Here is a 57,671-nt window from a genome sequence, read left to right as displayed (position 1 = left end):
CTGTTGCAGTCGTGAGTAAGGAACAGTCTCATTGTCACCAAAACACATATCGGCAAAGAGAACACCGTAGTCCGGCTGATCCACACCCAGCTGCTGCTGAACGGCAGGATTGGTCAGGCCGATTTTTTTACCCACCAGACGGCGGCCCTTGTCGAGATAAAAGTCCGTATTGATCCTCTGGATCTGATATGCACTTTCAATATCCAGCGGATTTAATTGATGTCGGATCGGAGCAATCGGGCCCGAGCCAGACTCAGCATTACGTATCATCTCTGCAAGCTGATACAGGGATTCATCATTAGCCATATTTTTATATCTTTATTATTAGGTGAATAGTGATGCCAGCGCTTTATTGCAGCGTTTACTGGTTTTTCACAGCGTTATATGAGTATAAAATTGGTCAAATAATCACCTCAACGCTTAACGCCCCGCAAGTGCACCAAGTGCACGGAGTTAGAGTTATGCCTCAAGATCAAAAATCAGAAACCGAGTACAAAACCGTTCGCGGACTTGTTCGAGGGCTGTCACTGCTCAATCTGATGAACCGTTCGGATGGTGGAGCCCGCATCCGGGAGCTGGCAGAACAGAGCGGTATCCACCGAACCACCGTGAAGCGCCTGCTTGAGACCCTGATCGAAGCGGGTTATGTGCGCCAGAGTTTTTCGGATGACAGTTACCAGCTGACACTCAAGGTTCGTGAACTAAGTGAAGGTTTCCGTGATGAGCAATGGATTTCACAGCTGGCCGCACCTCTGCTCGGGGAGCTGATGCAAGCGGTGGTCTGGCCAACGGACATCTGTACCTTTGATGTGGATGCGATGGTCGTCCGGGAAACTACCCACAAGTTCAGCCGCCTCTCGTTCCATCGCAATATGGTAGGACGCCGACTGCCGATGCTGCGTTCTGCTACGGGCCGGGCCTATCTGGCCTTTTGTCCTGAGAATGAACGCCAGAGCATTCTGACACTGCTGCAAAGCCGGGATGATGAGCAAGGAGAGCTGGCCAGAGACAGAAACTACGTGCACTCTGTGCTCAGCAGAACTCGACATAGAGGATATGGCTACAACTACGGCGACTGGGGTGAAGAAGGTAAAATTGCAGCAATCGCCTTACCAATTAAAAGCAAGGGCCGTGTCTTAGGTTGCCTTAATCTGATTTATATTAAGCAGGCGATGACAATTGAAGAGGCCGAAAAGAAATATCTGCAAAAAATGATCGAAACTGTTACTGCGATTGAATCAAAGGTTTAACTAAAAAAGTATTAAACCCTGAATACAACTCGCCCTGTATATAACTAATCTTGTATGCATTCTGATAAAGCATACAACGAATGAAGCAGCGTAACCGCTGCTTCATTCGTTTTTACATGCATCCGCTCCGGCAGCCATACTGCCGCACTCAGATCAGTGCGCCAGAAAATCCAATGTCATGCGATTGAAGGTATCCGCATGCTCCCACTGCACCCAGTGACCGCATTGATTAAAGATATGCAGCTGAGCGTTAGGAATACCGCGAATAAGTCGCAGGCCGATATCCATTGGCACAAAGCGGTCATCCCGTCCCCAGACCACCAGCGTTTCAGCCTGAATCTCATGCAGCCGATGGCCAAAATCCGGGAACTGTTTCGGGTTCAGCTCTGCACTTTTGACAAAATTTTCCAGATGCTCACGGTTACGCAGCATATTATCCAGACGGGCCTGAAACAGCTCTTCGGTCAGGTGGCTGGTGTCAAAAACAAAGATCTGCATCATCGCCTTCAGGTTCTCAATCGTTGGCTCACGATAGAGCTTCTGGATCAGCTTAATCCCTTCCGTCGGCATAGGCACAAACTGACTTGGGCCACCGGTGCCGCCCCCCATCAGTACCAGCTTGCCTACCCGCTCCGGATAGCGCAGAGCAAAGGCGACCACCGAATGGCCGCCCATGGAGTTCCCCACCAGATGTGCTTTGGCAATATCCAGCTTATCCATAAAGGCCAGCAAAGCACTGGCATTCAGATCAGAACGGGAACCCGAGCACACAACCGGTGAGCTCTTACTCCAGCCGGGACTGTCCAGCAGCAATACCCGATAACCCGCATCAACAAAGGGAGTGATGTTACGATTGAAGTTGGCCCAACCACTGGCCCCCGGTCCTGAACCGTGCATCATGATCAGGGTCTGACTGCCCTCACCTATAGCGTTGTAGTGCAGATCCATGCCGGTGCCATCAACATCCACATGGATCATGTGTGACGTATTCTCCGCCGTATATTGGGTAGACATAAAACGACTCCAAAGGATTCGGGGCACGCCGATAACCTGAACCGCGCCCCGAAAAACTGAAAACAAACATCTGAAAATCGGGCTGCACCTGAGCAATGCACAGCCACCGAAAAAGGCACTGTCAGTGAAAAAAACATAGCCATCGGAAAAACAAAGCCCCGCCACAACGGCAGGGCCTCATGCTAAACCTTACTGAGGGACGCTGCGGAAGCCGCCATTCAGATAGATCAGAGCTTCGCCATCATTGCGCTCACAGGTGGACATCACTTCGCACAGGAAGGCGTGATGGGTACTCTCGTCAAATACCTTCACCACCCGGCAATCAAAATTAGCCAGAGAGCCATCCAGCGTTGGCGCACCGGTAACCAGCTCACGCCACTGGCCGTATTCAAAGCGGGCTTCACCCTGTACGTCTTTCACCATACCGGCAAAAGCTTTAGCGACCTCTTCCTGATCGCTGGCCAGTACGTTTACGCACAAGGCGCCGCTGCTCAGAATAATGTCGCTGGCCTGAACATTTTTGTTCACAAAAACCACCAGACGGGGTGGTTCAGCGGTTACAGAACAAACGGCTGTAGCCGTCAGACCTGCTTTCTGGCCTTCATGGGCGGCACTGATAATGGTGACGCCAACAGCAAAATGACGCATGCCGTATTTATGGTCGTCGGAGCTTACCGTGGGCATCGCAGCCAGTCGCTCATTCGGCTGCCAGTCCAGCAACTGATTGATGCTGCCGTTTGGCAGGTTATTTGGGTCGAGTGTTTTTGTATTCATGGGGTATTGCTCTGCAGTGAAGGGAACAGTGCGCTTCAGCGCGCTGTTCCCTTGGGCTTAACGGAGTCAGGGACTTAACGGCGAACCAACCGATCAGGACGTCTTGGCACCGAACGGGTTTGGCTGAGGCAATTCGCAACCCAACAGATGGCCACCCAGCAACTCACCGATGTTGTCCTGGTTCTGAGTAATGTGGTTTGCACCAACAAGAAGGTCACGCAGCTGACGCTGCATCGGGCTGTCCATCCAGATTCCCCGGGTCGAGGTTTTCTTGAAAATCATGTGGGCCGCTTCGAAACAGTCACCACCGGTAAACTGGTTGGTCGCGAAGTGACGCACACGAACATCCAGAGGCACCAGCTGACCTGCAGAGGCATAGCTCCAGGCTTCATCCACGTTATTCAACAAACGGGCTTCCGCTGCGATAATTTTCGCCATCGCTTCACCCAGCTTGCCTTTGATAAAAGGATCTTTTACCGCAGAACCCACTGCCTGATTGATATTCTGACGGGGAATCATGTGCTCAATGTAAAGGTCGGCCATACCCCGGGCCATACCCACCAGCACGGAGGAGACGGCTGCGTAGAAGACAAAGAAGAAGGGGACTTTGTAGAGGTTATTAACGTCTGCATGTGACTCATCCCCATAAGCACCAATTTCGTGGCTGCGGTAGGCCGGAACAAAAACATCTCTGATAACCAGTTTTTTACTGCCGGTGCCTGCCAAACCTACAACAAACCAGTCATCAACAATCTCGGCAATCTGGTCACGCTGTAACCAGAAGGAGCGGAATACCGTAGTGCCGTTCTCCTGAACACGACCGCCGACAAAAGCACCACCTTCAGCATGATCACAGCCGCTGGAGGTCAACCACTCACCGTTCAGACGATAGCCGCCATCAACCGCTTCTACCGTTCCAAAAGGAGCATAAGAGGAGGACACCAGTTTGCTGTTGTCTTCACCCCAGAGTTCATCACCCACTTCTGCAGGCAGCAGGCCCACTTCAAACGGGTGAACCCCCAGCACCATAACGTTCCAGGCACTGGAAGGACAGCCGCGTGCCAGTTCGATCAGAACACGGTTCAGAACGTTCGGGTTCATTTCATATCCGCCCCAACGCTTTGGCTGCAGAATTTTAAAGAAACCGGCTTCCTGAAACTCTTTGATGGTTTGTGTGGAAACCATACGCGCTTTTTCGCAGGCTTCTGCACGCTCACGCAGAGTCGGGATCATGTCACGGGCGCGTTGTACAATTTCTTCTTCTGACGGAATGACCTGAGCATAAGAATTCATAATCTTCTCCGGAATTATCATTGTTAAGTTGGAGCTGTCTGACAGCGGCCGCTTTCCGCTCGCTGTCTTTCTCTGAAAACGGTATGGGTCTTAAAACGGGATAGGTCTGATCACGACGCTGTTCCCTAGGGTGCAGGCAAAACCCGGAATCAGGCGCTTCTGGCGCTGACCACCCCATAACCGGCAATCCATTCATTGATTGCGCGGTAATAGTCTTTACGGGCATCGAAAGTCCCCATCTGCCCCATGGCGGCAAAGGCCGCAACCCAGGTGCGTACTTCGTGAGCCGATCGACCGGCCTGACGGGAAATATCTTCGATGGTGTAGTCATCCACCTCTGCCACGCGGCCTGAGATCAGGGTGTCAATAAATGCCAGATCCCAATGCTCATTCAGAGGTGTCTGCGTGCAGTTTTCACGGCCATACACCTTGGCTGTTTCTATGGTGCGCTGTTGACGCAACTGGCGGGCTTCCGGGGTCGGGTTACGACCTGCGATCAGAAATTCGCGCACCTCTTCCGGGGATTCATTCAGCAGCGGAACCGGCGGCTCATGGGATAAACCGCCGGTGCCAAGAATCAGCACACGTTTATTCAGTTTTGCTGCGAACTCACCCACCGCCTCCCCCAGTTTGCGGATACGGCGGTACGGGCAAAATGGCGGTGCAACGGAGTTAATAATGATAGGGACAACCGGATATCGGGTCAGAGTGCCCGTCATCTCTTCCAGTGTTTGTGTGCAGCCATGATCCACCTGTAAACGATGAGAAATGGCAATATCCACATCATTGTTCAGAATGTGTTTGGCCAGCGCATTCGCCGTATCCACATCCACGGACAGCTTGCCCGGCAGACTGGTGTAATCCGCCACGGAATCGGCATCTGTTGCGATCACAAAGGGCGGCATCAGGTCATAAAAGAGACCGTTGTAGTGATCCGGGGCAAACAGGATGATGAGTTCAGGATCAAAGGCCTCAACCTCTGCACGGGCATCCGCCAGAACCGTATTCACCTCGTCCACAATAGACTGCGAAGGATCGTTCAGTCCCCTGAGCGGAGTATGAGACAAACACTTTAATAGAGTGCTCATAAGCACATCCTCATATCATTATTGTTAGAATTGCTTATAAAAAAATCAGCAGATGCATTAATAAAAATGACCTCTTGTATTTTCAAATACAGTAATTGCTGATTCATTTTGAACGCATACTAGGCACGAGAGAGATAGTGCTCAAGACAAAGAAAACAGAGGGTGCACCTAGTGCACGAGCAAAAATCAGACAGATAAAGCTACTGATATTGAACAAATACTCAATCCAACCCATCAAGCCAACAAATAGTGCACTATGTGCACATAGAGCCGATTTTTCATTGGTTATCAGTTAGCCATGAGATAGCCTCAGACTGCCCTAATAAAGCCCATGAATTTATTCAATAAATGGGAAATAAAAACGGATAAAAACCCTGAAACTTATAAGAAGGCTATTGCTATGTGCTTAAAGAAAATAACAACAAAACTTCTGTTTGGATCCGGTTTAATCGCAGCACTGTATTCACCTGTATCACTGGCAGAAACCGTCATGAAAGTGGCTACCTGGCTGCCTCCGACTCATGTTCAGAACGCCGTTGTCTGGCCGACCTGGGCCAAATGGGTGGAAGAAGCAACTGAAGGCCGTGTGAAGGTCGAACTGGAATACGGTATGGGACATCCCAAGTCCCTGTATGACATGGTTGAAGATGGTGTTGTCGATGCCGCCTTCAGCTACCACGGTTATGTACCGGGCCGCTTCAAACTGGCACTGGGTATCGAGCAACCCCTGCTGGCATCCAGTGGCGAGGCAGCCTCTGTGGCTTACTGGCGTGTGCATGAAAAGTATTTTGCCAAAGCCAATGAGCACCGTGGCCTGCGGGTTCTGGGCGTGTTCGCCCACGGTCCTGCGCAGATGCATCTGAAAGTACCTATCTCCAGCCTGAAAGATCTGGAAGGTAAAAAAATCCGCGTACCGGGCGGTCTGCCGGGAATGATCGGTGAGCGGATGCACATCACACCGGTAAGTGCACCGGCACCCAAAGCCTATGAGCTGCTGCAGCAGGGCGTGGTAGATGGCATCTTCCTGCCAGCGATGGAGCAGAAATCCATGCGCCTGAGCGAAGTGGCTCCCTATCTGGTGCTCTTCCCGCACGGCCTGTACTCCGGCAGCCTCTCCTACTTCATCAATGAAGATTTCCTCGACAACCTTGATCCGAAAGACCGTGCGGCAATTCTGGCGGTTTCCGGTGAAAAACTCTCCCGCATGACAGGCGCAGCCTGGGACAATGCCGATCTAGAGGGTATCCGTACCGCTGAACAAGCCGGTGTGCAGGTACTTCGCCTGAAGGATAACGACCCACTGGCGATCGAATTCGCCAAGCTGGTTTCAGGTATGGATCAGGAATGGCTGAACAGTGTTGCCGACAGTGGTGTGAATGCCAAAGCAGCTCTGGATGAGATGCGCCGCATCAGCAAAGAGTTCGAGCACCAGTAATACATCTACGCAGTCATTCACCCTCTTCAGCAAGGCACTTTTACTATGTCATTCAGTCGCTCTGTAGCGGCTCACTACGACGAAAAGGGGCCAATCGTATGGTTGGCCTTTTTTCTTGAGTCAGTAGCAGCCCTCACACTTTTCGGACTTATGTTGGTTACCTGCTTTGATGTGGGCGGACGCTATTTTCTGGGCAACGCCCTCGACGGTGCCACCGAACTGACCGAGATAGGTCTGGCGATTCTGGTGTTTGCCGAGATGCCCGTGATCACCTGGCGCAGCGGTCATGTGATCGTGGATATACTGGATCGTATGCTTTCTTCAGTTGCAATACGTATTCTGGGGCTACTTTCAGCTCTGATTATCTCCGGTTCATTTTCCGTTCTTGGTATCCAGATTTACAAGCTGGCGGAACGATCTCTGCGCAGGGATGAAATAACCGAGCTTCTGCAACTACCTACAGGCTACATCATTACATTTATTGCCATTATGAGCTGGCTAACTGCAGCCACAATGATCTCTTACGGGGTCTATCAACAGCTCTCAAACTCTCGTCGTGCCTGAATTCTAACCCCTGAAAATCCCCACGGAGCAACACTTATGCTGACCGCAATGATCGGCTTTGCCATTTTGCTTTTTATAATTATCGTCATTCGAGTTCCGATTGCCTTTGCGATGGGATTAGTTGGTTTCTTTGGTTTTGCCGTGTTGCAGGGGCTGACCTTCGACAACCTGCTGGAATTCCGCTGGAACGGAGCTCTTTCCATGGCTGCTCGCCGGGTCATCGACACCGCGCAGGAGTACAGCTTGTCGGTCATTCCGCTGTTTATTCTGATGGGCAATCTGGTGACGAAGTCCGGCCTGTCGCAGGAACTCTATCAGGCGTCTTATGCTTTTCTGGGCCATCGTAAAGGCGGTTTGTCGATGGCAACCGTTGTCGCCTGCGGAGGTTTCTCTGCCATCTGCGGCTCCAGCCTTGCGACCTCTGCGACGATGGCCAAAGTGGCTATGCCGCCGATGCGTAAGTATGGCTATGCCGATTCTTTAGCCACCGCCTCCATCGCTGCAGGCGGCACTCTCGGGATCCTGATTCCCCCCAGCGTGATTCTGGTGATCTATGGCCTGCTGACAGAAACCAGTATCCGCGAACTGTTCGCTGCAGGTTTTATTCCCGGTTTTCTGGGTATTGCCCTCTATCTGGTGGCTGTGCGCTATGTGGTATGGCGTACCCCGGAAGCAGGGCCCGCGGGTGATAAAATGGACTGGCCGGAACGCCTGAAAGCTCTGCGCAGTGTTCAGGGAGTGCTTATTCTGTTTGCCGTCGTGATGGGTGGTATCTATCTGGGTATTTTCACGCCGACTGAAGCGGCCGGTATCGGTGCCGGAGGTGCTTTCCTGATCGCACTGAGCCGCAAAACCCTGAACGGCTGGGCGCTATTTGATATTCTGACCGACACCGCCCGGACCACGGCTATGCTGTTCAGCGTTGTGATTGGAGCTCTGATTTTCTCCAACTTTATTACCCGTGCCGGGCTACCGGACGAGCTGCTGATGTTTGTACAGAGTCTAGATGTCAGCCCCATGATGGTGATTCTGGTCATCCTAGGGATCTACATTTTGCTGGGTATGGTGTTTGAGAGCCTCTCCATGTTGCTGCTGACCGTGCCCATCTTTTTTCCACTGGTCGCCAGCCTCGGCTTTGATCTCGTCTGGTTCGGTATTGTTGTCGTTGTAGTGACCGAAATCAGCCTGATCACTCCACCAGTAGGTATGAACGTCTTTGTTCTTGGTGCAGTACTACGGGACGTCAAAGCCAGCACTATTTTCAAAGGTGTCACTCCTTTCTGGGTTGCAGATATTGTTCGTCTGGCCCTGATAACTTTCTTCAGCAGCATCGCTCTGTTTTTACCAGAGCTGCTCTACCGCTAGGAGCATTCCATCATGGTTCCAGAAATCAAAACCATTCTCTATATCTCAGATATTGAAAAGGGATCTCGCCCTGCATTTCGATCAGCGGTCTCATTAGCAACAGCTCATCAGGCAAGAATTGTCTTTCTGCATGTCGTTGAGCCTCTTCATACCAATGCTGTAAACATAGTTCGAAATATCATTGGTAGAGATGAACTACATGCTCTTCACCAGGAAGGTTTAGAGCACATCAAAGCCACTATGAGAGAACGTATTGACCGCTTCTGGAAAGAAGAATCCCTACCTGACGGCCAGCCTCTTTCACCAGCTAATCTGGATTACCGTGTGCATGAAGGAATCGTATGGGAAGAGGTTCAGGATACTGTTGAAGAGGTGAGTGCGGATCTTATCGTGATGGGATGTCGCAGACACCATAAACTAAATACGTTAGGTTCCATTGCCCATAGTATTCTTAATCACAGCCACATCCCTGTTCATATTGTGCCCTTGTAGTTTGACTTCTTGAATCACTAGCTCTGGTGAAATACCAGAGCCAGACTTCTTTATCTATTAATCTGTGACCCACAAGTCTCCCCCAATCGGGGTGCAGACGCAGTAATCCTGTCCATTCCTTGGCATTATGATCCCTATTACGGGTTTACCCGAACAGGCCAGAACAGAAGTATCACAACAAAAATAACAGGATCGACACCATGACGGATTCCGCATTGCAGACGCCCCACACTATCACCACTGAAGCCTTCACACTGGTAACACCTTACGGCAATCTTTTTGCCCGCCGCTGGCAGCCAGAAACCGCTGAACAAGGCTGCATCCCTTTTTTGCTGTTTCACGATTCTCTGGGTTCAGTGGGTTTATGGCGGGATTTTCCGGAAGCCCTGGCTCAGGCAACCGGACGACCTGTGATCGCCTATGACCGCCTGGGCTTTGGTCAGTCCGATCCGGTGCTGGAGCCGATTGATATCAATTTTATTGTTCAGGAAGCAGAGCGCTATATCCCGCTGATTTGCGATTACTTCAGGCTGGAGCGCTTTATCGCCTTCGGTCACAGCGTAGGCGGTGGTATGGCGGTGCATACTGCTGCACAGCACCCTGATAAATGCGCGTTGCTGATTACAGAATCGGCTCAGGCTTTTGTTGAACAGCTGACCCGCGATGGTATTCGTGAAGCTGAGGAACTCTTTACAGACCAGAAGCAACTGGATCGTCTGGCACGCTATCACGGGGAACGTACCCGCTGGGTACTCGATTCCTGGATTAATAGCTGGCTTTCGCCGGGGTTTGATCACTGGTCGCTGGATGAAGCACTGCCAGAAGTCATCTGCCCGACGCTGGTACTGCATGGTGAGATGGATGAATACGGGTCTGCCGATCAGCCAAAACGAATCGCTGAAGGTGTGGCAGGAGAGGTTAAGCTGGAGCTGCTACCGGACATCCACCATGTGCCCCATCGTGAAAATCCGGCTCTGATTCTGCAGAAAGTTTCCGATTTTCTGCAACACCATCCGGTGTAGCCTTATTTTAAAACCCATACAGTCAATGAATACCTGCCGCCTATTCCGGCAGGTATTTCTTCAGAATATCACTGTAATCCGATGATGGTTTTTTAGCCTGAATCACATCATTAAAGCGCTTCAGTAAAGCCTCGCTAACCGCCACTTTACTCAACATAAAGTGTGCAGGAGCATCGCTCAGTACCTGAGGATGCTCTGCTAAACCATCCGCACGCCCCAGAGTTTTAGCGTGATAAAAGCCCACATAGCGATCCACAACAGCCACATCCGCACGGCTCATCAGCACCATGTTGACCTGCCCCAACGTACTATTGGTCAGGGATAACTGACCTTCATCCAGATAGGGTTTGATATCTTCCCATGGCTCACCGTACCACCCCCCAAGACCTGTGGTAAAACTCATGCCGGAACGCACCAGCTCCAGAAGGCTCATGGAAGCCATAAAGGGCGCATTTTCTTTTCGGACAAACATAACGCTGGTTTCAGCCCGATAAGGCAGCGAGAAGCGGGAAAACTTCTTACGGGCCTCAGTGACCGAAGCCGCAGCCATCATATCGATCCGGCCTTCCGCCAGCATTTTCTGCCCCCGTTTTGGCGGTAATAACACCACCTCCAGCTGGCACCCCATCGTCTCGACAAAGAGTCGGGCTAACTCAACATCCAGACCAATCAATTCGCCGTTAGCACCTTGATACTGATAGGGCGCGTAATCACCGGAATGAGCCATAATTAGAGGACGGGAGCAGTGACCGCCACTAAAGTCCGCTTGTGGCAGTTGTTCGAAATTGTTTTTGCTACTCAATGCCGACTGAGCAAAAGTCGGCGGAAGGTAAAGCATACAGGCCGTAAAAATCAGGCCGCCCAATACAGAGAGATAGGTAGAGAGATACGATTTCGCGGGATGGGCAGACATGGGGCACTCCCTAAAGCAGGATTAACCCTTTCAGCTTAGTTTAAATGCAGAAAAATTACATCTTCTAACGTAAACTTACTGGATATCACAAAGCATAATTTGGTGTTGGGCTGACCTAGTCCCTTGATCCAGATAAAAAATATCAGTTTTAATCGCTGTTACTGACTCTATTTTTGATAGACTGACCCCAAAGATTCTTTGCTATTACACTTTTGAAACAGGATCTCACCATGGCATCGTCCGAACCCAACTCAGCTGCCAGCCAACGCTATAAAATCCCCGCTCGTCCTGAGGCCGTTATCGCCATTGCCGAGCTGATGAAAGCAAAAAACCCGGCAGCATCTGAGATCGCAGAGATTCTGAAACAGGATGTCTTCCTCTACACCAGCGTACTGGCGGCGGTGAACACACCTCTGTTTCGACTCAGTAAGAAGATTACCGACCTGACCCACGCCATTACCCTGCTGGGGCTGGATAAACTTTTTGCGGTTATCCGACTGGCTGCACTGCAGAACTCTATGGGCAAGCTGGGTCGGCTGGATCGCTTCTGGGATACCGCCACAGAAGTGGCTCAACTCTCGGCAGATATCGCAGCCCGGGTATCAGACCTTGATCCCCATGACAGCTATACCCTCGGCATGATGCACGATTGTGCCATTCCACTGATGCTGGAATCCCACCCTGAGTACAAAGCTTTTCTGAGGGATATCAATGGTGCCGATCTGTTCGGCCTGACGGCTCAGGAAGAAAAACTCTTTGGCATTAACCACTTTGCTCTGGGTGCAGATATCGCCCGTCACTGGTTTATGCCGGATCGTATTGCCGATGCTATCGAAGGACAGGCGCGTTACACCGAAATTCTGGACACACAGGATCAGCTTTCGGATCAAACCAAATCCCTGCTCTGCATTCTGGTGCTGGCGAAAGATGTCAGCGCCCGCTACCGACGTTTCTGGCGAATTTACGACTCCAACGAATCGCCACCTGAAATCCTCAAAGTGCTCAGTTATCTGGGAATTCCTGACATCGAGTACATGGATATCCGCGAAGATCTTCTGCACCACCTTGAAGAGAATGATCAGAAGGCTGAATAAGCCTTCTTTATCGGTAACAGCGAAATCATCCGGCTTAACGGCACTTCAACCGACCTTCCATTTGCTCTACCCTGACTGACAGCCTCTCTACTCATCATGGAGTTCTTGTATGCTGTCCGATCAGGCTCTTATTCGTTTTCGCCAAACACTACATCAGCACCCGGAACTTTCTGATCAGGAAGTCGCCACCGCAGCACGCATCAAAAATCTCTTCGCCGGTTTTGCCCCTGATGAAACCCTCGAAAATATCGGCGGCAACGGACTCGCTTTCTGTTTTGATGGCAAAGAATCAGGTCCAACAACCCTGATCCGCTGCGAGCTGGATGCCCTTCCGATTCAGGAGATTAACGACCTGCCCTATCGCTCAGTATGCGATGGTATTTCCCACAAATGCGGACATGATGGTCACATGGCAATCGTCACAGCCCTTGGCAGTTATCTGGCACAAAACCGCCCCGATAAAGGTCGTGTCATCTGTTTATTTCAGCCCGCAGAAGAGACGGGAGCCGGAGCCGTCAACGTGGTACGCGACAGCCAGTTTGAGCAGCTGAAACCGGATTACTGCTTTGCCTTGCATAATCTGCCCGGTAAACCTCTGGGCACGGTTTACTGCAAGCCCGGTGCCTTTAACTGCGCCTCACGGGGCATGATTATTCGCCTGAAAGGCAAAACCTCCCACGCGGCCCATCCGGAAGATGGCGTGAGTCCTGCTCTCGCCATGAGCAATATCATTCAGCAACTGACCCAGCTTCCCCAACAGTCCCAATTACAAGGGCAGATGACCGGCTTTAATCTGGTCACCGTGGTTTATGCCCACCTTGGGGAGATCGCCTTCGGCACAGCTCCCGGCGAAGCCACTGTCATGGCCACCCTGCGTACATCAACCAACGAAGCCATGAACCAACTGATCGAACAGGCAACCGAGCTTGTTCAGCAACAGACCGATGACCACCAACTGAGCTTTTCTCTGGAATGGGATGATGTCTTCCGCGCCAGCGTCAACAGTGACAGCGGCTATCAGAGGGTTCGAAACGCCTGCCAAGCCACAGGTACACCGCTGGTCACGCCAGAGGAAGGATTCAGATGGTCAGAGGACTTCGGCATATTCACCGAAGTTGCAGAGGGTGCAATGTTCGCCCTCGGTGCAGGTGATAACAGCCCGCAGCTGCATAACCCGGACTATGATTTCCCGGATGAACTTATCCCTGTGGGATTCAAACTGTTTCGGGCGATTGTTGAAGAGATTAATCAAATGTAGACGTAAGAAATATCCTACAATCCAGTCAGCAAAAAACCAAAGCAGACTGAAGATATATCCCAAAACTTAGCTATTGAACCTTTAATCACCTTTCAAATACCTGCAAAAAATAACAACAAAAAAATAACAACAAAAAATATCATTTATTATCAAAAGCTTATATCTAAACAGAAATATTATTCATTAATAAAAATACGGTTAATAGCTTTATTCGACATCTAAAACTTTTACTCTACATTTTATTTTGTGAGAGTAATTTCCTAAGGATATGGAGCTAACATGGGAATCAAATACTTAAAATCATTGGCAATTATGTCAGTAGCCATCTCTTTGACCGCCTGCCAAGGAGAATCAGATGAGAGCACAACAGATAATTCAACAGGATCAACGGGAACTAGTACGACATTTGGTTCAGCAGATGTATCAGGAAAGCGTTTTTATACGCTTCATCCAAACGGAGAAGTTATGACGCTTATCTTCAGTAGCAGCAGCTTGAATGGAGGTCCTGGATATATCGACCCCAGCGACAAACTCAATTCCACTGATTATCTTAATAGCAGCTGGAGTATTTCCTCGAATGAACTTGTGATGAGCAGCCTCAATACCAGTTTCAAAAAACTAGCCTCTGAGTCCGACTTTATGACCGTGTGCGAGTACACCACAGGAGGTACGGCTGACTGTACGGATGATTACAAAACCCGCTGGTATACCGATAAAGCCCAGGCAAAGACTTATGCCGCGAGTCTAACCAATGCCACAAGTGGAACCGCTGTTGACCTCTCGAAGATAACTGACGCTAACCTAAAAAAATATTTTGAAGAGTCTGAATATGACTTCGCAGAACAAGCCAAACTTCTATATGCGGGCAATTGGTCTATCGCAAGCTTGGCAGGTGTAGAGCAATTCACTGGACTAAATAAAGTCTGGTTATACGATAATCATATTTCTGATATCAGCCCTTTTGATAACTTCACGGGAATGCAGTACTTCGACCTTAGCTATCAAACCAACAGCACAAGTGGAGATGACATTAATCTGGCGGATTATGCCCCGATATACAAGATGACAAGCCTAGCAAGACTTGCACTTTCGGAATACGCCACATCATCCACTCCAACCAAGTTCGAGCTGGACACCTATCTATCAGCCCATACCGATAAATCTAAAATAAAAAGATTACGCTTTTATTCTTTGCCTCTAGACCAGAACGACGTCAACGCTATTTCTGGAATCAATAACCTTGAGCGTCTGGCAATAGAAGAAGCAACTTCGGTAACAAGTCTGAATGCTTTAGCAAGTAATAATGACCTATCTGGGCTTAATAGGCTTGAACTTGGTTGGAATGGCGGCAATACAGCTGCAACATTTGACATCAATACCTTTCTAACAAATGGCAAGCTGAACTTTAACCAACTAGAGTACTTATCTCTGGCAAATACAACGCTCTCAGACGCAGATCTGCTGACACTAGGTGAAAAAATAGGTACTAGCTCAGCACTAAAACGCCTAAATATTATGGACCCTGATACGGCTACTGATTATGACTTTGGAGGAAAGCTTAAAGTCTTTAATTTAGAACGACTGCAATTTAGAACTAAAGCAGCCAAAGCAGATTACGACATGGCTGTAGGCAGTACATTGACAGCATCTAAAATTACGAGACTCTATTTAGAAAATGGAGACATCAATAACTTCACTCTCAGTGATTTTTCTTCTCTGGAACGACTGAGAGTCTCCAACTCCAATCTTTCCGATACAACTGTTTCAGCATTTGCCACTGCTCTTAAAGGTTTAAGTAATCTGAATCAACTCAGAATTATCGGAACTAAAGTTGCTGGAGTAGCCATAACCTGTTCAGATTTAAGTACAGCGGGTTACACCGGAACTTGTACTGATACTTAGGAACACCGGTGACATATGAGCAAGGACGCTCCATACCTTTATCCACAACCCCTCTCAGAAAAAGAGTCTGTGTATAAGTAGGCAAAAAGAGGACAAACCGATGAGGGAGTGCAGACATTTCAGGGATCTGAAATGGAGATGGCCCCGCCAGCCACACCCCGGCACATGAGTCACCTGCTGTGGCTGCTTCCTTCCGGACCTGACCAGGTTCACAGGGTATCATTGCGGGGGGACCGACAGGGCCACCACAATTTTTGTCTGACAGTTAACTAGGCATTTTCGAAAACACTTTGCTGTGCCAAACAACGGGCGTAATTCTAGCACTATCAATTAGTTAGGCACAACCTTAGATTTTGCTCTTTTCCGAAAAATCCCATCTATACTTGTAAAGTTTACGCCATAGCAATTTTGGCTTCAGTCGGCTCAACTGAAACTCTCCACTGATAACAGGCCGTACAGTCTCTTGGCTGATCGAAACGGCGGGCAGGATACCTGAATGGCTTTACCGGAATGGCTCCACTGGGATGATCAGCATCACCGGCTGCTCTTTTTAGGACAACCAGCTACTCTTTTCTGGCAGCAACCTTCGCTGGCTTCCATGATGGTGCCTCTTTATGAGGAACTGGGTGAAACCTATTTCTCACTTCTGGTTGCTTATTCCGCCAGCCATCATTCCGAAACCGACTATGAAGTGATTACCCGCTACGATGACGAATCCTTCGTTAACGGCCTGCTGCACTGGGGAGAGAAGATCGCAACCGCAGGCTGGGGTGAAATTACCGGTGCAGGCTTTGATGACTCGCTGCCTTCTGCCCAGCTGGTGGTTAAAAATCCCTGGGAGCACCAGCTGTTCCCGGACATGAAAGAAGAACACGCCCTGCCCTTTCTCTGCGGAAAGCTCTCCGGAATCTTTAGCCTGCACCTGCAACGCAATATGCGGGCACGGGTTTCACATCTTGAAATCTTAGGGGACGAGTGTATTGCCCGTATTCAGGTGATCCCCAGCAATATCACGTTGCAGGCAGAACTCCAGACGCTGACCGAAAAAGAAGGTTTTACCCGAGTGGAGAAGCTGCAGTTTAAGAATCAGCAACTGACCCAAAAAAATATCGAGCTGGAGGCCAGCAATCGTCGCCTTTCTGAACTGGCGACCATGGATGCCCTGACGGGGATGGCTAACCGCCGCTATTTTATGGAGCTGGCAGAGCGAGAGTTCAATGTATGCCGTCGCTATCGCTACACATCCAGCCTGCTGATGTTGGATATCGACTTCTTCAAAGAGATTAACGACAAATACGGCCATCTGGCAGGAGATGAAGTCTTAAAAGGTATTGCAGAGGTTTGCAAAGAACTGCTGAGAAAAACCGATTTTTGCGGCCGCTTCGGAGGTGAAGAGTTTCTGATCATGCTGCCTCATACTGATCTGGACGGAGCCTGTGTGATCGGGCAACGTCTGGGTCTGCGTATCAGTCAACTGGTCGTCCCCTATGAAGAGCACAGGTTGCAGGTAACCATCAGTATGGGAGTCAGCGCCTACAAAGAAACCGACCAGGTTCTGGATAGCTGGATCAAACGGGTCGACGATGCTCTTTATGACGCTAAACATCAGGGGCGTAACCAATTGATCTGCCGGTCGTGAATTTTCACTGAAAATGACAGACTGATCGGCTTTTTTGCCAATCAAAACAGGGAATTTATCTTTTTTTAGCTTTCCCTGTTTTTTTTGTTGACGTTCGGTTTTGCCGACATAGAATGCCGCATCTTTTTTGCGCCCCTCCCTGTCATAAACATTTCGTACACTCGGTAATTGTTTTGACTTAGTCTATTTATCTCCGGCGCATTAAACCGTAGAGTCATCTAATCTGTAATTCAGGATGAACTCCCGCTGTAAGGAAAAAACATGACAGAACATCAAACAAAAAAACGTATCGTGGGTTGGCGTGAAGCGATCGCAATTCCGGCTTTGGGCGTAGAAGAAGTGATCGCCAAAGTGGATACCGGTGCCCGCACATCTGCAATCCACGCTTTTTTTGTTGAACCCTTCACTGGTGAAGATGGCCGTGACTGGGTTCGCTTCGGGCTGCACCCCCTGAGGAAAAAGCAGGAACCGGAACTGATCGTTGAAGCACCGATAAAAGATCGTCGCAATGTGAGCGATTCCGGTGGTCATACTGAAGAACGCTACGTGATTGAGACTGAACTGCATGTGGGTGATGTCAAAGTCACCGCTGAAGTGACCCTGACCGACCGTGAAACCATGGCATATCGTATGCTTCTGGGTCGCACGGCGCTGAGAGGTCACTTTATTGTGGATTCAGATCTCTCCTACGCTTGTTCAGAACCTAAGTTACACCCTAAGGACTAAGCCTGCTGCAGATAAAAACCTGCCTCAGTCATTAAACAGTCCTTAGTCACGAATAAACAACCTGCCCCAGCCGGAAAGAACAAAGGGGATTTCTCCCCATCCGGCTGTCACAAAACGTCCTTTAGCCAATTAAGACCTCGTTAATCAAAGGGCGATGACAAACGCGATACCCAATTTTAAAAAAGGAAGCCCCATGAAAATCGGCATCTTGTCCCGTAATTCAAAACTCTACTCTACCCGCCGCCTGGTAGAAGCCTGTGAACAACGTGGTCACGAAGTTCAGGTGATCGACACCCTGAAGTGCTACATGGACATCACATCTTCTTCTCCTGCGGTCTGGTACCACGGTGAGAAGCTGGAAGGCTTTGACGCCATCATTCCCCGTATTGGCGCATCCGTAACTCAATACGGTCTGTCGGTGATCCGTCAGTTTGAGATGATGGGTGCTTATACCCTGACCGAATCCATCGCACTGGGTCGTTCCCGCGACAAACTGCGCTCTCTGCAGCTGCTGTCCCGTAAGGGTGTCGGCATGCCGAAAACCGGTTTTGCCCACAGCGTGGATAACACCAAAGAGCTGATCGACCTGGTTGGGGGGGCACCTCTGGTTATCAAACTGACCGAAGGTACTCAGGGCAAGGGCGTTGTTCTGGCAGAAACCCGCAAAGCAGCAGAGAGTGTTATCGATGCCTTCCGTGAACTGGAAGCCGACATTCTGGTACAGGAGTTCATTAAAGAAGCCGGTGGTTCCGATGTACGTTGTCTGGTTATCGGCAAGAAGGTCGTAGCGGCCATGGAACGTACTGCTGCTGAAGGTGAGTTCCGCTCTAACCTGCACCGTGGCGGTACCGCTCAACTGACCAAGCTGACTCCTGCTGAGCGTGCAACAGCGATTAAAGCTGCTCAGTGCATGGGGCTGAATGTGGCGGGTGTTGACCTGCTGCGCTCTAACCGTGGCCCTCTGGTGATGGAGGTAAACTCCTCTCCGGGTCTGGAAGGTATCGAAAACGCTACCAAGAAAGATGTGGCAACACTGATCATTGAGTTTATCGAGCTGAACGCCAAGCCAAACAACACTAAAACCCGTGGCAAAGGCTAAGGGTTAGTCCGAGGCAGAAGTGTTCCGTTATCGCCCTTCAGACTTTCTTTAGGGCGATTTCTTTATCGGGTCAGGGAAAACACAACCGAATAAACAGGCAGTTGGGATAATGGTCTGTTTGCAAAAAACACCTTAGAATCAGAAAAGAGTTAGAGTACTCAGCTTAAACCCCACGGTCTGAGTGATCTGACTGATTGAAAAACTGCACCATTGCAAAATCGCAAGACCGTTTTAAATAAGAAGAATCAGGTCAAAAGCCTGCCGGAAAACGCTCATCGGAGCCCAATGCATGAAAGCGACACCTCTGGAAATCAATGGAGTGACCATTCTTCCCGGCCAACGCCGCACACTGAAAATCCCAGTTGCAGCCATGGTCACCAATGCCGATGTCAACCTGACCATTCAGGTGATTCACGGTAAAAAACCGGGCCCTGTTCTGCTGGTTTCAGCCGCTATTCACGGTGATGAAATTAACGGTGTTGAGATCATCCGCCGTTTGCTGAAACTGCGCCAACTCTCCAGTATGTCCGGCACTCTGATTGTTGTGCCGATCGTTAACATTCACGGTTTTGTCGCCCACAGCCGCTATCTGCCCGATGGCCGCGACCTGAACCGTAGCTTCCCAGGCTCACCAAAAGGCTCACTGGCTGGCCGTATGGCGTACAGCTTTATGGAGCAAGTGGTCAGCCACGCCACCCACGGTATCGACCTGCATACCGGTGCGCGCCACCGTGCGAATCTGCCTCAGATCCGCTTCGATCCGAATAATGAAGTCTGCACAGAAATGGCCAGAGCCTTCGGTCTGCCGGTGATTCTGCATTCCGAAAGCAAGGAGGGTACCTTCCGTAAGGCTGCCGCCGACAAAGGCATCCCGATTATTCTCTATGAAGCCGGTGAAGCACTGCGCTTTGATGAGGTATGTATCCGCGCCGGTATGAACGGCATCGTCAATGTCATGCGCCAGCTGGGCATGATACGTCGCGTACGCCGCAAGAAAGAGCCTCAGGAAACCACCGTTGCCCTGAACTCCATCTGGGTACGTTCACCCACCAGCGGGATTTTGCGTACCCTGTTACCACTGGGCGCCAGAACCACAAAAGGCAGTGTTATCGCGCTGGTAGCCGACCCTATGGGCGAGTTTGAAGTGGAAGTCATCGCACCCTGCGATGGTATCGTCATCGGACGGGTTAACCTGCCACTGGTTCACGAAGGTGAAGCCCTGTTCCACGTCGCGCGCTTCAGAGAAGACACCAGCGATATTGTGGATCAGGTAGAAGCCTTTACCGGAGAACTGGAACCGGATACGCCAATGGAACCACCGGAGCAACCGGATACCGCACCGATTATTACCTAATGCGTCTGAAAGCCCCTACGGTCTTTAAATAAAACCGTAGGGGTAATTTGTCAGTTACTCTGAAAACTCCTTTCTCTCAATCCCATGCTTTTTCATCAGTTCGTTGAACGTCCTGCGGGGCAGCTCAAGCTCGTCCAATAGGGGCTGTACCTGGCCTTTGTGTCGGCGAAGGGCATTTTCCAGCAAGGTTCGCTCAAAACTTCTCATCTGGCATTGCAGACTAACGCCACTTTTCGCTGCAGGTGATTTCATCAACTCAGCGATTGCCAGCTTCTGCCCCTGTCGCCCAAAAACAAAACGCTGAGCGATGTTTTTCAACTCGCGTACATTTCCCGGCCAGTTGTGCTGCATCAGTTCCTGAATATCATTCAGATCCGGCTCAAAGGGCTCTCGGCCATAATCATGGGCAAGCTGATAGATGAAGTGACTGAACAGGAGAGGGATATCTTCCCGTCGCTCTCTGAGCGGTGGAATATGAATTTCGGCAACATTCAGCCTGAAATAGAGATCTTCCCGAAACTCACCGTTTTCACTGGCGATTAAAAGGTCAGTCTTGGTTGCGGCTACCAAGCGAAAATCCAGATCAATCAACTGATTCGAGCCCAATCGCTCTACCTTCATTTCCTGCAAAACCCGCAAGAGTTTTACCTGCAGGCTAAGGGGCATGGTTTCGATCTCATCCAAAAAGACCGTTCCACCCTTGGCATATTCGAGCTTACCGATTCGTTGACGATCCGCTCCGGTAAATGCCCCTTTCTCAAAGCCAAAAACTTCACTCTCAAACAGATGCTCCGGCATGGCAGCGCAGTTCAGAGCAACATAAGGCGACGATTTACGATGACTGAGTTGATGCAGGCTGGACGCAACCTGTTCCTTTCCGCTACCTGTCTCTCCGTGAATCAGGACATTGACCGGCAGATCCGCCAGATCAAGAACGGTCTCCCTAAGCATCTGCATCTGCGGGCTTTTACCCACTAATAAGGTGTCGAGCAGATTAGGAGATTCAATGCTTTTCCTAAGTTGGCGATTATCCAGCACTAAAGCTCGCTGGCGTAGGGCGTGACCAACTATTCGGATAAAGTGATCCGGATCGAAAGGCTTCTGCTGAAAATCATAGGCACCTTTATGCATAGCGCTTACTGCCATATCAATATCACCATGGCCGGTCAGAAGAATCACGGGCAGCTCAGAATCCAGCGCCAGCGCCTGTTCCATCAACTCAAGCCCCGTCATACCCGGCATACGGATATCTGTCACCAGAATTCCGGGGTATCCCGGCTTAAGATGCTTCAGAGCTTCTCTGGCATCCGCGCAGGTGATGACCTTAAAATCTTCCAACTGCAGGCATTGCTCCGCCGACAGGCGCATATTCTCTTCATCATCAACAAAGAGAACCGTCAGTTCAGTATGAGGGTTAATTGATTGGGGGCTCATCGCATCAAACGTCACAAATTAATCTCCTCAGCTGCAGGATTGTCTAAGGGTACAGCGGGCGGTTGATAGAGCGGCAGACAAACCCGAATCTCCGCCCCCTTATTGTTGCGGGCATCGATCTCACCATTGTGCTCCATCAGAATACCGTAAACGATGGACAGCCCAAGCCCCATGCCTTCACCAACCTCTTTGGTGGTGAAGAAGGGGTCAAAAATTGATTCCAGCACCTGATCATCAAAACCCGGGCCATTGTCATGGATGATCACCTCTGCACTTTCTGCCAGAGCCTTCAGGCTGATCTCCATACGCTTATCCGGGTTATCCGAGCTGTGCAGTGCCTGAATACCATTGCTCAGCAGGTTAACGAATACCTGCTCCAATCGAACCGGATCGCCGGTAACTACCAGAGAGGCATCCTTTTCAACATCAAAAGAGATCTCAACCTGATCCCGTTGGCTCATGTGATCCACCAGCAGTAGCGCATTCTCAACACATTGCACCAGATCCACCGACTCAGTACGCTTTCGACTTTTACGGCCGAAGGTCTTCAGGTGATTAATGATTTCCCCCATTCGGCTGGTGAGGGCAAAGATACGACTGAAGTTTTCTTCCGCAGCATCATAGCGCTGTCGCTGCACCAGCTTTTCACCATTACGGGCAAAAGTCTGAATCGCGGATAAGGGTTGATTGAGTTCATGGGTAATACCTGCAGACATCTGCCCCAATGCCGCCAGCTTACTGCTTTGAATCAGATCATCCTGAGCCCGTCGCAAGGCTTCGTGCGCCCTCTGTCGTTGCTCAATCTCATAGGTCAGCTGCAGGTTACTTTCGGAAAGCTCACGGGTTCGGGACTCAACCCTTTGCTCCAGCAGGTCATGAGCCTCTCTTAACCGGTCTGCAACCTTTTTCCGCTTCATCAGCACGTAAGCCAACAGACCTACAAGACTGGAAAGCAGCATACCGAGGAAAAAGGCATTAATGGCCGCTTCTCTGGCTCCGTGGGCACTCGCCATAGCATGAAGTTTCCAGGGACTATTGGGCAGCGCCTGCGTCAGCCAGAGGTAGTGCTTGCCCTTACGCGGACCTTCAGCAATTCGAATCAGCCGATAGTCCTGAACATCACTATCCTCACGAATGGGCAAAGACCGTATCGGGTAATCCAGATATTTCCGGTCTGCTTTCAGGGATTCTCGTTGAGAGGGTGTCAGGCTGGATAAGGCATTAAACCGCCAATCAGACTCCGTGCTGCTGAAAATAATATCGTTAGCATCGGTCAGAAAAACCTTCTCCGCGCCCTGCTCGGCCCAGAGCTTTTCCAGTGGCTGCATACTGACCTTCACCACTACCACACCGGCAACCTCATCATTCAGATAAACCGGATGAGACAGAAAAAGACCTGGGATTTTAGTGGTAACGCCAATGGCAAAGAAGATGCCGGGCTGACCCGCCAGTGCATTGAGAAAGTAGGGACGGTAACGATAGTTCACCCCAAGATAACTGGTCTTATCCTGCCAGTTACTGGTGGCAATAGTGGTGCCTTCGGGGTTCATCAGATAGATATTAAGGGCATCTGTACCTTCGCTTAACGATTCCAGATGAGCATTCAATGCCTGCCCTTTCATCTTCAACTCGGAGTCATGCAGAAACTCCAGCACCTGATCATCCTTCGATAACATCAGTGGCAGATAGGCGTGACGTTTCAGCTCACTCAGCACCACCTTCTTGTAAAGGTTGAGCTTAAAATGGCTCTCCTGTTCCAGCTGAGACAGGGTGTTGTAGTAGGAGTAATGGCTCACACCTGCCGTTAACAGCAGGCAACAGAGCACCAGAAGCGTGATGGCAACGGGATAAGAGATCAGAGAGGTCCGGCCAGCGGACACTACCGCATTATTCAAAGTCAGCCCCGGGGAAATTCATAACGGCAGTTCAATAAAACTGTCAGGGAAAACAGCGACAAGAGCCTGGCATATTAAAGCGCCAGCACCTTCATAAAAAGAAAAAGCTGCCACTTTCCAAGTGGCAGCTTTCAGTGTTAAGCAGCCTCAGCACTAACAACCTGATGAGGGTTCACCGGCTCTGCACGACGGCTCATCACAAAAAGCGCCAGCAGAATCGCGAAACCTGCCAGCTGGGCAATCAGGCCAAGATCCGGCCAGAGCATCAGACCCGCTGATGGCACCAACAGGATTCGCTGCCAAACCTGAAGCGGCCCTTCAAGGTGATTCTCAAAGAACCCTGCAAGAGCATACATCCCCAGACAGGCAAAGATGAAAATCTGAATGACCTCCGGCAGCGTCCCGCCAATCAAAGGCGTATAAGCAAACAGCAAAGGCACCACATAAAGCGCCTTAGCAAAACGCCAAGCCATAAAGCCGGTACGCATTGGATTGGCACGGGCAACCGCTGCTGCTGCAAAGGCAGCCAGACACACCGGCGGTGTGACATTACTGTCCTGAGACAGCCAGAAGATAATCATGTGAGCAGAGATCAGACTGATGGTCAGGGTTTCTGCGGACAGCCCCTGCTCAATCACCATATCCAGCGAATCCGATGGCAGGGTTGCGATCACCTGCTGCGCCTGAGCCAGTGTTAACCCCTGCGGCAGTGCTTCAGCAAGACTTGGCAGACTCAGAGTAATCATGGCACTGGCCATGCCTTCAACCTGACCGCTCATCAGATAATCGATCAGGTGAGACTCGTTCATGAGGCTATACAGTGCCGGAGCCGAAAGCGTACCCAGTACGATATAAGACGCCGTCACCGGAAGCCCCATGCCAACAATCAGAGAAGCCAGAGCAACCAGCACCAGACTGATCAGCAAACTACCGCCACTCCACTGACTGATCATCAGCGAGAAGGTATTACCAACACCGGTTGTGGTCACCACATTGATTACCAAGCCTACAGCGATCAGCAGCACTGCGGTCGGGATCATATTGTAAGTACCTTGCACCATGGATTCCGCGATATCCCGCAGCCCCATCGGTTTAGGAGATAACCAGGAGGCGAATACCACACTCAGAATACTGAAGCCTGCCGCATAGGTCGGAGTAAAGCCGTAGATGAGCAGTGCCACCAGCACAACGATAGGAACCAGAGAGTGCCAGCCGCGCTTCAGAATATCCCGCGCACGGGGCGTCTCTTCCTCAACCACCTGAATATTCAGACGCTTTGCTTCGATACGGACAAAGAAAGCCACTGACAGGAAATAGATCATCGCTGGTAGAAACGCCAGAGTGATAATTTCCAGATAAGGCACCTGAGTGTAAGAAGCCATGATAAAAGCGCCCGCCCCCATAACAGGCGGCATCAGCTGACCACCGGTTGAGGCAGCCGCTTCAATACCGCCGGCATAGACTGGACGAAAGCCTGCGCGCTTCATCATAGGAATGGTGATCACACCGGTGGATACCGTATTCGCAACCGCAGAACCGGATATTGAGCCCATCAGAGAAGATCCCAGTACAGCCACCAGACCCGGCCCACCGATCATACGCCCCGCTACGCAACGCGCCAGCTCAATAATAAATTCACCGGCACCGGAGCGAACCAGAAAGGCTCCGAACAGGATAAACATATAAACGTAGGTTGAGCTGATACGGGCGATGGAACCGAACATCCCCTCGTTAGAGAAGTAACTGCGGAATAATAGCGTCTCTGCCGTCAGCCCCGGAAAGTGGAATACACCCGTCAGATACTTACCCCACCAGGCAACATAGGACAGAGCGATCAGAATCATCACAGGAATCACCCAGCCACTGGTACGGCGGGCAAATTCAACCACCAGAATGACCGCAACAATCGCAGCTAACCAGTCGGTAGTGATAAAGGTAACCCCACGGGCATAAAGTGCCGACTCACCCAGCATCAGATAAGCCACAACGACAAGGCTCAAGCCGCCCAGCAGGATATTGATCCCCCAATGGAAGGTCTTAGCAGTACCGGATTTACTCTTCCCTGTACGGTAGAGCAACGCACAAAGAAAACCGAACATGCCAAAGTGCATCGCCGACAACCACAGCTCGGACATATTGCCGAGCGTGTTGAAATAGATATGGCTAACCGCGACAAAAATGCAGAAAACAAAAGCAAACTTACCAAACCAACCCTGGGTTTCCGGGGCTGGCACTGCCGATTCCGGATCAGATGACAGATGAGCATCCAGCTCTTCAGGCGTAGGAGTGCTTTGAGGCTCCTGAAGGGCCTCATGACTCAGTGACTGTTGACTCATAACAGGGTCCTTTTAAAACGCTGACAGCGCAAAAGCGACAACTGACCTTCAGAGTGAAAATCACCCGTAAGGTCAGTAAAACAATAGGGAAAACGAAAAAGGGCAAGACCGTAATAAGCAAGACAATCCGCTGCTGATTGATGCCATGACCGGCAACCGAGTGAGCACGGTAACCGGCTCAGTTCAGACAACGGGAAAGTGACACCCTGCTGAATTCAGAAAGGTCTTGCCCTGAAAGGGTTAAAGCAACGCGTCCGGAACCTTTACACCCTGCTCACGGTAGTAACGCAGCGCACCCGGGTGCAGCGGAACCGGAAGACCGTTAATCGCAGTTTGCAGCGACATTTCAGACGTTGCCTTGTGGATATTTTTCAGGAAACCTAAGTTTTCATAAATCGCTTTTGTCAGCTGATACACGTCTTCTTCACTAACGTCATCACGAACCGCCAGGAAGTTAGACTGAGCCATCGACTGAACCGGCTGAGACTGATTCGGATAGGTGTTCGCCGGAATGGTGTAAGGCACCCACAGTGGGTACTTAGCATTCACTTTGGCCAACTGCTCATCAGTCACCGCCAACAGAGAAGTCTCTGTATTGGTATCTGCCATCGCACGGGTTACCGCAGAAACCGGCATACCACCCGAGGTATTCATACCGTTAATTTTGCGGTTGCTGAAGGCATCCGCTGAAGCGCCATAACCTAGGAATGACAGATCAAAGGTCTCATCTGGGTTGATGCCCAGCTGACCGAAGATATAACGGTTGGCGCCTTCAGTGCCTGAGTTGCGCTTACCAATGGAAAAGCCTGCGCCCTGCAGATTCTGAAGATCATCCAGAGTTCCGGTTTTTACCTTATCTTTTGATACCAGAAAGTGCTCAACCTGAGGCCACAGCATGGTCACAGAACGCAGGTGTTTTTGAGGGCCTGCATTGGTCAAAGGACCTTCACCGGTTTTCGCCCAGCTGCCGTAAAGCCCCATCAGGATCGCAAACTGCGCCTGATTTTCACGCAACAGCTTAATGTTCTCACCGGATCCCGCCGAGCTGATCGCAGACAGTGAGATTTTATGGGTTGGCTCCAGCTTCACCTTAGTCAAGGTGCTTACCGCAACGCCTACAGGGTAATAGGTGCCACCGGTTGTCGCCGTCGCAAAAATATACGACTTACTGTCCTGCGCCTGAACGCCAGAAGCAAAAACAGAAGCGGTCAGCGCAGCGGCCATCGCAGTGGTTTTAACAAACGTGCTTTTAAAAATGGAATCTTTCAAAACAGTACCTTGCATCAAGTGTTTCATTGTCATGTGTTCCTTATCTTTCTTGTTTTAGTCCTGCGTAGCCTCTGAGGAAGCATCACGCAAACATGACAATTGCAAAGCACAGGCCAAAATCCAAAAGCCGCTAAGCGCCTGATTTTAGTGGCTTTCAGCAGACAAAAAAATACCCGATCAGCAGAATATTGCTGACCGGGTAGTTTTTATGAGCGGGATTTTGCTGATACAGACAATCAGTGCAGATATTCGCCTTCACTCTCGCTGTCGTCACCCTCAGGGCCTTCCGGATAGGTAATCACGCCCATGTTCTGACAGTCACTCACCAGCTGGCGGGTGTATTCCATCACATTCAGCAGGAAGTGACGGAACTGACTGAAAGACACGCCCGCCCGAGTGTGCAGAGTATCCATCATCACAAGTTTCGGCAGGGCTTCATCAGAGACCTCCACAAACACCTTTAGGTGTGGGAAAGCCATATTGATGCGCCCCATTTCGATGGTCAGGGGCAGCAGTGCCGTGGGTCTCAGCTCCACTTCTGTGGTCAGTACCAGATGATCCGATTCCACAAAAATCCGGCTGTCCAGAACACCATCCAACTGTTGCAGATCGGTCAGATGCAAACCGTCGCAATGCTCACAGATGTAGTTGGTGGTTGAACCTTCGTTTAACCAGCGTTTGACCTGATCGCTGTCAGGTACAAAAAGGGGTTCCATAAAAGCCTCGATAAGTCGCTTGGACCGGTTCGGTGATCTCTAGATTGGGTTCTGGTCGTTAAAGCCGCAATTAAAGCGCTATTGCTGATCATTATAACGGGCTGACACAGTGCCGACTAGGAAACTGAGCGCTAAGTATTGATCAGCATTGCACTTTTTGAAGACAGATCCCATACCGAACACCTCTTTTACAGGCTTTTAATCTACCGTGGTTTTTATGAACAAAATGCCCTTTAAGAAATAAAAAGCCTTTAAGTTCATAAACTTCTGCTTTTTCACCTCGTTAACTAAGGTTCAACACATGTTCAACTTGCCATGAACAGATCTGAACAAGATCGCCGGTGGACAGCACCACCGGTAACAACCAAAAAAGAACCCCGATAACAATAATCAACGAGGTCACTATCATGAAAACCACACACTCGTTCACTCGCCGTACTCTGTTAAAAATGGCTGCAGCCGTTGCTTTCACAGGTGCGATCTCCCTTCCGTTATCCGTTAATGCAGCTCAGGCTCAGGTAGAAAGCATTCACTTTCTGGTGCCTGGTGGCGCTGGTGGTGGCTGGGACGGTACTGCACGTGGTACCGGTGAAGCGCTGAAAAAATCCGGGCTGGTGAACAAGGTTTCTTTCCAGAACCTGTCCGGCGGTGGCGGCGGTAAAGCAATTGCTTACCTGATCGAAACTGCTGAACAGCAAAAAGATACTCTGATGGTGAACTCAACACCTATCGTTATCCGTTCTCTGACGGGTGTATTCCCTCAGTCTTTCCGTGATCTGACTCCGGTTGCCGGCACCATCGCCGACTACGGTGCTCTGGTGGTACGTAACGACAGCCCATACACCCATTGGGATCAGGTTGTAGCGGATTACCGCAAAAACCCACGTCAGGTGAAATTTGCCGGTGGTTCTACCCGTGGCAGCATGGATCACCTGGTTCCTGCTGCAGCGATTAAAGAAGAAGGTTTTGACCCACGCTCTCTGCGCTACATCGCATACGATGCAGGCGGTAAAGCGATGGCTGGCCTGCTGTCCGGTGAAGCGGATCTGCTGTCTACCGGTCTGGGTGAAGCACTGGAAATGGCGAAAGCCGGTCAGGTTCGTATTCTGGCAACCACTGCACCAAAACGTACTCCTGATGCGCCAAACGTACCGACTCTGAAAGAGATGGGTAACAACACCGTATTTGCTAACTGGCGTGGTTTCTTCGGTGCTCCGGGTATGAGCGACGAGAAGCGTGATCAGATGGCGAAAGTACTGGGCGCTATGTACGACACTGAAGCCTGGGAAACCGTACGCTCCCGTAACGGTTGGGTAAATGACTACAAGCCAACCACTGAGTTTGTGACCTTCCTGGAAGCACAGGAAGAGCAGGTTGGCAGCCTGATGCGTGAACTGGGCTTCCTGAAGTAAGTCAGGATCACTCTGAGTCAACTCTGAATCTGAGAGTGCATACCGGTGGTAACCGAGCCTGAGGTTACGGTCACCACCGGTTCTCAGTCAGCAAGTTTGCTCAGACAACGCTATCAAATTCAACATAACACCTGTCCCCTTCTCCCATTTAGGGCTGCTCAGGTGAGTACTATCTGAACTGAATTCAATATCTTTTCCGGGGGCTTTCGTCTTCGGCTGGAGTTCGTCATGTCTAACCATCAGACACCTACACAACCTGCTTCAGGTACAAGCAAACCATCTTTAAGCCTGAATAAGGATCTGATCGGCGGCCTGATTTTTCTGGCGCTGTCGATCGGCTATGGATTATCTGCACAGATGATTCCTTACTTCCCCGGCGATGAATATGAACCGTTTACAGCCCGTACCCTTCCTTATGTTCTGTCTGTTCTGGGTACGGTGCTGTCTCTATCACTGGTTATCAGCGCGCTGCGAGAGCAGCAACAAAAGAAACAGGAAAAAGCACAACAGCAAGGTCTGGATCTGCCACAGCTGCAACCTGCTTTAGGCTACGACTGGTCAACTGTGATCAAGCTACTGGCGATCATGGTGATCTACGCCATGGGTCTTAAGTGGATGGGCTTTGTGATCTCCACCACCTTCTTCCTGTTTGCAGGCTTCTGGGTACTGGGTGAGCGCCGTAAGAAGGTGCTGTTTGGTGCGTCTTTGCCTTTTGTTCTTGCTTTTTGGTTTGCACTGACACAACTGCTGGATATCTATCTGGCACCAGGCCAACTGTTCGCGGCTCTGGGTTTCGGAGGATAAGCTCATGTTAGACGGTATCTTAACGGGTCTGGGCACCGCCGTAATGCCCATGAATCTGCTGATGGTTTTCATTGGCTGTTTTGTCGGAACCTTTATCGGCATGTTACCGGGTCTTGGTCCTATTTCGGCCATCGCCCTGATGATTCCTATTACTTATGGTCTGGAACCTTCCTCAGGCATCATTCTGATGGCGGGTGTTTACTACGGTGCAATTTTTGGCGGATCAACCTCTTCGATCCTGATCAACGCACCGGGTTGTTCCAGTACCGTTGTAACCGCTTTTGACGGTTACCCGCTGGCTCAGAAAGGTCAGGCGGGTAAAGCACTGGCTCTGGCGGCTTATGCATCATTCACCGGCGGTACTATTTCTGCCGTGTTCCTTTTAGTCGCAGCACCGGCTCTGGCCAGCGTGTCCCTGAGCTTTCAGTCAGCAGATTACTTTGCTCTGATGGTTCTTGGCCTGACCGCTGTTGCGGCCTTTTCTGGCAAAGGTCAGGTACTTAAAGCACTTTTGATGACGGTTCTGGGTCTGATGATCTCAACCGTAGGTACCGACCGCTCAACCGGTGTTGAACGCTTCACCTTCGGCAATATCGACCTGATGGACGGTATCAGCTTCCTGCTGCTGGCGATGGCCACCTTTGCTCTGGCAGAAGTGGTGATGGCCGTACTGAAGCGTGATCACCTGAAAGAGGAAGAAAACGAAACCGACTCCAGCCAGATTGGCAGCATGGCGGTAACCAAAGAAGAAGTGAAAGAGGTTGCACCAACGGCTCTGCGCTCTTCGGTTCTGGGCTTTATTGTGGGTGTTCTGCCGGGTGCCGGTGCGACCATCGCCGCCTTCCTGGCTTACGGTATGGAACGTAATCTGGCCAGTGCGAAAGAGAAGCTAAAGTTTGGTTTTGGTTCTCTGCGCGGTCTGGTTGCCCCTGAAGCGGCTAACAACGCGTCATCATCCGGTTCTTTTGTACCTCTGCTGACACTGGGTATTCCGGGTTCCGGTACTACTGCCATCATGCTGGGCGCTCTGATCGCTTACGGTATTCAGCCGGGCCCTCGCATGATGATCGACAATCCGGACGTGTTCTGGTCAGTGATTGTGTCCATGTACATCGGCAACATCGTACTGCTGATCCTGAACCTGCCGCTGATCCCGTACATCTCTAAGCTGCTGATGATTCCACGTACCGTGCTGGTGCCGATGATTCTCTTCTTCGCGATTACCGGTGTGTATCTGGTGTCCTTCAACACCTTTGATATCTACATGATGGTGGCGTTCTGTATCGCAGCGATTGGCCTGCGCATGCTGAACTTCCCGATGGCACCGCTGCTGCTGGGCTTTGTGCTGGGCGGTCTGATGGAGAACAACCTGCGTCGCGCTCTGATGATCTCTGACGGCAGCCTCTCCTTCCTGTGGGAGCGTCCGATTACGCTGGTGATTGTCTGCATTACCGTCCTGGTTCTGGCGGCACCGATTGTTCAGAGCCTGCTGCAGAAGAAACGCTCTAAGGCTGCACAGAAGGCAGGTCAGGCTGACAGCGAAAACAGCAACGGCGAAACCGCCTGATTGGATCAAAAACAGAGAAAAGTCAGGACGTTAACCTCATCGGGTCGTCCTGACAGAAAGAAAGTACAAAGAAAGAAGAAAACCGACACTAATTTGATGATGTTTTACAAAAGCTCAGGAACTTTTGTCACACAGAGAATCTAAAACATCGTTGCCCACCTGAACGGATCTCTCATCGGGTGGGTACACATTCGGAATGGGTCGAGCATTCGTGCTCACTTTTTAGCCGGTATCCTATAGGGGAATACCGGCTTTTTTTGTTTTAAGCACCCGTTTTTTTCGTGCCCCAAAAAAGATTATCGATTGTTATTTCAACCGATAGCGACGCTCAGGTCGGCCAACCGTACCGTAACTGATATCCGCCTGCAGCACCTCACAACTCACCAGATATTCCAGATAACGTCGTGCGGTAGTTCGGCTTACACCAACCATCTGTCCCAGCGTTTCAGCATTTACCGCTTCGCTCAGCTCAGAGTTAAAAGCTGCGGTGATCTTATCCAGCGTCAGCGCATCAATCCCTTTAGGCAGATTTTTAGGGACGGCAGGGCTTTGGCTCCGATCGGTATTTTCAACGTCTGAATCCGCTTCGGCGGTATGCCCCATCTCACTGCGCGGTAACAGCTGATCCACATCCTGTTGCGCCAGATGAGACTCCTGCTGCACCAGAGCTTCTAACTGCTGGCGATGGCGACTGTAGTTCTGCAATGCCGCCTGTAAGCGATCAAACACCAGTGGCTTGAGGATATAATCAAACACGCCGCCACGAAGCGCCGCCTGCAACGTAGAGGCTTCTTTAGCGGCAGTAACCAGTATCACATCCGTAGCCTGATTGCGTCCGCGCAATTCCTGCAGCAGTTCCAGACCCGTGCCTTCCGGAAAGTGGATGTCTAACAGAATCAGATCCGGCTGCAGAATCTCGGTCAGATCCCGCGCTTCATCTAATGTCAGCGCGATACCCTCAACCACAAAACCGGGAATCTTCTCGATAAAACGCTGCTGAATCTCTGCAATGCGACGATCATCTTCCGCAATCACAATGCGAAACGGCGTGTCGTTTACGGGTACGTCTGCCGATGGCAAAACCTGTGTCATACGTCTCGGTAACCTTTTTTTGTCTGTACTGCCTTTGACCCCGTCTGACCCATGTTGATCAGGTGCAGATCAGGTAAGGCGCACTCTTTTTATTGGCTTGGTTATTGGTCTGTTTATTGATCTGGTTATTGATTTCGTTATTCGTTTCGTTGGTTGCTTGATTGATTGGCAATGAGTGCCTGTATGCGTTCCGATTATACCCTGTACCGCCCTAAGCTTCTGTTTTAACCGCTTCTTTAGGAATATAAACCACTGCCCGGGTACCCTTAGGTTCAACAGGTTCCAGAGCGATCTCGCCATGGAGACGATTCAGAGCCTGAGCCACCAGATACAAGCCGTAGCCATGATTCTGCCCCGATTTGCTGCTGACCCCTTTTGCAAACAACGCTTCGGTCTGCGCCGGATCAACACCCTGCCCTTCATCTTCTACTTCGAAGATCAGGTCATTCCCCAGATCTGTCATCGACAAGCGAATATGCTTGGCATTACCTGCAGCTAATGAGGCATCCATAGCGTTATCTAACAGGTTAGCCAGAATAGTTACCAGTAACTCCCTTGGCAGATCATCCGGCAGATCCTGCATCTGACTTTCGGGGTCAATCTCAAGGGTCAGCCCCAGTTCACGGGCGCGGTTGTATTTACCCAGAATACAACCGGAGAGCACAGGATCAGGCACCGCACTTAGCAAGAAGTGCAGCAGGGTCTGGTGATCACGGGTTTCCTGCCCGATCACTTCAATCGCCTGATCGGTTGCTCCAATCTGAATCAGACCAGCAATCGTGTGCAGTTTATTGGAGTATTCGTGAGCCTGACTTCTCAGGGTATCGGCGTAGATCTGCATACGGTTCAGCTGATCGGTCATACGATCCAGCTCATCTTTCAGACGGAAACTGGATACCGCTCCAATCACTTTTTTCGACTCATGCCCCACACCACTCTGGAACAGAGGAATACGGTTTACCACCACCCGCTGGCCACCGATAATATCCTCTTTATCTAGAATCGGTTTCCCGGTCTGCATCACCTGCAAAAGATCGCCGTTGGTCTGCAAATCTCGAATATTGCGCCCATGCATACTCTCATTGGGATTCAGCCCGAAGATGTTCAGTGCAGCCTCGTTAAAGGTGGTGATATCCCCTTTGGGGTTAATGGCGATAACCCCTTCCCTGACCGATTGCAGAGTAGCATTTCGTTCCTGATAAAGACGGGCGATCTCTTCCGGCTCAAAGCCAAAAATCGCCCGTTTGAAATAATCACTGATCAGCTTGGCGATAAAAAGGCTCACCAGTACCGTGGCCGCCGAAAACCACCAGATGCCGGTCTGATAATGCCCCACCACCTGATCAACCTGATTAAGCATGTAGCCCACGGAGATAATGCCAATCACCTCCTGATCACCATCTCGGCCTTCTGAGAAAACAGGTACTTTGCCGCGCACCGATGGCCCCAAACTGCCGATAGCGGTAGAGACATACTCCTCACCTAGTTCAAGGGCCCGTGCGTTGTCGCCACCGACCATCTTTTTACCGATCCGATCCGGTATCGGGTGGGCATAGCGAACCCCGTTTTCATCACCGACCACGATAAAACGCGCACCGATAGCCGAGCGTATCTCTTCCACCAGGGGCTGAATTTTCCGGCTGTCTTCCTCCTGCAGTCCTTCCCGTATCTGCGGCAAACGGGCAACGGCCCTGGCAACATCCAGCGCCTGCTGACCCATCTGAGTTTCCAGCGTGCTGGCGATAAAGTTGAGGGACACAGCCCCCATCGCCAGTGTCAGCAGGAGAGCAAAGCCACCCAGCAGAATCAGCATACGTGCCTGCAGATTCAGCCGGAACGAGAAGCTCAGAGAGCGGGAAAGAGAAAGACGGGCGATGGAAGACACGGGTGGCTCCTGTCATTCAATGAATAGGTTATGACGAGTAAATAAGGACTCGGAATAATCCAAGTATGACAGAAAGTTAACGGGAAAGGCGGACAACAAAAAGGCCAGCAATGCTGGCCTTTCCGGGGTCGTTAAACAGGGATCAGAACATCCAGTGTCCCAGTACCCAGGCACCGGCATAACCTATGGTGTAGGCGATCAGCAACGGCAGAATAAAACGCACATAACGGCCAAAAGTCAGGGCACCGATTTTGCTCATCATCACAATACCGGCAGCTGAACCGATCACCAGCAGGGAACCACCCACACCTACGGCGTAAGTCAGGCCCATCCACTCCTGCGTGCTCATCTCGATACCCGCTTTCAGTACCGCTGCAGTCAGAGGTACGTTATCAATACCGGCGGAAAGAACACCCATCAGATAGTTAGCCAGCAGTGGCGGCATCATCTCGTAGAGACTCACCAGACTTTCCAGCACACCGATCTCTTTCAGCATACCCACCAACAGCAGGATACCGAGGAAGAAGAGCAGGGTTTCAAACTCAATCACCCGAATGTAATCCATGATGGGATCTTCGTTATCATCATCGAAGAAACGCGCCACCAGAAACATCAGAGACATACCCGCCAGGAAGGTCAGCATCGGCGGAATATGGAACAGGGCGTTAAAGGCGATGGTCAGCAGAATGGTGCTCAGGAACACCACAGCGATGATCAGATCCACCCGACGAATCGGCGTGATCTTCTTCTCGATCACTACATCCCCTTTCAGGCCAAAGGAGAGCATCAGGGTCAGAGCAACAACACCGATCAGTGCTGGCAGCGACAGGTACAGCAGCTGCAGTACGCCGACATGACCAGAGAGGAAGATCATCAGAGTAGTTACGTCACCGGTAATCAGCGCCACACCACCGGAGTTCACCGCAAACACCACCAGAGCCGCAAAACGCAGGGTCTTTTTGGCTTCCAGATTCAGAGACAGAATCAGCGCCGCAGACACCAGCGTTGCGGTGATGTTGTCGGCAATCGAAGAGAAAACAAAACAGAACAGGCCGGTCAGCACCAGCAGCATCTTCTCGGAGATGCGTGAGGGAAGAAAGAGGTAGATCAGGTTCTGAATCAGGCCTTTCTTGTTCAGATAGGCAACGAAGGTCATCGCCGCTACCAGAAACAACCAAAGCTCGGCGATCTCAGAGATACTCTCAGACAAGCCTTCTTCGATGCGGACAAGACCCGCTTCACTTTCAGGAAAGATAAACATCAAAAGCCAGGAGACAGTCCCCAGAAACAGGGTCACCTTGGCTTTGTTGATATGGATTACTTCTTCAAAAACAACACCTAACAGCGCTAAAAAAGCCAGCGCCAGCAGGACGGTATGCAGCAGTTCGGTCATCGGGGGCCTTCTTGATTGTTATCTTATTATCATCTGCAGCCACGACCGCCGATTGCGCGCACCCTGAATCGGATGTCTGTAAGACAGGCTAAACAGCGGTCTATGATGCAGTGCGGCAAAATTTAAGGCTGAGATTATAGGCCTAAAAACCAAGCAACCGGTATAGGCCTTGCGAGGTATTTTTTAACTGAGGCGACCTTTCCAATTAACTACCTCTGCCTACGCCTCTGCCAAAGCCATTGAGACTACTGATAGACAATCCCGACCAAAACACTATGATATAAATTCATTCCGCCGCAATAAGAGAGCTGCGCTTTGACCACCGGAAATCTCCGCCTGAAGGCTCTGCAACTGACCCGCCACTACCAGCTGCTGCCGGAACAACATTTCCAGCTTATCCCCCCTGCTCCGTTGAATGATCCTTATCTGGTCAGTATGAATGCTGATGTTGCCCAAAAACTGGGGCTGAATCCTGACTTGATTGACCGTCAGGAATTAGCAGAGTTTGCCAGCGGCCAGAGACTCTTTACCGGTAGTGATCCGTTAGCGATGAAGTACACCGGCCATCAGTTCGGTACCTACAACCCGCAATTGGGAGATGGTCGCGGGCTTTTACTGGGTGAACATTTAGGGCCTGACGGTATCCTTCGGGATCTCTATCTGAAAGGCGCGGGTAAAACCGCTTATTCCCGCTTTGGTGATGGGCGAGCTGTATTACGATCCAGTATCCGGGAATATCTGGCCAGTGCCGCTATGGCGGGTCTTGGTATCCCGACCACAGAAGCGCTCTGCATTATTGGTTCAACCGATACCGTGCTGCGGGAAAACTTTCCCGAACCCTGTGCTACCCTTTTGCGGGTCACCCCCTGTCATATCCGCTTTGGCCATTTTGAATACCTCTACCACAGCCGCCAGCACGATGATCTGAACAAGCTGACCCACTACGTGATTGAGCGTTACTACCCGACGCTTAGCGAAACCGATAACCCGCCGCTGGCACTGATCCGGGAGGTCATTCATCGTAGTGCCGGACTGGTTGCCCGCTGGCAGGCTTACGGTTTTGTCCATGGAGTGATGAATACCGACAACATGTCGATTATCGGTGAGACCTTCGACTACGGCCCCTTCCAGTTTATGGACAGCTACAAGGCAGATCAGGTCAGTAATCACTCTGATCATCAGGGACGCTATGCCTTCAAAAAACAGCCGGATGCGATGCTGTGGAATCTTTACTGCCTGGCGCAGTGTTTTATGCCACTGGTATCCGATGATGCCAAAACAGCGCAAAGCCTGTTAGAAGAAGAACTGGTGCACTTCACTGGAATCTATCAGCAGGAATATCTGACACTGATGCGCCAGCGACTGGGGTTGGAATCCGATCAAACCAGTTCAGACAATACCAACCCAGACAAAACCGCTGAAACTGACCGTCAGCTGATCGAAGATCTTTGGCGACTGTTAGAAGTCCAGAAAACCGATATCACCCTCTTCTTCCGCTTATTGAGCGAAACACCGGTCAGCGAGCAACAGCATAAACTGGCAGGTATCTGCACCTACCCTGCAGCCTTTGAGCTTTGGCTGAAGCAATATCATCAGCGGATGGCATCAGGGGATCTGACGGAAGAGAAGCGACTGACCAATATGCAGAGGGTGAACCCGGTTTATCTGTTGAGAAACTATATGGCACAGGAAGCGATAGAGCTTGCTCATCAGGGGGATATGAGTCGCGTTAACGAGCTGCTCACTCTGTTGCAGCGGCCATTCGAGTATCATCCAAAGCTTCCACAATATGCGGGCCCGGCTCCAGAGTGGAGCGCAGGCATTTGTCTGAGCTGCTCTTCATAACACCCAACTAAAGCCTGAATAACGTATGAGCAGCATCATTCATAACTTACTGATTTAGCAGTTAATGATCTGACTCAAAAGGGCAGCAGTTACATTTTGATACATAAATAATAAATGTTAACCTCTGCATCAAGCCGCAGGGCCAGAACTTTAATTTAAAGAGCCAGACTTTAAATAGAGGCAGTACATTTAAAGACCCAGTACTTTAAAGACCAGGCCCTTACAAACTCTGTGCTTTACCAACTTAGCACTTGCAGGAAATGGCATTTTCGCCGATAAGTTGCCTGTAGGGCTGCTGTCAGAAATGCAGCAGCCTCTGATCCAACGAGGAGCCATCATGGAATCACTAAAAATCAGCCAGATGTTATCGCCTCAGCTGATTACGGTTCCACCGGAAAAAGAGATTGCAGCCGTCCTCCAGCTGATGCAGCAGGAAAAGTGCAGCTGTATCGTTATCACCTCCGAAGATCAGAAACCTGCCGCAATATTCACCGAACACGACCTGCTCCATCAGCTTGCTCTCAATCACCAGCAACTTACCGGCCCGATCAGTCAGTTCGCCCGGGAGGCGGTAGTGGTTGATGAAGCGATGCACCGTAACGACGCCTTTATTCTGATGAATGATCGTCAGGTCAGTCATCTGGTGGTGACCAATGCCGATGGCCTGATTGTGGGCGTGGTGTGTAATAAAGACTTTACCGATCACTTTCTGCACCTGCCGGTGGCGATCAACCTGAAAGTCAGTCAGGTGATGAGTCGACAGGTTGTTACCCTGAGCCCTAAAGACACTCTGCAGCAGGCTTTATCCGAGATGGATAAAGCCCATATCAGCTCCATTGTAGTGACCGATGAAGGCAAAGCTGTCGGTATTCTCAGCGAACGGGATCTGGTTCAGCTGGCTCTGGAACGTCACAATCTGGCACACCTCCCGCTATACGATGTGATGCACACACCGGTTCTGAGTATCGACAGCGACTGCCTGATCCTGACCGCCCTGCAACGTATGGAACACCACCAGGTTCGCCGTTTTATCGTCTCCGATACCGAGAAAAAAGTTTGCGGCATCATCACCCATCACGATATCAGCCGTGCAATTCAGATGAGCTATGTGGATTATCTGGAAGCGGAACTGCAGAACAGAGAGGCGGCTTTCAGCTCTCTGAAAGACCAGCTGGAAAAGGCGGATCAGAATGACCTGCTGACCACCCTGATGGATCAGGTCCGGGACGGTATCTATATTCTGTCTGCAGTCGATCTGAGCGTGGTGGATGTCAATAAACAGGCTTGCCGCCAAACCGGCTTCAGCCGGGAAGAGCTGATCGGCAAGCAGCTGACAGATATATCTACCTATGCGGTGCATATCACTGCAGACATGATGAAAGAGCAGATGAAGCAACGACCATCTCTCTTCTTCCATACTGAACACAAAATCAAACAGGGTGGCACCCTGCCGGTCGAGATCAATACCACTCTGGTTCGTCTGGGAGATGATGATTACTTTGTCGCCTCTGCCCGGGATATTTCCGAACGTCTGCGCATTGAAGAGAACCTGAAAGAGCGGGAAGAAACCTACCGCAGCGTTATCGAAACCTCAATGGATGGTTTCTGGATTATCGACACCGAAGGCAAGATTCTGGAAGTGAATAAAGCCTACTGTGAGATGGTCGGTTATACCGAGGAAGAGATCCTTGAACTGGGCATCCATGATCTGGACTGCAACGAAAATGAGGTTCAGGTTAAAGCACATATCGGCAACGTCTTCCGTAACGGTAAAGATCTGTTCGAAAGCCGCCACCGCTGTAAGGATGGCAGCATCATCGATGTTGAGGTTAAAGCCTCCTTCTGGCCCCACCGTGGTGGCCGTCTCTTTATTCACCTGAAAGATATTACCCAGCGCAAACAGAATGAACTGCGCCTGAAACAGGCTGCAGCGGTTTTTGAGAACACCAATGAAGCCGTTATGGTGGTCAGTGCTCAGCGTAAGATCCAGCGGGTTAATAAAGCCTTCTGCAATATGACAGGTTACTCGGAAGAAGAGGTTCTGGGTCGTTCACCGGCTATTCTTCAGTCCGGTGAACAGGATCGCCGTTTCTATAAAGCGATGTGGCACAACATCCGCACCTATGGCCACTGGCAGGGTGAACTGATCAGCCGCCGCGCCGATGGCAGTACCTATCCGGAGCTGCTGAACATCAGTGTGGTCAGGGATCATAACGGCGATATCAATCACTATGTCGGGGTTTTTGCCGATCTTTCCGAACAACGTGAATCCGAAAGCCGGCTGATGTTTCTGGATTATCACGACCCCCTCACCGGCCTTGCCAACCGCAAGAACCTGATGATGCGTACCGATCACGCCATTCGCCAGCTACCGAAAGAGAAACATCAGGTGGCTCTGATTGTGATCGGGCTGGATCGCTTTAAAAACGTAAACGACAGTTACGGCCACAGTAGCGGCGACGAGCTGCTGCGCCATATCGCCAGCATGCTCGATCAGGATGTACCGGAAGCGGATACCATCTGTCGTCTGGGTGGCGATGAGTTTGCTCTGCTGTTTGATCACCTTTCGGACACGGATGAGCTGATCCGCATCGCCAACAATCTGATTCGTCGTATCAGTCAGCCGTGGAAACTATCCGATAACCGCACCGTGAAGCTGGGTGCCAGTATGGGGGTGAGTCTGGCTCCTCAGAACGGTCTGGATGCGGATACCCTGCTGCAGCATGCCGATGCGGCACTGTTTCAGGCGAAAAACGAAGGTCGTTCCCGACTGCGCTTTTTCTCCGATGAGCTGACGCAAAACGCCCGTAATCGTCTGGAGCTGGAAACCCGTATGCACCAGGCGTTATTGCAGGATGAGCTGGAAGTTTATTTCCAACCCCAGGTGGATATTCTGAGCCAGGAAATTATCGGGGCCGAAGCTCTGGTACGCTGGAACCATCCGACCGATGGCATGATTCCACCCAATGACTTTATTCCTCAGTGTGAAGAGAACGGTCTGATTCACGAGATCGGCCTTAAAGTACTGGAGCAAACCTGTCGTCAGGGTAAAGCCTGGCTGGATGAAGGTTTTGAGCCTATTCAACTGGCAGTGAACCTGTCAGCAGTACAACTGCGTAATCCGGAGCTTTATGTCCATATCACCCGTATTCTGCTGGAAACCGGCTTCCCGCCGCAGCAGCTGGAACTGGAACTGACCGAAAGCAGTCTGATGGGCAATCCGGAGCAGCCTCTGAAACTGCTCCAGCAACTGAAAGATATCGGCATCAAACTGGCGATGGACGATTTTGGTACCGGCTACTCCTCCTTCACACAGCTGAAGCAACTACCGCTGGATCTGCTGAAAATTGATAAGAGCTTTATCGATGAGATTGACCAGAATCAGGATGACTTTGAGATTGTGGCTGCCATCACGGCGATGGGGCAGGCTCTGGGACTGAAAGTGCTAGCCGAGGGTGTAGAGACCAAAAAGCAGCTGCATGCTCTGGCTGATCTCAAGTGCGATCGCTATCAGGGCTATCTGCTGAGCAAACCAATTCCGATCAAAGACTTTGCCGAACTGCGTAAACGCCATAAAGCAGAGCACAGCATCAGCTATTCGATCTGATTAAAGCGGCTTCTCCTATGATGCAAAAACGGGGCTTATTCGCCCCGTTTTCCTTTCCTGTCATGTGGCCTAAGCCTAAGCTTTCAGAGCTAAAACCTTCAGAGCCTATACCTTCAGGCGGCTGAGCTGATCGTCCAGAAGCCCGACAACCTGAGTCAGTTCCTGACGAACACCATCAATGGTATGGGCCTGATCATTCAGCTCTTTAGCAGTATCACCGATACCGACAACACTCTGACTGATCTCAGCATTGACCTGACTTTGCTCTTCCGCGGCAGATGCCACCTGAACCGTGTTATCCGCAATCAGGTTAACCTGTCCAGCCAGCTCTTTCAGGCTCTCAACACTTTCAGCGATGCTCTGAGTCGTTTCTTCAGAACGGCTGCGGTTAGCTTCAATCTGTTCGACAGCTTCCCGCACGTTGCTTTGCAGTCGCTTAACCAGCTCGTTGATCTCTTCTGTGGATTTTTGCGTGTTAGCCGCCAGCGTGCGAACTTCATCCGCAACCACGGCAAAACCACGTCCCTGCTCACCGGCACGGGCAGCCTCAATGGCCGCATTCAAAGCCAGCAGGTTAGTTTGCTCGGCAATATCAGAAATAGTGCTGACGATCTGGTTAATGTCATCACTACGGGCTGAAACCTTGGCAATTCGCTCACTGTTTTCCGCCATTGCCTGAGCAATCGCCTGCACCTGCTCAACACTGTGATCAAAACTGGCCTGAGTGTTACGCAAAATCTTCTCAGAAACCTGAGTACCTTCTGCACTGGTGGATGCCAGACGGGCCACTTCAGCGCTGGTGGATGCCATCTCTTCCATAGCCGTTGCCACACTATCAGTCTCAGCGGTCTGACGGGCAATGGTTTCTGTAGTGATGGTGGTGGCTTCACTCAACAGATTAGTCTGTTTCTGCACCTGCAGACTTTGTTCCTGCAGCGCCAGAATCATCTCCCTAAGCTTGGCGATAAACTGGTTGATACCCTGACTGATCTCAATCAGCTCTCGGTGGTTCTCAATATTAAGGGTCTGAGTCAGGTCGCCATCGGCACTGCTCAGGTTGAACACACGTTCGCGCATCTGGTTCAGAGGTCGGGTAATGGTGCCAACAAAGATCACAATGGCTGCAGCTGCAACACCGATAATCACCAGTGAAAAGACAAACTGTGTACCCATGGTATTACGGACATCCGTTTGCAGATCCGCTTTCAACTGATTAACCCCGGCAAAAGCAACCGACTCGGGCACCGTCATCACCAGTCGCCAATAGGTATCCGGTGCTTCAATATGAATGGGACGCTCAGCGACCAGTAGCTGATTAAACTCAAAAATCTCGCCATTCTTGCCTTGCAGTGCCTGAGCAAAGCCCTGATCAGCCTCGCTTAACGGGCGGGAAAGTTTCTTTGCATACTGACTGCTGGCGACAATGCGGCCTTTAGCGGTAATCAGGTGAAGCTGAGCTTTACCCTCAAACAGCTTGGCAGACATCTCTTTCATCCGCTTTTGCAGTACCGGAAGATTAATATCGGAACCGGCAACCCCCACAAAGCGTCCATCTTTCTTGATCGGCGTTACCAGACTGGTCATCAGCACTTCATTGCCCGGCTCAATCTCATAGAGATAAGGCTCAACAATACAAGTTTTACCGGTCTCATAACTGCAGAGATACCACTCAGATTCCCGATCTCCCAGATCATTAGGAGTTTCAGAATATTTGGAATTTGGATCTTCGGTAGGATAGTGATTCAGAGTGCCATTTTCACGCACCCAGTAGGTTTCTAACGTGCCTATAAATGTGGTGTGCTCACCCGAGCCGATCATCACGGCGTCATTATCGCCATAACCATTTTTCTCAAACTGGATATAACCGGAGCTGACCAGAGGATTAGCCGCCACGGCCTGACGAACCAGCGCCTGCACTTCGTCGCGGCTCAGGCGTTTCTCGGGTTCATGCATACCAAAAGTGACCGCATGATTCATATTAACCGGAGTATCAAACGCCCGGTTCATATAGCTGCCAACATCACTGGCAACGCGGTAGGAGGCCTGTTCCAGAATATCGAAAACCCGCTCACGACTGGAGACGGATATCTGGCTGATCACCTCCTCAGAGGTGTGTTTCATTGCATTGGTGCCCACCCAGGACATACCGCCCAGAGCAACAACCAGAAGAAGCAAAGAGAACAACAGAAGCTTGTTTCTTAACGACCATGTTTTCATAGATAGGGGTCTCATCAACTAACAGATTGAGCGTTCCCTGCACCTCGGCAGCTTTGGCTGCTCTTATCCGGTTCATCCTTACCGGGTTGTCCTTATCATTATTGTTCACGCAGGTTTGTATTAGCTGAGGCTTGACTGTAGCTGGTCAGTCTACGATACATAACTTTACATAAGCATGACAAGATATACGCCGAAAATCATTTCCGAAGCGGTCACTATCAGCGTAGCAACGAATACAGAAATTGCCCGACACGAGCAGGACAAGCAGCCCGATATTAGCAAACAGAGGAAACCGGCTATCTATAACCGGAGGGGTAGATGAAGAACAGGAAAGACAGCTGAAACTGAGGACAAGATAGACTTTTCGTTCAGAAACGAAAAAGCCCGCTAACTCATTGAGTTAGCGGGCTTTAGAATTTGTGGCGGAGAAGGAGGGATTCGAACCCTCGATACCTTTCGATATACACACTTTCCAGGCGTGCGCCTTCGACCACTCGGCCACCTCTCCGCAATATCTGACCTGAACAACACTTGCTGCTCAACAGATGGCGCGTATTATATGGAGAGGTTTTATCCAGAGCAAGTCTTTTTTGGAATTTTTTCTAACTTTTTTATAATTCTCAAGTACTTACCCTGCTTTCAAGGGTATTCAGCTCGAGATTAAGCCGGTCTCAGACATCCAGAGCGACATAATCACCACTGTAGCGAACAGCGACTTTATCGCCCTGACTGATTTCAGCAACAATCGGCAGGCGACCACGTCCTTTTGTGCGAACCTTATCGATCAGAGCCGCCTCCCCTGCTGCGTCAGGACAGAAGCAACGCACCACAAAATCAGAAGTGACAGGAGCAAAAAAGTCGATGGTTCCGGTTTTGACTACAGCACTGCGCTCCAGATCTTCTTCGATCAGAAGCAGTGTTGTCAGCGCCCACCCCGCCAACGTACACAGGCCGCTGATCGATCCGCCAAAACCTGTGCCCTTATCATTCAGGTTAGGTTCTAAGGAAACATGAAAACACACTTCATTGTTCTCAAAGGTTACCCGATCAAGCCCCATGTGATTTACCAGAGGGATAGAAGCTTTAACGTGCTCTAAAAACTGATCAACCCGTGCCTGTTGCACAATCAACTCCTTACTTCCAATGATTCACTTTCTGATTATTCGTTTTCCGGCTCTGCTCTTTTGAGTACTCTGACCCAACCTCGAAAGACGCGTTACACCCAGCGCTCTACAAAGTCGTCAGTATTATGTTCCGGCAGCGGCTTATTACGGCCTTCAACGTCACCGATATAAAGAAAACCTACGATCTGGTCTTCACCTTCAAGGCCAAGCTCGTGGTTCACTACTGGATCAAAAGCGACATCACCGGTACGCCAGATGGCACCCAGACCTTTAGCATGAGCCGCCAGCATCATATTCTGGGCTGCTGCACCTGCTGACAGAACCTGCTCAACAACAGGCACCTTAGGGTGGTCTTCAGTAACTTTGGCGATTACTGCGATGACCAGTGGTGCACGCAGAGTCATAATGCGCATTTTATTCTGCTGAGCTTCATCGGCATCCGGCTTGCGGCTCATCAGGCCTTTGTAAAAGATCTCGCCCAAACGCTCACGACCCGCACCGGTAAACTCGATAAAACGCCAAGGTCGGATACAGCCATGATCCGGCGCACGTAACGCGGCCTGATAGATAAATTCAAGGGTGTCGGCACTGGGTACATCACCGGAAAGTTTCGGGTGGGAATTACGGTTCAACAGTAACGCTTCAGCTTGCATATCAACTCCGGTTATTAACTGAATCTGGGCTCTGTCCAGACCAAAAAGTACGCGCCAGCCTTGTTTGAAAAAACGGTGAATATCGTCAAAAGAGCCTTTATTTAACTACTTTTACAGGCTTTAAACGCACTTCCTGCTCCGCAAAAAAGCCATAGAGATCAACAGGATTACGGGGTATGATGCCCAAACCTGAGTCTTTAAGGAAATCGCGACATGGTTTTGTCCACACTGGCACTTGTAGGCATTATACAGCTCTTCCTGCTGTTAGCGGGCGGTATCTTTTTTCTCTTTTTACACACTCGTTTTCTGAAAAAACAGATCCGTGAACTGCGTGGTGAAACCTCGCCAGAAACTGAGGATGTTCCTCCTCCGATGACAGCAATGACAGAGGGCTCTGAAGCTGCTCCCGAAGAAAACATCAATACCGATCAGGTTGATGCCGGTGAACTTGATCCTGAAAAGGTAACCGGTGAAATCTCAGAATTGCGCAAAATGCTGGATGAGAAGCTCCTGCTGACCGCGAACTTACGCAAACTGATCGAAGCCTTGGAGCAAAATCCGGACTCTGCACCTGAAGTGGCAGAACAGCAGAAAAGCTCTTTGCTGCATCTTGAGGAGTACATCAAGATGAGCCGCAAAGAAGGTGCGGCAGTGGAAGAGAAGATCACTCACTATCGTGAGCAATTAGCTAAAGCCAAGAAACTGCTGAATCGTTATAAAGAGCAGCACGAGCACGATGTAAAACAGATAGAAACGGAACAGAAAACAGACGGCCAGAAAGCTGATTCAGCACCGGAAGCAGCAGTATCTGAAAACACCGACGCACCTAAATCGGAATAGCTTAGTCATCAGGCTCTGTACTCATCTGACACCAAGCGCATCTATCTCAACTTGCAGAATGCTAAAAAGCCGGTGAAACCTCTCATAATGAGCTTGGTTTCATCGGCTTTTTTGTTTCCGCTATTTAAAGCCACGCCTTTCAGAGCGTCACCTTAACCGAACTGAACCCTACTGGCGGACAAAACGTCGGTTTTCCAGATCCGGACGGTTTGAAGAGCGCCACGGGTTAATATCCAGACCACCACGACGGGTGTAACGGGCAACAACCGTCAGCTCTTCCGGCTTGCAGCGTAGGCTCAGATCCACAAACATGCGCTCAACACACTGCTCATGGAAATCGTTATGCTGGCGGAAAGAGATGATATAAGCCAGCAAGCCCGCTTTATCGATCTTCTTACCGGTATAACTGATCTCTACGGTCGCCCAATCCGGCTGACCGGTAACCGGACAGTTGGAACGCAGCAAGTGACTGTACAGCGTCTCTTCAACGATCAGATCACTCTGATTTTTCAGCAGTGCCGGCTCCGGATGGTAGTGGTTTACCTCGATATCCAGACCATCAATACAGCGGCCTTTTGGCTCTACCACCTGCAGTGCAGTCGCACCATCCAGATCATTCAGCTCAACAATCACGGGCGCACCTGCCGCTGCCGACAGATCCTTTTCCAGGGTCGCCTGAAGCTCCTGACGGCCGGATAACTGAGTCTGATTAAAAGAGTTCAGGTACAGCTTAAAGGATTTGGACTCAATAATATTTTCGGAATCCGCAGGAATACGGAATACCGCAACCGCCACTTCCGGTTTGCCCTTGGCATTCAGCCAGGACAGCTCAAATGCGTTCCAGATATCCTGACCGAAGAAAGGCAAACGCCCCGCTTCAGCACCCAGCTGCTCAAGGCCGATCTCGTCACGCTTGGGCTGACGGGGAATCGGAAACAGAAGGCTGGCATCGTACTGATCCACGTACTGAGTTTCTTTACCCAGCTGTGAGGTTTCAGCGCTGGCAGCCTGAGCCTGGCCAGCGTTATCCATAGGGGAATGACTCATCACTTAACTCCGGATTCCTTTACCCTTGTTTAACAGGGTCAGACAAAGGGTAAACATTGCAACAATAAAGAAGGCAACGGCCGACAGGGCATAAACCACATCAATATCCGACACACCCAGAATGCCGTAACGGAAAGTGTTCACCATGTAGAGAATCGGGTTCAACATGGACACACCCTGCCAGAAATCCGGCAGCAGGGAGATGGAGTAAAACACACCGCCCAGATAGGTCAGCGGGGTCAGAATAAAGGTCGGCACGATGGAGATATCATCGAAGCTGCGGGCAAACATGGCGTTCACAAAACCGCCCAGTGCAAACAGAATCGAAGTCATCAGTACCACCAGAATGGTGATGCCTAGATTGTGCAGATGCAGGTCGGTAAAGAAGAGCGACAGCACGGTAACGATAAAACCAACTGTCAGGCCACGGGCAACACCACCCAGCACGAAACCGCTCAGAATGATCCAGTTTGGCGTCGGCGAAACCAGCAGTTCCTCAATACTCTTCTGAAAACGCGCGCCGTAAAAAGACGACACAACGTTAGAGTAAGAGTTAGTGATCACCGACATCATGATCAGACCCGGCACAATAAACTGCATGTAGGTGAAGCCACCCATTTCACCAATCCGGCTGCCGATCAGGTTACCGAAGATGACGAAATAGAGCGTCATCGTGATCGCAGGTGGTAACAGAGTCTGCGCCCAGATGCGGGTAAAGCGATTGATCTCTTTATGGATAATGGTGGTAAACGCAATCCAATATTCCTGAACACTCATTTATGCAGACACCTTATCTTTTTGATCGGATTCCTTGTTTGCAGCATCGTGTTTCTTACGATCCTGCTCCACCAGCTCAACAAACAGCTCTTCCAGACGATTCGACTTGGTACGCATGGAGCTGATACTCACACCCACGGCATTCAGCTGGGCAAACACTTCGTTAAGGTGCTGACCACGCTGCATCACCACTTCAAAACTGTGCTCATCAAGCAGCTGGGTTTCAAAACCTTCGATTTGAGGTGCCTGGGTCAGCGTTTCAGAGGTATCCATAATGAAAACCTCGGTATTCAGTTGCTGCAGCAACGCCTTGATCGTGGTGTTTTTCACGATCTCGCCCTGATCAATAATGGCGATATTGCGGCACAGGCTTTCAGCTTCTTCCAGATAATGGGTGGTAAGGATGATCGTGGTGCCTTCCTCGCGGTTGATCTTCTTGATGAACTCCCACATGGAACGACGCAGTTCGATATCAACCCCCGCCGTCGGCTCATCCAGAATCAAAAGACGAGGCTTATGGATCAGAGCACGGGCGATCATCAAACGGCGCTTCATACCACCGGACAGCATGCGGGCCGCGTTATCGCGCTTATCCCACAGGCCCAGTTCTTTCAGAAACTGCTCGGTACGGGCTTTGGCTTCTTCACGGGGAATACCGTAATAACCCGCCTGGCTGAGGACGATGTCCTTCACTTTCTCAAACTGGTTAAAGTTAAACTCCTGAGGCACAACCCCCAGAAAACGCTTCGCTTTGGAGAAATCTTTATCGATATCGACACCAAAAATAGAAACGCTGCCTTCTGATTTATTTACCAGAGAGCTGACGATACCCAGAGTGGTTGATTTACCTGCACCATTGGGACCTAACAGTGCAAAAAAATCGCCTTGCTCAACATCAAGATCGATCCCTTTCAGGGCGACAAAACCATTAGCGTAGACCTTCTTCAGGCCTCGAATGGACAGTGCCTTAGCAGACTGCCCTTGGCTGGAGTGTGCTTCGGTCATTAAAAACACCTTTTGAAAGATTCAGTGCAGCTGGCAACCAACAAAGTTCGTAGCCAGACAGGATACGGCTTTACCGTATAGAGGATGGCAGAGATATAGGGGCGCTAAGCCCAATTGCAACCATTAGACAAATAAAAGAGTGTTCCCTTAAGAAATAATCCATATACTGCTAATACCCACATAAAAATAGCCAGTATTCATCAGAAAGAGTTAACCGAATAAGTTAAAGGGAACTTCATGTACACCGCTTTCAGGATGACAGCCTTTTGGGCCGCTTTTACGACCCTGCTATTTGTTGTGCTTTCACCTCAGGTCTTTGCATCGACACCAGAGGTAATAACAGGTGTAGAACAACGCTACTCCCTTCTGGAGCCATCAGAAAACAAACGTGATTTTGATACGGTACGGGGTCTTCCTGAAGATCAATGGCAAAGTACGTCAGTTGATGTGCTGAACTTCGCCCTGGATAAGCGTGAGCACTGGCTGAAGATCACTCTAAAAAATGCAGATACTGAGCAGAAGCATCTGACCATTCTTCTGGATCAACCGATTCAGGATTACATCGATTTCTGGTTGGTCGGCAACACAGGCAAACTTCAACAACACTATAAAACCGGTGATCGCCTCCCCTTCAACAGCAGACCAATGGACTTCAGAGGCTTTGCCTTCCCGGTCGAACTCCCGGCCACTTCATCCGTTGACGTTTTCTTTCGCTTCGATACCTACGACGGTCTCTATGAAGCTATCCCCGTTTATATTCAGTCACATGATGAGTTCCGCCAATGGATTATTCAGGACTCCCTCTGGTACGGCTTTTACTATGGCGCACTCACGATACTGCTGGCCTACAACCTGATTATAGGTTTTCTCACCAAAGAGCGTGATTTCTATCTGTACAGCCTGTATCTGGCTACCTTTTTTATCTGGAATCTTTTATTTCGGGGTTATGGTTATCAGCATCTCTGGCCGGATAACCCATGGTTTGCTAACCAGATTCTCTCGATATCTGTCTCCTTTATTTTTATCACGTTAACCGCCTTTACAGCGGTCTTTCTGGATCTGAAAAGGCAAGCCCCCAGACTGCATCGTTTAATTCTTGTTTTAACCGGCCTGCAGTTGGTTCCTATTTTTCTAACCCTTGGCAGCTATTACACCCTGTTTTTCACAACCCTGATGCCGATTGCCTCAATGCACCTGCTGGCCATACTGAGCGCTGCTATCTATCTGTCTTATAAAAAAAGCCAACCCGCCCAGATCTTTACCCTTGCCTGGGGTGTGCTTATCGCCTCTGTTCTGATCTATTTTGCACAGGTTCTCGGAGCGATTCCGGCAAACAGTCTGACCTCAAATATTCTGAATATCGGCTCTTTGATCGAGATGCTGGTACTGGCTTTGGCGATGGTCGATAAGATCAATCAGATGAAACAGGATCAGGCTAAAGCCCTGAAAGCGAATCTTATTATTCAGCAGGAAAACAATATCGAGCTGGAACAGCTGGTCGCGGAAAAAACAGCCCAGCTAACAGCTCTGAACAAACAGCTGGAACACGATGCCATCACAGATGCCTTAACCGGACTCTTCAATCGCAGACGCCTGCCCCGCCTCTACGAAAAAAGACTGGAGCACTGTAGCCAGCACGATGAATTTATCGGCTTTATCCTGCTGGATATTGACCACTTCAAGCAGATTAACGACAAGTTCGGCCACCAGGACGGCGATGAGGTTCTGGTAAAACTGACAGAATGCATGATGGCATTTTGGCTGGAATGGCAAGCAGATCTGTTCCGCTTCGGCGGTGAAGAGTTTGGCATCATTATCTGCCATAAAGACCGGCTATTACTAACTGAGACAATTCAGAGCTTTCAGCACCATATCAGCCAACAAACGCTGCACCACACCCGAAACATCACCATTTCGGTCGGGGCGGTAATTATGCCATCTCAGAATTGCCCGGATCTGGATACAGCAATCGCTGTGGCCGACGGACTGCTCTATGACGCTAAGAATCAGGGAAGGGATCTTTGCCTGATAAAATCCTTAGCAGTACAAGAAACTAGGTAGCTCGTAACGCCCGAAAAGATAACCAACAAGAGTTTTCATGCGTCAAAAACGAAAAAAGCCAGTCGTGTTAACGACTGGCTTTTAGAATTTGGAGCGGGAAACGAGACTCGAACTCGCGACCCCAACCTTGGCAAGGTTGTGCTCTACCAACTGAGCTATTCCCGCAATGGCGTCCCATAGGGGGTTCGAACCCCTGTTACCGCCGTGAAAGGGCGGTGTCCTAGGCCACTAGACGAATGGGACGCAGATGCCATAAAGGCAAACACCTGATAAGTCCGGCAACATGTTTTTCTTCTTTTGAAGCGTAAATTGGAGCGGGAAACGAGACTCGAACTCGCGACCCCAACCTTGGCAAGGTTGTGCTCTACCAACTGAGCTATTCCCGCATCACACTGCTTCAAAGCAGAAAATGGCGTCCCATAGGGGGTTCGAACCCCTGTTACCGCCGTGAAAGGGCGGTGTCCTAGGCCACTAGACGAATGGGACGTATAACATGTTTTAATTCTTTCTAGGCAAACTCTTCATCAGAGTTAAATTGGAGCGGGAAACGAGACTCGAACTCGCGACCCCAACCTTGGCAAGGTTGTGCTCTACCAACTGAGCTATTCCCGCATCGCATGCCTGCTCTGACATCAAAGTCAGAAGAAAGAATGGCGTCCCATAGGGGGTTCGAACCCCTGTTACCGCCGTGAAAGGGCGGTGTCCTAGGCCACTAGACGAATGGGACGCAGCCGATTTTGGTTATTTGAAATTGGAGCGGGAAACGAGACTCGAACTCGCGACCCCAACCTTGGCAAGGTTGTGCTCTACCAACTGAGCTATTCCCGCATCACAATGCTGCAAGCTAAGCTTAACAGCGCAAGATATGGCGTCCCATAGGGGGTTCGAACCCCTGTTACCGCCGTGAAAGGGCGGTGTCCTAGGCCACTAGACGAATGGGACGTGGTCTTGCAAATAACCCCTCATCGAAGGATGGCGCGCATTTTATAGAGCGATTCAAAGGGTGTCAACACCTTTTTTTCTTTTCTTATCAAAAACTTCCGGCACTTTGCTTTGCGGCCTTAACGCAGGTCAAACCCTATAGGAAACAGCCCGTTATAATTCGCACCCTTCGGGATTTTCTCTTATTATTCATCAAGGTGTATAACAAGCGCCTTTTTAAGTTTTAAAGGATCATGCCGATAGGCAATAGATATGAAGGCTTATCTTCATATATAGTGAACACTAGATACATAGTGAAACACTTGTCGGACACCAAAACTACAAAGCTCAGGATAAAGGGAACCTGGAATGTCATCAGTGATCATTCTTGGCGTTGTGCTTTCGTTAGCACTGGGCCTCATTTTTATTGTCTATTCAAAGCAGGCTGCGGAGAAAAAGCGCATCGACCATATCCGCTATCTGCGTTCTTTGGGTGATCGTGCCAGAAACCTGATGTTTCTCATGGAAGAAGTCCCGGCTCACTACCTTGATCAGAATATGCGCATCTTCCTTTCGCGCAGTGTTGTTGAACTCTTCCAGCAACAATATGAAGCAGACCCCGATGATAAAGTTTCCAAGCATCTTGAAAACGCCAAACAGATGCTGGAATTCGCTACCAAGAACAAGAACGTCTCTGTGGTGCCTGTTACCGATATTCAGACCGCAAACAATGTACGTCGTAACCTGAAACTTCTGCACAAACATATCTCCGTACAATACCAGGAGAAAAAAATCTCTCACGGTATGGCTCAGGCCTTTCTGAAACAACTCCGTAAAGCTTTCGCTCAAACCATTATTGAAGTTTATGTTTCTGCTGCTAAGAAATCAGAACGTGAAATGAAGCCCAAAATTGCTGCCATTCACTATCGCCGCGTGATCAGCGAGATGGGCAAAAACAATCAGGGTGGTGATTATACGGATCAGATTCTTGCTACGAAGAAGCGTATTGATGAATTGGAAGAAACTGCAGCTAAACAGGAACAGCAGCAACGTCTTGAAGGACAGCAGAATGGTGACCAGCTGACCAAAGAGTTTGAAAAAATGATGGAAGAAGAGGATCAATGGAAGAAAAAACAGGTCTATGATTGATAAGCTTCTCCAAAAACCTGTAAATGATGTCTCTTACCATGCCTGACAATACCAACAAGCCACTACCTGCCAATGAGCAGGAGTGGCAGCAACAACTCTCCCCGGAACAATACGATATCTGCCGCTGTGGTGGCACCGAGCCTCCTTTCACTGGTCGATATTACAACCATCACGAATCCGGCACTTATCTCTGTGTTTGCTGCAAGACGCCACTTTTTGACTCTGAAACCAAATATGAGTCAGGCAGTGGCTGGCCCAGTTTCTGGCAAGCTATTAGTGACAAAGCAGTTGCTGAACGCACCGACCAAAGCCACGGCATGATACGCACCGAGATCCTCTGCCAACACTGTGATGCACATCTGGGACACGTTTTCCCCGATGGCCCTCAACCAACCGGCCTGCGTTATTGCGTTAACTCCGCCTCTCTGGATTTCGCTCCAGCAGAGATCAAGGAATAACCTCAAGCATTAAACTGCTGATTAAATCTGCCCTCCTTGATATAATTTTTGCCTTTGTTAAGCCGCTTTAGCCCTAAGCTTCAGCGGCTTGTTTTGTTAACAGCGTTACGTTTTCCCGTTCCGCTTCGAGTTCGTTCAGAAAACAGGAGAGCCCCATGGCGATGTTAGGTTGGTATCCGGGACACATGAATAAGGCACGTCGCCAGATCAAAGACGCTCTGCCTGAAATTGATGTCATTATTGAAGTACTGGATGCCAGACTGCCATACTCCAGCGCGAACCCTATGCTGAATGAGTTGCGCGGCAAAAAACCCTGCCTGAAGATTCTTAGCCGTGACGATCTGGCGGATCCTGCGATTACCAAGCGCTGGATTAAACATTTTGAAGAACAGGATGAAACCCGGGCGATTACCGTTACCACCACAGAATCCCGCACCCTGAAACAGATCCCTAAGATCGTTAAAGAGATGGCGGGCCAGGTACGTAAAGACCGGACTGTTCGCGTCATGGTGATGGGTATTCCGAACGTGGGTAAATCGACCCTGATCAACAGCCTTGCTGGCAAAAAGGTCGCCAAGGTCGGTGATGAACCAGCAGTGACCAAACGTCAGCAGAAAATCACCCTGCCATCCGGAATCGCGATTATCGATACACCAGGGGTGCTCTGGCCTCGCATTGAAGATCAGAACAGCGCGTACCGTCTGGCAACCTCCGGGGCGATTCGTAATACCGCTATCGACTATCTGGACATCGCCATGTTTGCTGCCGGAGAGCTGATGGTGCGCTATCCGAAACCACTGGAAACCCGCTACAAGATGAAAGAGCTACCGGAAACACCGGAAGCAGTTCTGGAACTCATTGCCAGCAAGCGTGGCGGTCTGCGCGCCGGTGGAGAAATTGACTGGCACAAAGCCTCTGAAGTTCTGCTGAACGACCTCAGAGGAGGCCACATGGGTCGCCTGTCTCTGGAAGTTCCTGAGGATATTCCGGAGCCTGTGATCGAAGAGGATGATCCGGAAGCGACTGAAGACTAAGCTAGTCCAAACCATCTCAAGGCGTTGCCTACCCTGCTAAAGTAGCCGGTCGAATATTTCTTGAAGTGATATACATCAAGAGATACCACGGCTACTTTCGATACCCTAAGCAGCATTTTACTCAAAGCCTGACGATAAGCTTTTTCAGGCTTCAACACGCAACAAGGTAACAGCCCGCTTATGCCAAACCCTTCTGCCTCCAGCCCGGACACTGATCGTCCGGTGGTCGAACGACGTCAGAACCCGTCGGCCGCAACAGCTCTGGATGAAGCAACCGGCGGACTCTATCGCAAGCTGTCAGAACTCAATCTGTTTGACACCCTGACAAATCGCTACCATTCCGATGACTTTAACGCGGCCCGAAGCGAATACATCCGCACCCGCGTCAATATCCTCAGTATCGTTTTTGCTATTTTTGCCCCTCTCTGGATTCCACTGGATTACCTGCTCTTGGATTCTGAAGATCTGGGCACTATCGCCTTCTATCGACTGATGCTGTTCAGCTCTATGCTGATTCTTCTGCTGGTTAACAACGCTCGCAAGCGCAACCTGCAGCACTCTCTGCTCTGCCTGACTCTGATGATCGCCTTTCCGGCTATCTTCTATACCGCCAGCCTGTTCCAGCTATTAGGGGGAGATGCAGCACTGATCGGTTACAGCTTTATCCCTTTCCTTCTGGTCGCCATGCTTAGTGTTTTCCCTCTGACCATACTGGAAGCCAGTGTACTAGGGGCAGGGCTGATCATCACCCTGCTCTATAACGACTTCTTTGCCGGCACCCTGTTTACACTGGAAGGCTTTAAAGATCTCTGGTTAATCTCGACATTACTTGTGATCGCGCTCTGGGCAAATCAGGCGCAGCTGCACATGCTGCTTCGGCTCTACCGTCAGGCAACCCGTGACCCTCTCACCGGCCTGCTTAACCGCAGAATTATGATGGAACGGGTTAAAGAGCTGAGCAAAAACTGGAAGAAGTCGGAACGCCCTCAGGTCAGTGTATTGATGCTGGATCTGGATCGCTTTAAGCGTATTAACGACACCCATGGCCATCTGACCGGCGACCGGGTACTTCAGGCATTCAGTCAGATCATGAAAGATGAACTGCGCAGCACCGATATTCTGACCCGCTACGGTGGCGAAGAGTTTGCCGCCATTCTTCCTGGTAGCAGTATGGATAATGCTCTGAAAGCCGCAGAACGCATCCGCATGCGCTGCGAGCAATCCTGGGTAACCTCAAAAGATAATGAGCCGGTTCGCTTCACGGTAAGTATTGGCGTGGGTGAACTTCTGCAGGATGAAGGTTTTAATGAAGCCCTTCACAGAGTCGACAACTCACTCTATGAAGCGAAAAAGACAGGCCGTAATAAGGTGGTTCAGGCCAACTGAGCCACCTTAATTCGTCTCACCGGATAACAATCCGGTCAGGAGAAACTATCTCCCCTGCCAGCAAGGGGAACGCTTATTCAGGAAAGCATCAACCCCCTCCTGAGCATCATGAGCCAACATATTCTCCGTCATCACTCGACTACAATAACTGTAAGCCTCGCTTTGACTCATATCTCTCTGCTGGTAGAAAGCCTCTTTACCCACCTTAAGTGTGTAAGATGACTTGGCTGCAATCAGCTGTGCCACCTGATCGACCCTCTCATCAAGCTCGTTGGGCGCAACCGCCTCATTGATCAGCCCGACCTTTTCCGCCTTATCTGCAGACACCATCTCACCGGTGAGCAGCATTGCCATCGCCTGCTTAGGATGTACAGCTCGGGTCAGCGCCACCATAGGTGTCGAACAAAACAGCCCGATATTCACCCCCGGAGTCGCAAACCTGGAATCAGAAGCTGCGTAAGCCAGATCACAGGTCGCTACCAACTGACAGCCCGCCGCAGTGGCAATACCATGAACCTTGGCAATCACAGGCTGGGGAATGGATTGAATCTTCGCCATCAGCTCGGCACAGGTGGCGAAGGTTTCCTGATAGAAAGCCTCCGTAGCGCCCTCTTTCATCTCTTTAAGATCATGCCCGGCGCAGAAGCCCTTCCCACTACCAGCAAGCACGACAACCTTTATCGACTTATCGTCAGCGACACCATTAAGCTCATTAATAAGCGCCTGCATACAGCCCAGTGAAAGAGCGTTATATGCCTTAGGACGGTTAAGGGTAAGATAGCTGACACCTCCACGATCTTCGCGAAGCACCAGATCTTCATATACCACTGATACATCAGACTCCGAGCCTGCATTCTGAGCCATTTGGGGTTGTTCCTTGGACATTGCTACGGTCCTTTTTATTGTTTGAATTAGGTTTATCAGAAAAACAGCATATCACCCCAGTGAAAAAAACCCATAAGTCAGACTATTCATCTATTTATCGGCTTACCAAAGGCCGATAAATTATTTAATATGGTTCGTTTCCAAAAAAATGAGGCAAGCACTGCCCCACCCTATACCCTTACCGCACAACGGAACCCGTATGCAAACCATCAAAAAGTCCACAAAACTGAACAATGTATGTTATGACATCCGTGGACCTGTCCTTGAAGAAGCCAAACGAATGGAAGAGGAAGGTCACCGTATTCTTAAACTGAATATCGGCAACCCGGCCCCATTCGGCTTTGAGGCACCGGAAGAGATTCTGCAGGATGTACTCTATAACCTGCCCAATGCCCAGGGCTACTGCGAATCCAAAGGTTTGTACTCGGCCCGTAAGGCGGTGATGCAGGAGTGTCAGCGCAAAAAAATCGACAACGTATCTATCGAAGATATCTATCTGGGTAACGGGGTCAGCGAGCTGATCGCCATGGCCACTCAGGGTCTTCTGAATGATGATGACGAGCTGCTGATTCCGGCA

The 57,671-nt window shown here is 50.3% G+C and carries 46 protein-coding genes, 9 tRNA genes and 1 other RNA gene (2 of these 56 only partly in view); 25 read left to right on the top strand and 31 right to left on the bottom strand.

The annotated features are described in order from the left end of the window. A protein-coding gene (mhpD, locus tag BV405_RS13870; RefSeq protein ID WP_086481476.1) for a 2-keto-4-pentenoate hydratase crosses the window boundary here: on the bottom strand, positions 1 to 306 show its start. It extends 486 nt beyond the left edge of the window; 306 of the gene's 792 nt are visible here — the first part of the coding sequence; it begins with the start codon at positions 304 to 306; its stop codon lies off the left edge, out of view. Positions 307 to 461: 155 nt separating this feature from the next. Between mhpD and BV405_RS13865 the strand changes: the two genes are divergently transcribed. Continuing rightward, a complete protein-coding gene (locus tag BV405_RS13865) occupies positions 462 to 1,250 on the top strand; it encodes a DNA-binding transcriptional regulator (RefSeq protein WP_086481475.1) in 789 nt (262 codons plus the stop codon). 153 nt (positions 1,251 to 1,403) lie between these two features. Here BV405_RS13865 and BV405_RS13860 read toward each other — a convergent pair whose 3' ends face one another. From BV405_RS13860 to BV405_RS13845, 4 genes are all read right to left on the bottom strand, one after another. Then, on the bottom strand, positions 1,404 to 2,264 hold the full coding sequence (locus tag BV405_RS13860; protein ID WP_086481474.1) for an alpha/beta fold hydrolase: 861 nt from the start codon (positions 2,262 to 2,264) through the stop codon (positions 1,404 to 1,406). Positions 2,265 to 2,453: 189 nt separating this feature from the next. Continuing rightward, positions 2,454 to 3,038, bottom strand: coding sequence for a flavin reductase family protein (locus BV405_RS13855; protein WP_086481473.1), 585 nt, complete (start codon positions 3,036 to 3,038; stop codon positions 2,454 to 2,456). Positions 3,039 to 3,131: 93 nt separating this feature from the next. Further along, complete coding sequence (locus tag BV405_RS13850) at positions 3,132 to 4,331, bottom strand: acyl-CoA dehydrogenase family protein (RefSeq protein ID WP_086481472.1); 1,200 nt, start codon at positions 4,329 to 4,331, stop codon at positions 3,132 to 3,134. A 149-nt stretch (positions 4,332 to 4,480) separates the two neighbouring features. Then, positions 4,481 to 5,419 carry a 3-carboxyethylcatechol 2,3-dioxygenase gene (locus BV405_RS13845; RefSeq protein WP_086481471.1) on the bottom strand — a complete coding sequence of 313 codons (939 nt, stop codon included), beginning with the start codon at positions 5,417 to 5,419 and terminating at the stop codon, positions 4,481 to 4,483. Between the two features lie 490 nt (positions 5,420 to 5,909). On the opposite strand from BV405_RS13845, the gene BV405_RS13840 reads away from it, so the two are divergent. The 5 genes from BV405_RS13840 to BV405_RS13820 all read left to right on the top strand — a co-directional run bounded on the left by BV405_RS13840 (position 5,910) and on the right by BV405_RS13820 (position 10,297). Further along, the gene (locus tag BV405_RS13840; protein WP_245832337.1) at positions 5,910 to 6,854 is read left to right on the top strand and encodes a TRAP transporter substrate-binding protein; all 945 of its coding nucleotides are present in this window, start codon (positions 5,910 to 5,912) and stop codon (positions 6,852 to 6,854) included. A gap of 45 nt (positions 6,855 to 6,899) precedes the next feature. Next, a complete protein-coding gene (locus BV405_RS13835) occupies positions 6,900 to 7,418 on the top strand; it encodes a TRAP transporter small permease (RefSeq protein ID WP_086481469.1) in 519 nt (172 codons plus the stop codon). A 36-nt stretch (positions 7,419 to 7,454) separates the two neighbouring features. Continuing rightward, the gene (locus BV405_RS13830) at positions 7,455 to 8,783 is read left to right on the top strand and encodes a TRAP transporter large permease (protein WP_086481468.1); all 1,329 of its coding nucleotides are present in this window, start codon (positions 7,455 to 7,457) and stop codon (positions 8,781 to 8,783) included. Positions 8,784 to 8,795: 12 nt separating this feature from the next. After that, entirely contained in the window at positions 8,796 to 9,275 is a 480-nt protein-coding gene (locus BV405_RS13825) for a universal stress protein (protein WP_086481467.1), read from the top strand. A gap of 200 nt (positions 9,276 to 9,475) precedes the next feature. Then, on the top strand, positions 9,476 to 10,297 hold the full coding sequence (locus BV405_RS13820) for an alpha/beta fold hydrolase (RefSeq protein WP_086481466.1): 822 nt from the start codon (positions 9,476 to 9,478) through the stop codon (positions 10,295 to 10,297). 40 nt (positions 10,298 to 10,337) lie between these two features. Here BV405_RS13820 and BV405_RS13815 read toward each other — a convergent pair whose 3' ends face one another. Beyond that, positions 10,338 to 11,210: a substrate-binding periplasmic protein gene (locus BV405_RS13815; protein WP_086481465.1), complete on the bottom strand. Its 873-nt coding sequence runs from the start codon at positions 11,208 to 11,210 to the stop codon at positions 10,338 to 10,340. Between the two features lie 230 nt (positions 11,211 to 11,440). Between BV405_RS13815 and BV405_RS13810 the strand changes: the two genes are divergently transcribed. The 3 genes from BV405_RS13810 to BV405_RS13800 all read left to right on the top strand — a co-directional run bounded on the left by BV405_RS13810 (position 11,441) and on the right by BV405_RS13800 (position 15,464). Next, complete coding sequence (locus BV405_RS13810) at positions 11,441 to 12,304, top strand: HDOD domain-containing protein (protein ID WP_086481464.1); 864 nt, start codon at positions 11,441 to 11,443, stop codon at positions 12,302 to 12,304. 109 nt (positions 12,305 to 12,413) lie between these two features. Beyond that, positions 12,414 to 13,562, top strand: a complete 1,149-nt coding sequence (locus BV405_RS13805) for an amidohydrolase (protein WP_086481463.1) — start codon at positions 12,414 to 12,416, stop codon at positions 13,560 to 13,562. 279 nt (positions 13,563 to 13,841) lie between these two features. After that, complete coding sequence (locus tag BV405_RS13800; RefSeq protein ID WP_140054618.1) at positions 13,842 to 15,464, top strand: hypothetical protein; 1,623 nt, start codon at positions 13,842 to 13,844, stop codon at positions 15,462 to 15,464. 142 nt (positions 15,465 to 15,606) lie between these two features. Here the strand turns inward: BV405_RS13800 and ffs are convergent. Further along, positions 15,607 to 15,703, bottom strand: an RNA gene (ffs, locus tag BV405_RS13795) — signal recognition particle sRNA small type. A gap of 257 nt (positions 15,704 to 15,960) precedes the next feature. Here ffs and BV405_RS13790 point away from each other — a divergent pair. The 4 genes from BV405_RS13790 to BV405_RS13775 all read left to right on the top strand — a co-directional run bounded on the left by BV405_RS13790 (position 15,961) and on the right by BV405_RS13775 (position 20,282). Beyond that, positions 15,961 to 17,103, top strand: a complete 1,143-nt coding sequence (locus BV405_RS13790) for a GGDEF domain-containing protein (RefSeq protein WP_086481461.1) — start codon at positions 15,961 to 15,963, stop codon at positions 17,101 to 17,103. Positions 17,104 to 17,364: 261 nt separating this feature from the next. Beyond that, positions 17,365 to 17,829 (top strand): ATP-dependent zinc protease family protein, encoded by a 465-nt coding sequence (locus tag BV405_RS13785; protein ID WP_086481460.1) that lies wholly within the window; start codon positions 17,365 to 17,367, stop codon positions 17,827 to 17,829. A 193-nt stretch (positions 17,830 to 18,022) separates the two neighbouring features. Further along, positions 18,023 to 18,928 (top strand): 30S ribosomal protein S6--L-glutamate ligase, encoded by a 906-nt coding sequence (gene rimK, locus BV405_RS13780; protein ID WP_086481459.1) that lies wholly within the window; start codon positions 18,023 to 18,025, stop codon positions 18,926 to 18,928. A 289-nt stretch (positions 18,929 to 19,217) separates the two neighbouring features. Next, positions 19,218 to 20,282, top strand: a complete 1,065-nt coding sequence (locus BV405_RS13775) for a succinylglutamate desuccinylase/aspartoacylase family protein (RefSeq protein WP_086481458.1) — start codon at positions 19,218 to 19,220, stop codon at positions 20,280 to 20,282. Positions 20,283 to 20,336: 54 nt separating this feature from the next. Here the strand turns inward: BV405_RS13775 and BV405_RS13770 are convergent, their stop codons facing one another. The 5 genes from BV405_RS13770 to BV405_RS13750 form a co-directional block, all read right to left on the bottom strand. Beyond that, positions 20,337 to 21,731 carry a sigma-54-dependent transcriptional regulator gene (locus BV405_RS13770; protein ID WP_245832336.1) on the bottom strand — a complete coding sequence of 465 codons (1,395 nt, stop codon included), beginning with the start codon at positions 21,729 to 21,731 and terminating at the stop codon, positions 20,337 to 20,339. Continuing rightward, positions 21,728 to 23,611 (bottom strand): ATP-binding protein, encoded by a 1,884-nt coding sequence (locus BV405_RS13765; RefSeq protein ID WP_086481457.1) that lies wholly within the window; start codon positions 23,609 to 23,611, stop codon positions 21,728 to 21,730. Before BV405_RS13765 ends, BV405_RS13770 begins: the two co-directional genes overlap by 4 nt. A gap of 137 nt (positions 23,612 to 23,748) precedes the next feature. Continuing rightward, on the bottom strand, positions 23,749 to 25,947 hold the full coding sequence (locus BV405_RS13760) for a TRAP transporter permease (RefSeq protein ID WP_086481456.1): 2,199 nt from the start codon (positions 25,945 to 25,947) through the stop codon (positions 23,749 to 23,751). Positions 25,948 to 26,187: 240 nt separating this feature from the next. Then, on the bottom strand, positions 26,188 to 27,216 hold the full coding sequence (locus tag BV405_RS13755) for a TAXI family TRAP transporter solute-binding subunit (RefSeq protein ID WP_425435140.1): 1,029 nt from the start codon (positions 27,214 to 27,216) through the stop codon (positions 26,188 to 26,190). A gap of 236 nt (positions 27,217 to 27,452) precedes the next feature. Continuing rightward, positions 27,453 to 27,932 (bottom strand): YbjN domain-containing protein, encoded by a 480-nt coding sequence (locus tag BV405_RS13750; protein WP_086481455.1) that lies wholly within the window; start codon positions 27,930 to 27,932, stop codon positions 27,453 to 27,455. Positions 27,933 to 28,339: 407 nt separating this feature from the next. On the opposite strand from BV405_RS13750, the gene BV405_RS13745 reads away from it, so the two are divergent. The 3 genes from BV405_RS13745 to BV405_RS13735 all read left to right on the top strand — a co-directional run bounded on the left by BV405_RS13745 (position 28,340) and on the right by BV405_RS13735 (position 31,715). Further along, positions 28,340 to 29,344: a Bug family tripartite tricarboxylate transporter substrate binding protein gene (locus BV405_RS13745; RefSeq protein ID WP_425435139.1), complete on the top strand. Its 1,005-nt coding sequence runs from the start codon at positions 28,340 to 28,342 to the stop codon at positions 29,342 to 29,344. Positions 29,345 to 29,572: 228 nt separating this feature from the next. Then, positions 29,573 to 30,148 (top strand): tripartite tricarboxylate transporter TctB family protein, encoded by a 576-nt coding sequence (locus BV405_RS13740; protein WP_086481454.1) that lies wholly within the window; start codon positions 29,573 to 29,575, stop codon positions 30,146 to 30,148. A gap of 4 nt (positions 30,149 to 30,152) precedes the next feature. After that, positions 30,153 to 31,715: a tripartite tricarboxylate transporter permease gene (locus BV405_RS13735; protein WP_086481453.1), complete on the top strand. Its 1,563-nt coding sequence runs from the start codon at positions 30,153 to 30,155 to the stop codon at positions 31,713 to 31,715. A 306-nt stretch (positions 31,716 to 32,021) separates the two neighbouring features. Here the strand turns inward: BV405_RS13735 and BV405_RS13730 are convergent, their stop codons facing one another. The 3 genes from BV405_RS13730 to nhaD form a co-directional block, all read right to left on the bottom strand. Beyond that, positions 32,022 to 32,807, bottom strand: a complete 786-nt coding sequence (locus tag BV405_RS13730) for a response regulator (RefSeq protein ID WP_086481452.1) — start codon at positions 32,805 to 32,807, stop codon at positions 32,022 to 32,024. A gap of 211 nt (positions 32,808 to 33,018) precedes the next feature. Next, positions 33,019 to 34,692, bottom strand: coding sequence for an ATP-binding protein (locus BV405_RS13725; RefSeq protein WP_245832335.1), 1,674 nt, complete (start codon positions 34,690 to 34,692; stop codon positions 33,019 to 33,021). A 142-nt stretch (positions 34,693 to 34,834) separates the two neighbouring features. Further along, positions 34,835 to 36,085, bottom strand: a complete 1,251-nt coding sequence (gene nhaD / locus BV405_RS13720; RefSeq protein ID WP_086481451.1) for a sodium:proton antiporter NhaD — start codon at positions 36,083 to 36,085, stop codon at positions 34,835 to 34,837. Positions 36,086 to 36,400: 315 nt separating this feature from the next. Here nhaD and BV405_RS13715 point away from each other — a divergent pair, with 315 nt between their 5' ends. Both BV405_RS13715 and BV405_RS13710 read left to right on the top strand, forming a co-directional pair. Continuing rightward, the gene (locus tag BV405_RS13715) at positions 36,401 to 37,930 is read left to right on the top strand and encodes a protein adenylyltransferase SelO (protein ID WP_245832334.1); all 1,530 of its coding nucleotides are present in this window, start codon (positions 36,401 to 36,403) and stop codon (positions 37,928 to 37,930) included. Between the two features lie 337 nt (positions 37,931 to 38,267). After that, positions 38,268 to 41,537, top strand: a complete 3,270-nt coding sequence (locus tag BV405_RS13710) for an EAL domain-containing protein (RefSeq protein WP_176330166.1) — start codon at positions 38,268 to 38,270, stop codon at positions 41,535 to 41,537. 105 nt (positions 41,538 to 41,642) lie between these two features. Here BV405_RS13710 and BV405_RS13705 read toward each other — a convergent pair whose 3' ends face one another. The 4 genes from BV405_RS13705 to BV405_RS13690 all read right to left on the bottom strand — a co-directional run bounded on the left by BV405_RS13705 (position 41,643) and on the right by BV405_RS13690 (position 45,531). Next, on the bottom strand, positions 41,643 to 43,754 hold the full coding sequence (locus BV405_RS13705) for a methyl-accepting chemotaxis protein (protein WP_176330165.1): 2,112 nt from the start codon (positions 43,752 to 43,754) through the stop codon (positions 41,643 to 41,645). Between the two features lie 420 nt (positions 43,755 to 44,174). After that, positions 44,175 to 44,262 (bottom strand) — tRNA-Ser (locus BV405_RS13700). Between the two features lie 163 nt (positions 44,263 to 44,425). Continuing rightward, the gene (locus tag BV405_RS13695; protein WP_086481448.1) at positions 44,426 to 44,878 is read right to left on the bottom strand and encodes a YiiD C-terminal domain-containing protein; all 453 of its coding nucleotides are present in this window, start codon (positions 44,876 to 44,878) and stop codon (positions 44,426 to 44,428) included. Between the two features lie 92 nt (positions 44,879 to 44,970). After that, on the bottom strand, positions 44,971 to 45,531 hold the full coding sequence (locus BV405_RS13690) for a nitroreductase family protein (RefSeq protein ID WP_086481447.1): 561 nt from the start codon (positions 45,529 to 45,531) through the stop codon (positions 44,971 to 44,973). A gap of 213 nt (positions 45,532 to 45,744) precedes the next feature. On the opposite strand from BV405_RS13690, the gene BV405_RS13685 reads away from it, so the two are divergent. After that, positions 45,745 to 46,371: a hypothetical protein gene (locus BV405_RS13685; protein WP_086481446.1), complete on the top strand. Its 627-nt coding sequence runs from the start codon at positions 45,745 to 45,747 to the stop codon at positions 46,369 to 46,371. 168 nt (positions 46,372 to 46,539) lie between these two features. On the opposite strand, the gene queF is transcribed toward BV405_RS13685, so the two are convergent. Genes queF through BV405_RS13670 form a run of 3 tightly spaced genes read right to left on the bottom strand, consistent with a single transcriptional unit; the run spans position 46,540 to position 49,200 of the window. Continuing rightward, positions 46,540 to 47,418 (bottom strand): NADPH-dependent 7-cyano-7-deazaguanine reductase QueF, encoded by an 879-nt coding sequence (gene queF / locus BV405_RS13680; RefSeq protein ID WP_245832333.1) that lies wholly within the window; start codon positions 47,416 to 47,418, stop codon positions 46,540 to 46,542. A 3-nt stretch (positions 47,419 to 47,421) separates the two neighbouring features. Continuing rightward, the gene (locus tag BV405_RS13675; protein ID WP_086481444.1) at positions 47,422 to 48,195 is read right to left on the bottom strand and encodes an ABC transporter permease; all 774 of its coding nucleotides are present in this window, start codon (positions 48,193 to 48,195) and stop codon (positions 47,422 to 47,424) included. After that, a complete protein-coding gene (locus BV405_RS13670) occupies positions 48,196 to 49,200 on the bottom strand; it encodes an ABC transporter ATP-binding protein (RefSeq protein WP_086481443.1) in 1,005 nt (334 codons plus the stop codon). Positions 49,201 to 49,455: 255 nt separating this feature from the next. Between BV405_RS13670 and BV405_RS13665 the strand changes: the two genes are divergently transcribed. Next, complete coding sequence (locus tag BV405_RS13665) at positions 49,456 to 51,261, top strand: sensor domain-containing diguanylate cyclase (protein ID WP_176330164.1); 1,806 nt, start codon at positions 49,456 to 49,458, stop codon at positions 51,259 to 51,261. An 89-nt stretch (positions 51,262 to 51,350) separates the two neighbouring features. Here BV405_RS13665 and BV405_RS13660 read toward each other — a convergent pair. The 8 genes from BV405_RS13660 to BV405_RS13625 all read right to left on the bottom strand — a co-directional run bounded on the left by BV405_RS13660 (position 51,351) and on the right by BV405_RS13625 (position 52,203). Beyond that, positions 51,351 to 51,426: transfer RNA gene (locus BV405_RS13660), tRNA-Gly, on the bottom strand. Positions 51,427 to 51,428: 2 nt separating this feature from the next. Beyond that, positions 51,429 to 51,504, bottom strand: a tRNA-Glu gene (locus tag BV405_RS13655). A 67-nt stretch (positions 51,505 to 51,571) separates the two neighbouring features. Beyond that, a tRNA-Gly gene (locus BV405_RS13650) sits at positions 51,572 to 51,647 on the bottom strand. A 24-nt stretch (positions 51,648 to 51,671) separates the two neighbouring features. Continuing rightward, a tRNA-Glu gene (locus BV405_RS13645) sits at positions 51,672 to 51,747 on the bottom strand. Positions 51,748 to 51,797: 50 nt separating this feature from the next. Next, positions 51,798 to 51,873: transfer RNA gene (locus tag BV405_RS13640), tRNA-Gly, on the bottom strand. Positions 51,874 to 51,912: 39 nt separating this feature from the next. Further along, positions 51,913 to 51,988: transfer RNA gene (locus tag BV405_RS13635), tRNA-Glu, on the bottom strand. A 25-nt stretch (positions 51,989 to 52,013) separates the two neighbouring features. Then, a tRNA-Gly gene (locus BV405_RS13630) sits at positions 52,014 to 52,089 on the bottom strand. 38 nt (positions 52,090 to 52,127) lie between these two features. After that, positions 52,128 to 52,203: transfer RNA gene (locus BV405_RS13625), tRNA-Glu, on the bottom strand. Between the two features lie 348 nt (positions 52,204 to 52,551). Here BV405_RS13625 and BV405_RS13615 point away from each other — a divergent pair. The 4 genes from BV405_RS13615 (at position 52,552) to BV405_RS13600 (ending at position 56,209) form a co-directional block, all read left to right on the top strand. Beyond that, positions 52,552 to 53,331 carry a hypothetical protein gene (locus BV405_RS13615; protein ID WP_086481440.1) on the top strand — a complete coding sequence of 260 codons (780 nt, stop codon included), beginning with the start codon at positions 52,552 to 52,554 and terminating at the stop codon, positions 53,329 to 53,331. Between the two features lie 38 nt (positions 53,332 to 53,369). Continuing rightward, on the top strand, positions 53,370 to 53,789 hold the full coding sequence (gene msrB / locus BV405_RS13610) for a peptide-methionine (R)-S-oxide reductase MsrB (RefSeq protein WP_217895661.1): 420 nt from the start codon (positions 53,370 to 53,372) through the stop codon (positions 53,787 to 53,789). 161 nt (positions 53,790 to 53,950) lie between these two features. Next, a complete protein-coding gene (gene ylqF, locus BV405_RS13605; RefSeq protein ID WP_086481508.1) occupies positions 53,951 to 54,823 on the top strand; it encodes a ribosome biogenesis GTPase YlqF in 873 nt (290 codons plus the stop codon). A 180-nt stretch (positions 54,824 to 55,003) separates the two neighbouring features. Further along, entirely contained in the window at positions 55,004 to 56,209 is a 1,206-nt protein-coding gene (locus BV405_RS13600; protein WP_086481439.1) for a GGDEF domain-containing protein, read from the top strand. A 45-nt stretch (positions 56,210 to 56,254) separates the two neighbouring features. Here the strand turns inward: BV405_RS13600 and BV405_RS13595 are convergent, their stop codons facing one another. Beyond that, positions 56,255 to 57,073, bottom strand: coding sequence for an enoyl-CoA hydratase (locus BV405_RS13595; RefSeq protein ID WP_086481507.1), 819 nt, complete (start codon positions 57,071 to 57,073; stop codon positions 56,255 to 56,257). Positions 57,074 to 57,293: 220 nt separating this feature from the next. On the opposite strand from BV405_RS13595, the gene BV405_RS13590 reads away from it, so the two are divergent. Then, positions 57,294 to 57,671: the 5' portion of a pyridoxal phosphate-dependent aminotransferase gene (locus tag BV405_RS13590; RefSeq protein WP_086481438.1), read on the top strand. 837 nt of this gene lie beyond the right edge of the window; only the first 378 of its 1,215 coding nucleotides appear in the window; its start codon is at positions 57,294 to 57,296; its stop codon lies beyond the right edge, outside the window.

Source organism: Oceanospirillum sanctuarii (genome assembly GCF_002150805.1).
GTDB classification, from domain to species: domain Bacteria; phylum Pseudomonadota; class Gammaproteobacteria; order Pseudomonadales; family Halomonadaceae; genus Oceanospirillum; species Oceanospirillum sanctuarii.
This window is presented reverse-complemented; position numbering and strand designations above follow the sequence as displayed.

What these genes read in the sequence shown, in the direction of transcription:
- BV405_RS13865 (WP_086481475.1), top strand. Translation starts at nt 462, where the DNA reads ATGCCTCAAGATCAAAAATCAGAAACCGAGTACAAAACCGTTCGCGGA.
- BV405_RS13860 (WP_086481474.1), bottom strand. Translation starts at nt 2,264, where the DNA reads ATGTCTACCCAATATACGGCGGAGAATACGTCACACATGATCCATGTG.
- BV405_RS13855 (WP_086481473.1), bottom strand. Translation starts at nt 3,038, where the DNA reads ATGAATACAAAAACACTCGACCCAAATAACCTGCCAAACGGCAGCATC.
- BV405_RS13850 (WP_086481472.1), bottom strand. Translation starts at nt 4,331, where the DNA reads ATGAATTCTTATGCTCAGGTCATTCCGTCAGAAGAAGAAATTGTACAA.
- BV405_RS13845 (WP_086481471.1), bottom strand. Translation starts at nt 5,419, where the DNA reads ATGAGCACTCTATTAAAGTGTTTGTCTCATACTCCGCTCAGGGGACTG.
- BV405_RS13840 (WP_245832337.1), top strand. Translation starts at nt 5,910, where the DNA reads ATGAAAGTGGCTACCTGGCTGCCTCCGACTCATGTTCAGAACGCCGTT.
- BV405_RS13835 (WP_086481469.1), top strand. Translation starts at nt 6,900, where the DNA reads ATGTCATTCAGTCGCTCTGTAGCGGCTCACTACGACGAAAAGGGGCCA.
- BV405_RS13830 (WP_086481468.1), top strand. Translation starts at nt 7,455, where the DNA reads ATGCTGACCGCAATGATCGGCTTTGCCATTTTGCTTTTTATAATTATC.
- BV405_RS13825 (WP_086481467.1), top strand. Translation starts at nt 8,796, where the DNA reads ATGGTTCCAGAAATCAAAACCATTCTCTATATCTCAGATATTGAAAAG.
- BV405_RS13820 (WP_086481466.1), top strand. Translation starts at nt 9,476, where the DNA reads ATGACGGATTCCGCATTGCAGACGCCCCACACTATCACCACTGAAGCC.
- BV405_RS13815 (WP_086481465.1), bottom strand. Translation starts at nt 11,210, where the DNA reads ATGTCTGCCCATCCCGCGAAATCGTATCTCTCTACCTATCTCTCTGTA.
- BV405_RS13810 (WP_086481464.1), top strand. Translation starts at nt 11,441, where the DNA reads ATGGCATCGTCCGAACCCAACTCAGCTGCCAGCCAACGCTATAAAATC.
- BV405_RS13805 (WP_086481463.1), top strand. Translation starts at nt 12,414, where the DNA reads ATGCTGTCCGATCAGGCTCTTATTCGTTTTCGCCAAACACTACATCAG.
- BV405_RS13800 (WP_140054618.1), top strand. Translation starts at nt 13,842, where the DNA reads ATGGGAATCAAATACTTAAAATCATTGGCAATTATGTCAGTAGCCATC.
- BV405_RS13790 (WP_086481461.1), top strand. Translation starts at nt 15,961, where the DNA reads ATGGCTTTACCGGAATGGCTCCACTGGGATGATCAGCATCACCGGCTG.
- BV405_RS13785 (WP_086481460.1), top strand. Translation starts at nt 17,365, where the DNA reads ATGACAGAACATCAAACAAAAAAACGTATCGTGGGTTGGCGTGAAGCG.
- rimK (WP_086481459.1), top strand. Translation starts at nt 18,023, where the DNA reads ATGAAAATCGGCATCTTGTCCCGTAATTCAAAACTCTACTCTACCCGC.
- BV405_RS13775 (WP_086481458.1), top strand. Translation starts at nt 19,218, where the DNA reads ATGAAAGCGACACCTCTGGAAATCAATGGAGTGACCATTCTTCCCGGC.
- BV405_RS13760 (WP_086481456.1), bottom strand. Translation starts at nt 25,947, where the DNA reads ATGAGTCAACAGTCACTGAGTCATGAGGCCCTTCAGGAGCCTCAAAGC.
- BV405_RS13750 (WP_086481455.1), bottom strand. Translation starts at nt 27,932, where the DNA reads ATGGAACCCCTTTTTGTACCTGACAGCGATCAGGTCAAACGCTGGTTA.
- BV405_RS13745 (WP_425435139.1), top strand. Translation starts at nt 28,340, where the DNA reads ATGAAAACCACACACTCGTTCACTCGCCGTACTCTGTTAAAAATGGCT.
- BV405_RS13740 (WP_086481454.1), top strand. Translation starts at nt 29,573, where the DNA reads ATGTCTAACCATCAGACACCTACACAACCTGCTTCAGGTACAAGCAAA.
- BV405_RS13735 (WP_086481453.1), top strand. Translation starts at nt 30,153, where the DNA reads ATGTTAGACGGTATCTTAACGGGTCTGGGCACCGCCGTAATGCCCATG.
- BV405_RS13730 (WP_086481452.1), bottom strand. Translation starts at nt 32,807, where the DNA reads ATGACACAGGTTTTGCCATCGGCAGACGTACCCGTAAACGACACGCCG.
- nhaD (WP_086481451.1), bottom strand. Translation starts at nt 36,085, where the DNA reads ATGACCGAACTGCTGCATACCGTCCTGCTGGCGCTGGCTTTTTTAGCG.
- BV405_RS13710 (WP_176330166.1), top strand. Translation starts at nt 38,268, where the DNA reads ATGGAATCACTAAAAATCAGCCAGATGTTATCGCCTCAGCTGATTACG.
- BV405_RS13705 (WP_176330165.1), bottom strand. Translation starts at nt 43,754, where the DNA reads ATGAAAACATGGTCGTTAAGAAACAAGCTTCTGTTGTTCTCTTTGCTT.
- BV405_RS13690 (WP_086481447.1), bottom strand. Translation starts at nt 45,531, where the DNA reads ATGCAAGCTGAAGCGTTACTGTTGAACCGTAATTCCCACCCGAAACTT.
- BV405_RS13685 (WP_086481446.1), top strand. Translation starts at nt 45,745, where the DNA reads ATGGTTTTGTCCACACTGGCACTTGTAGGCATTATACAGCTCTTCCTG.
- queF (WP_245832333.1), bottom strand. Translation starts at nt 47,418, where the DNA reads ATGAGTCATTCCCCTATGGATAACGCTGGCCAGGCTCAGGCTGCCAGC.
- BV405_RS13675 (WP_086481444.1), bottom strand. Translation starts at nt 48,195, where the DNA reads ATGAGTGTTCAGGAATATTGGATTGCGTTTACCACCATTATCCATAAA.
- BV405_RS13670 (WP_086481443.1), bottom strand. Translation starts at nt 49,200, where the DNA reads ATGACCGAAGCACACTCCAGCCAAGGGCAGTCTGCTAAGGCACTGTCC.
- BV405_RS13665 (WP_176330164.1), top strand. Translation starts at nt 49,456, where the DNA reads ATGACAGCCTTTTGGGCCGCTTTTACGACCCTGCTATTTGTTGTGCTT.
- BV405_RS13615 (WP_086481440.1), top strand. Translation starts at nt 52,552, where the DNA reads ATGTCATCAGTGATCATTCTTGGCGTTGTGCTTTCGTTAGCACTGGGC.
- msrB (WP_217895661.1), top strand. Translation starts at nt 53,370, where the DNA reads ATGCCTGACAATACCAACAAGCCACTACCTGCCAATGAGCAGGAGTGG.
- ylqF (WP_086481508.1), top strand. Translation starts at nt 53,951, where the DNA reads ATGTTAGGTTGGTATCCGGGACACATGAATAAGGCACGTCGCCAGATC.
- BV405_RS13600 (WP_086481439.1), top strand. Translation starts at nt 55,004, where the DNA reads ATGCCAAACCCTTCTGCCTCCAGCCCGGACACTGATCGTCCGGTGGTC.
- BV405_RS13595 (WP_086481507.1), bottom strand. Translation starts at nt 57,073, where the DNA reads ATGGCTCAGAATGCAGGCTCGGAGTCTGATGTATCAGTGGTATATGAA.